At 66.0% G+C, this 56895-nt stretch carries 52 protein-coding genes; 24 read left to right on the top strand and 28 right to left on the bottom strand.

The features are described 5' to 3' along the window. Positions 1-4691: DUF4347 domain-containing protein (locus BR71_RS22290; RefSeq protein ID WP_244269684.1), on the bottom strand; the 4691-nt coding region annotated here is incomplete at its 3' end. A 465-nt stretch (positions 4692-5156) separates the two neighbouring features. Between BR71_RS22290 and BR71_RS22295 the strand changes: the two genes are divergently transcribed. Then, positions 5157-5939 carry a class I SAM-dependent methyltransferase gene (locus BR71_RS22295; protein ID WP_043642338.1) on the top strand — a complete coding sequence of 261 codons (783 nt, stop codon included), beginning with the start codon at positions 5157-5159 and terminating at the stop codon, positions 5937-5939. On the opposite strand, the gene BR71_RS22300 is transcribed toward BR71_RS22295, so the two are convergent. From BR71_RS22300 to BR71_RS23220, 3 genes are read right to left on the bottom strand one after another with little or no spacing between them, the layout of a single operon-like run. Continuing rightward, the gene (locus BR71_RS22300; protein ID WP_043642340.1) at positions 5911-6264 is read right to left on the bottom strand and encodes an antibiotic biosynthesis monooxygenase family protein; all 354 of its coding nucleotides are present in this window, start codon (positions 6262-6264) and stop codon (positions 5911-5913) included. The genes BR71_RS22295 and BR71_RS22300 overlap by 29 nt on opposite strands. Further along, positions 6261-7367: a cytochrome P450 family protein gene (locus tag BR71_RS22305; RefSeq protein WP_043642342.1), complete on the bottom strand. Its 1107-nt coding sequence runs from the start codon at positions 7365-7367 to the stop codon at positions 6261-6263. Before BR71_RS22305 ends, BR71_RS22300 begins: the two co-directional genes overlap by 4 nt. Beyond that, positions 7364-7990, bottom strand: a complete 627-nt coding sequence (locus BR71_RS23220) for a DUF6058 family natural product biosynthesis protein (protein ID WP_052371019.1) — start codon at positions 7988-7990, stop codon at positions 7364-7366. Before BR71_RS23220 ends, BR71_RS22305 begins: the two co-directional genes overlap by 4 nt. A gap of 80 nt (positions 7991-8070) precedes the next feature. Here BR71_RS23220 and BR71_RS22315 point away from each other — a divergent pair, with 80 nt between their 5' ends. Beyond that, positions 8071-8787 carry an ArsR/SmtB family transcription factor gene (locus BR71_RS22315; protein WP_043642344.1) on the top strand — a complete coding sequence of 239 codons (717 nt, stop codon included), beginning with the start codon at positions 8071-8073 and terminating at the stop codon, positions 8785-8787. Between the two features lie 50 nt (positions 8788-8837). Here BR71_RS22315 and BR71_RS22320 read toward each other — a convergent pair whose 3' ends face one another. Beyond that, positions 8838-9287: a hypothetical protein gene (locus BR71_RS22320; protein WP_043642346.1), complete on the bottom strand. Its 450-nt coding sequence runs from the start codon at positions 9285-9287 to the stop codon at positions 8838-8840. A 988-nt stretch (positions 9288-10275) separates the two neighbouring features. Here BR71_RS22320 and BR71_RS22325 point away from each other — a divergent pair. Then, a complete protein-coding gene (locus tag BR71_RS22325) occupies positions 10276-10830 on the top strand; it encodes a cysteine hydrolase family protein (RefSeq protein WP_043642348.1) in 555 nt (184 codons plus the stop codon). Between the two features lie 21 nt (positions 10831-10851). After that, a complete protein-coding gene (locus BR71_RS22330) occupies positions 10852-11241 on the top strand; it encodes a VOC family protein (protein ID WP_043642350.1) in 390 nt (129 codons plus the stop codon). Between the two features lie 61 nt (positions 11242-11302). On the opposite strand, the gene BR71_RS22335 is transcribed toward BR71_RS22330, so the two are convergent. Genes BR71_RS22335 through BR71_RS22390 form a run of 12 tightly spaced genes read right to left on the bottom strand, consistent with a single transcriptional unit; the run spans position 11303 to position 26570 of the window. After that, positions 11303-12775 carry a lipid II flippase MurJ gene (locus tag BR71_RS22335; protein WP_081862789.1) on the bottom strand — a complete coding sequence of 491 codons (1473 nt, stop codon included), beginning with the start codon at positions 12773-12775 and terminating at the stop codon, positions 11303-11305. A 13-nt stretch (positions 12776-12788) separates the two neighbouring features. Then, complete coding sequence (locus BR71_RS22340) at positions 12789-13652, bottom strand: acyltransferase (RefSeq protein ID WP_052371021.1); 864 nt, start codon at positions 13650-13652, stop codon at positions 12789-12791. Continuing rightward, positions 13649-15073, bottom strand: a complete 1425-nt coding sequence (locus BR71_RS22345) for an O-antigen ligase family protein (protein WP_043642352.1) — start codon at positions 15071-15073, stop codon at positions 13649-13651. Before BR71_RS22345 ends, BR71_RS22340 begins: the two co-directional genes overlap by 4 nt. Further along, entirely contained in the window at positions 15070-16173 is a 1104-nt protein-coding gene (locus tag BR71_RS22350) for a glycosyltransferase family 4 protein (protein WP_043642354.1), read from the bottom strand. The genes BR71_RS22345 and BR71_RS22350 overlap by 4 nt, the downstream gene beginning before the upstream one ends. Continuing rightward, on the bottom strand, positions 16157-17419 hold the full coding sequence (locus BR71_RS22355; protein WP_208854927.1) for a glycosyltransferase: 1263 nt from the start codon (positions 17417-17419) through the stop codon (positions 16157-16159). The genes BR71_RS22350 and BR71_RS22355 overlap by 17 nt, the downstream gene beginning before the upstream one ends. Beyond that, on the bottom strand, positions 17416-18747 hold the full coding sequence (locus BR71_RS22360; RefSeq protein ID WP_043642357.1) for a cellulase family glycosylhydrolase: 1332 nt from the start codon (positions 18745-18747) through the stop codon (positions 17416-17418). The genes BR71_RS22355 and BR71_RS22360 overlap by 4 nt, the downstream gene beginning before the upstream one ends. Then, positions 18740-19924, bottom strand: a complete 1185-nt coding sequence (locus BR71_RS22365; RefSeq protein WP_043642360.1) for a glycosyltransferase — start codon at positions 19922-19924, stop codon at positions 18740-18742. Before BR71_RS22365 ends, BR71_RS22360 begins: the two co-directional genes overlap by 8 nt. Further along, positions 19921-21915, bottom strand: a complete 1995-nt coding sequence (locus BR71_RS22370; RefSeq protein ID WP_019104154.1) for a GumC family protein — start codon at positions 21913-21915, stop codon at positions 19921-19923. Before BR71_RS22370 ends, BR71_RS22365 begins: the two co-directional genes overlap by 4 nt. Before the next feature lie 27 nt (positions 21916-21942). Further along, a complete protein-coding gene (locus BR71_RS22375; RefSeq protein ID WP_019104153.1) occupies positions 21943-22749 on the bottom strand; it encodes a polysaccharide biosynthesis/export family protein in 807 nt (268 codons plus the stop codon). A 5-nt stretch (positions 22750-22754) separates the two neighbouring features. Beyond that, the gene (locus BR71_RS22380; RefSeq protein WP_043642362.1) at positions 22755-23669 is read right to left on the bottom strand and encodes a glycosyltransferase family 2 protein; all 915 of its coding nucleotides are present in this window, start codon (positions 23667-23669) and stop codon (positions 22755-22757) included. Continuing rightward, the gene (locus tag BR71_RS22385) at positions 23666-25129 is read right to left on the bottom strand and encodes a mannose-1-phosphate guanylyltransferase/mannose-6-phosphate isomerase (RefSeq protein ID WP_043642364.1); all 1464 of its coding nucleotides are present in this window, start codon (positions 25127-25129) and stop codon (positions 23666-23668) included. The genes BR71_RS22380 and BR71_RS22385 overlap by 4 nt, the downstream gene beginning before the upstream one ends. A gap of 7 nt (positions 25130-25136) precedes the next feature. Further along, entirely contained in the window at positions 25137-26570 is a 1434-nt protein-coding gene (locus BR71_RS22390) for an undecaprenyl-phosphate glucose phosphotransferase (RefSeq protein WP_043642457.1), read from the bottom strand. A gap of 238 nt (positions 26571-26808) precedes the next feature. Between BR71_RS22390 and BR71_RS22395 the strand changes: the two genes are divergently transcribed. The 20 genes from BR71_RS22395 to BR71_RS22490 all read left to right on the top strand — a co-directional run bounded on the left by BR71_RS22395 (position 26809) and on the right by BR71_RS22490 (position 45320). Then, the gene (locus BR71_RS22395; RefSeq protein WP_019101069.1) at positions 26809-26988 is read left to right on the top strand and encodes a DUF3460 family protein; all 180 of its coding nucleotides are present in this window, start codon (positions 26809-26811) and stop codon (positions 26986-26988) included. A gap of 61 nt (positions 26989-27049) precedes the next feature. Continuing rightward, on the top strand, positions 27050-27718 hold the full coding sequence (locus tag BR71_RS22400) for a class I SAM-dependent methyltransferase (RefSeq protein WP_043642366.1): 669 nt from the start codon (positions 27050-27052) through the stop codon (positions 27716-27718). 266 nt (positions 27719-27984) lie between these two features. Beyond that, the gene (locus BR71_RS22405) at positions 27985-28395 is read left to right on the top strand and encodes a biopolymer transporter ExbD (RefSeq protein ID WP_019100362.1); all 411 of its coding nucleotides are present in this window, start codon (positions 27985-27987) and stop codon (positions 28393-28395) included. Next, complete coding sequence (locus BR71_RS22410; RefSeq protein ID WP_043642368.1) at positions 28392-29261, top strand: energy transducer TonB; 870 nt, start codon at positions 28392-28394, stop codon at positions 29259-29261. The genes BR71_RS22405 and BR71_RS22410 overlap by 4 nt, the downstream gene beginning before the upstream one ends. A 74-nt stretch (positions 29262-29335) precedes the next feature. Next, the gene (gene tolB, locus BR71_RS22415) at positions 29336-30625 is read left to right on the top strand and encodes a Tol-Pal system beta propeller repeat protein TolB (RefSeq protein WP_019102117.1); all 1290 of its coding nucleotides are present in this window, start codon (positions 29336-29338) and stop codon (positions 30623-30625) included. 14 nt (positions 30626-30639) lie between these two features. Further along, positions 30640-31167: a peptidoglycan-associated lipoprotein Pal gene (pal, locus tag BR71_RS22420; protein WP_043642370.1), complete on the top strand. Its 528-nt coding sequence runs from the start codon at positions 30640-30642 to the stop codon at positions 31165-31167. Positions 31168-31475: 308 nt separating this feature from the next. After that, positions 31476-32219 carry a tol-pal system protein YbgF gene (ybgF, locus tag BR71_RS22425; protein WP_043642372.1) on the top strand — a complete coding sequence of 248 codons (744 nt, stop codon included), beginning with the start codon at positions 31476-31478 and terminating at the stop codon, positions 32217-32219. Between the two features lie 333 nt (positions 32220-32552). Beyond that, a complete protein-coding gene (locus BR71_RS22430; protein WP_156039087.1) occupies positions 32553-34214 on the top strand; it encodes an RCC1 domain-containing protein in 1662 nt (553 codons plus the stop codon). Positions 34215-34241: 27 nt separating this feature from the next. Further along, positions 34242-35720: a S8 family peptidase gene (locus BR71_RS22435; protein ID WP_052371023.1), complete on the top strand. Its 1479-nt coding sequence runs from the start codon at positions 34242-34244 to the stop codon at positions 35718-35720. A gap of 316 nt (positions 35721-36036) precedes the next feature. After that, positions 36037-36873, top strand: a complete 837-nt coding sequence (locus tag BR71_RS22440; protein WP_156039088.1) for a CPBP family intramembrane glutamic endopeptidase — start codon at positions 36037-36039, stop codon at positions 36871-36873. Between the two features lie 102 nt (positions 36874-36975). Continuing rightward, positions 36976-37464 (top strand): 5-(carboxyamino)imidazole ribonucleotide mutase, encoded by a 489-nt coding sequence (gene purE, locus BR71_RS22445; protein WP_043642380.1) that lies wholly within the window; start codon positions 36976-36978, stop codon positions 37462-37464. Then, the gene (locus BR71_RS22450) at positions 37464-38594 is read left to right on the top strand and encodes a 5-(carboxyamino)imidazole ribonucleotide synthase (protein WP_043642382.1); all 1131 of its coding nucleotides are present in this window, start codon (positions 37464-37466) and stop codon (positions 38592-38594) included. The genes purE and BR71_RS22450 overlap by 1 nt, the downstream gene beginning before the upstream one ends. Before the next feature lie 184 nt (positions 38595-38778). Continuing rightward, positions 38779-39198 (top strand): fosfomycin resistance glutathione transferase, encoded by a 420-nt coding sequence (locus tag BR71_RS22455; RefSeq protein ID WP_043642384.1) that lies wholly within the window; start codon positions 38779-38781, stop codon positions 39196-39198. Continuing rightward, positions 39195-39881, top strand: a complete 687-nt coding sequence (locus BR71_RS22460) for a DNA alkylation repair protein (protein WP_052371026.1) — start codon at positions 39195-39197, stop codon at positions 39879-39881. Before BR71_RS22455 ends, BR71_RS22460 begins: the two co-directional genes overlap by 4 nt. Continuing rightward, positions 39878-40756, top strand: coding sequence for a phosphoribosylaminoimidazolesuccinocarboxamide synthase (locus tag BR71_RS22465; protein ID WP_043642387.1), 879 nt, complete (start codon positions 39878-39880; stop codon positions 40754-40756). The genes BR71_RS22460 and BR71_RS22465 overlap by 4 nt, the downstream gene beginning before the upstream one ends. Positions 40757-40988: 232 nt before the next feature. Next, positions 40989-41534: a cysteine hydrolase family protein gene (locus tag BR71_RS22470; protein ID WP_043642389.1), complete on the top strand. Its 546-nt coding sequence runs from the start codon at positions 40989-40991 to the stop codon at positions 41532-41534. A 5-nt stretch (positions 41535-41539) separates the two neighbouring features. Next, entirely contained in the window at positions 41540-42121 is a 582-nt protein-coding gene (locus BR71_RS22475; RefSeq protein ID WP_043642391.1) for a GNAT family N-acetyltransferase, read from the top strand. Between the two features lie 298 nt (positions 42122-42419). After that, the gene (locus BR71_RS22480) at positions 42420-43358 is read left to right on the top strand and encodes an alpha/beta hydrolase (RefSeq protein ID WP_043642393.1); all 939 of its coding nucleotides are present in this window, start codon (positions 42420-42422) and stop codon (positions 43356-43358) included. A gap of 491 nt (positions 43359-43849) precedes the next feature. Then, entirely contained in the window at positions 43850-44671 is an 822-nt protein-coding gene (locus tag BR71_RS22485; protein ID WP_043642396.1) for a class I SAM-dependent methyltransferase, read from the top strand. A gap of 214 nt (positions 44672-44885) precedes the next feature. Then, positions 44886-45320, top strand: coding sequence for a lysozyme (locus BR71_RS22490; protein WP_043642398.1), 435 nt, complete (start codon positions 44886-44888; stop codon positions 45318-45320). A gap of 90 nt (positions 45321-45410) precedes the next feature. On the opposite strand, the gene BR71_RS22495 is transcribed toward BR71_RS22490, so the two are convergent. The 11 genes from BR71_RS22495 to BR71_RS22545 form a co-directional block, all read right to left on the bottom strand. Next, positions 45411-45848: a DUF2846 domain-containing protein gene (locus BR71_RS22495; protein WP_043642400.1), complete on the bottom strand. Its 438-nt coding sequence runs from the start codon at positions 45846-45848 to the stop codon at positions 45411-45413. A gap of 119 nt (positions 45849-45967) precedes the next feature. Continuing rightward, entirely contained in the window at positions 45968-47065 is a 1098-nt protein-coding gene (locus BR71_RS22500; RefSeq protein ID WP_043642402.1) for an AAA family ATPase, read from the bottom strand. 49 nt (positions 47066-47114) lie between these two features. Next, a complete protein-coding gene (locus tag BR71_RS22505) occupies positions 47115-47942 on the bottom strand; it encodes a S1/P1 nuclease (RefSeq protein ID WP_052371028.1) in 828 nt (275 codons plus the stop codon). 185 nt (positions 47943-48127) lie between these two features. After that, positions 48128-48787, bottom strand: a complete 660-nt coding sequence (locus tag BR71_RS22510; protein WP_043642468.1) for a DUF799 domain-containing protein — start codon at positions 48785-48787, stop codon at positions 48128-48130. Positions 48788-48798: 11 nt separating this feature from the next. Then, on the bottom strand, positions 48799-49155 hold the full coding sequence (locus BR71_RS22515) for a DUF4810 domain-containing protein (RefSeq protein WP_043642405.1): 357 nt from the start codon (positions 49153-49155) through the stop codon (positions 48799-48801). 191 nt (positions 49156-49346) lie between these two features. After that, on the bottom strand, positions 49347-50021 hold the full coding sequence (locus tag BR71_RS22520) for a CsgG/HfaB family protein (RefSeq protein ID WP_043642407.1): 675 nt from the start codon (positions 50019-50021) through the stop codon (positions 49347-49349). A 223-nt stretch (positions 50022-50244) separates the two neighbouring features. Continuing rightward, positions 50245-51075, bottom strand: coding sequence for a taurine dioxygenase (tauD, locus tag BR71_RS22525; protein WP_043642409.1), 831 nt, complete (start codon positions 51073-51075; stop codon positions 50245-50247). A 57-nt stretch (positions 51076-51132) separates the two neighbouring features. After that, positions 51133-51996, bottom strand: coding sequence for a taurine ABC transporter permease TauC (gene tauC, locus BR71_RS22530; protein WP_043642411.1), 864 nt, complete (start codon positions 51994-51996; stop codon positions 51133-51135). After that, positions 51983-52777, bottom strand: coding sequence for a taurine ABC transporter ATP-binding protein (locus tag BR71_RS22535; RefSeq protein ID WP_043642471.1), 795 nt, complete (start codon positions 52775-52777; stop codon positions 51983-51985). Before BR71_RS22535 ends, tauC begins: the two co-directional genes overlap by 14 nt. A 16-nt stretch (positions 52778-52793) precedes the next feature. Further along, a complete protein-coding gene (tauA, locus tag BR71_RS22540; RefSeq protein ID WP_043642413.1) occupies positions 52794-53798 on the bottom strand; it encodes a taurine ABC transporter substrate-binding protein in 1005 nt (334 codons plus the stop codon). Between the two features lie 264 nt (positions 53799-54062). Beyond that, positions 54063-56672 carry a glycoside hydrolase family 15 protein gene (locus BR71_RS22545; RefSeq protein ID WP_043642472.1) on the bottom strand — a complete coding sequence of 870 codons (2610 nt, stop codon included), beginning with the start codon at positions 56670-56672 and terminating at the stop codon, positions 54063-54065. Between the last annotated feature and the right edge of the window lie 223 nt (positions 56673-56895).

A 56895-nucleotide genomic window follows, 5' to 3' on the forward strand; every position in this document is an offset into this window, starting at 1 on the left:
GTCACCGTGCTATTGGCCTCCGCCGTGCCGGTGACCGTGGGCTGGTTGTTGCCGGTGATGCCGTCGCTGTGGCTGGACCCGGTATCGGTGGCGCTATTCAGCGCCACACCGGACGGCGTGGGCGGCGCGCTGGTGTCGATCACCACGTTATAGGCGCTGGATTGACCACTGCTGACCCCGCCGCTGCTAACCACGGCGGTAATAGCGTGCGAGCCGGACGTCAGGCTGGAGACGAAGCTGTAGCTCCATGCTCCGCTCCCATCCGCAGTGACCCCGTCGATCGGCACCCCATCGACATAGATGGTGACGAGGCTGTTGGCGATCGCGGTACCGGTGACCGTGGGCGTGGTGTTACTGGTGATGCCATCGCTATGGCTGCTGCCGGTATCGGTGCCGGCGGTCAAGCCGCTGACGCTAGGCGGCACTAGCTGCACCGCTATCGCCCGGCTCGCCGTCGCGCTGGTTTTGATGCCGTCGCTAACGCTGAAACCGATAGTGCGAGTGGCGGTGTTGGGAGAACCCGCGGTGTCGTTGTAAGTGACCGCGCGCAAGGCCGCCTGCCATTGCGCCAAGGTGGCCGTCGCGCCGCTGGACGTCAGCGTCAGTACCCCGGTGCCAGCGTTATAACTGGCCGTGATATTGCCGAAGGCGCTGCTACTGGTGTTGCTGAAGGCCAGCACGTCCTCGCCGCTATGGAAGTTGCCGGTAATCGCCACCGTGGCGCTGGCCAGCGTGGCGTTGTCCCGATCAGAAACGGTGAGGCCGCCGTCCACCTGCGTGGCTCCGCCGCCAACGACATAAGCCCCAGCGCTGCCAGTGGTGGTGGCGATCGGCGTTTGGTCCGTCGCCGCCACCGTCACCGTGCGTGTTACCGCGGCACTATCCTTGCTACCGTCGTTGACACTGAAGCTGACGGTACGGGTGGCGGTATTGGGCGTCACCGCAGTGTCGGTGTAAGTGACCGCGCGCAGTGCGGCCTGCCATTGCGCCAGCGTCGCCGTGGCGCCGCTGGACGTCAGCGTCAGCACTCCGGTGCCGGCGTTATAACTGGCCGTGATGTTGCCGTAGGTGCTGCTATTGCTGTTGTTGAAGGCCAGCACATCCTCGCCGCTATGGAAGTTGCCGGTGATGGACACTCGGGCGCTGGCCAGCGTGGTGTTGTCCAGGTCGCTGACCGTAATGCCCGTGTCCACCGCCACCGGCGTGGACGTCGTATTGTCCCCGGCGGTGAAGGCCGCGCTGCCGCCGCTCGCGGTGGCGATCGGGGTTTGATCGGTGGCGGCCACCGTCACGCTGCGAGTCACCGCCACGCTGTTCTTGCTGCCGTCGTTGACCTGGAAGCTGACGGTGCGGGTGGCGGTGTTGGGCGTCACAGCGCTGTCGGTGTAGGTCACCGCGCGCAGTGCGGCCTGCCATTGCGCCAGCGTCGCCGTGGCGCCGCTGGAGGTCAACGTCAACACCCCGGTACCGCTGTTGTAGCTGGCGGTGATGTTGCCGAAGGTGATGGCGCTGGAGTTGCTGAAAGCCAACACGTCCTGACCGCTCTGGAAGTTGCCGCTGATGGACACCGTGGCGCTGGCCAGCGTGGTGTTGTCCAGATCGCTGACTGTAATACCTGGGTCCACCGCCACCGGGGTGGACGTCGTATTGTCCCCGGCGGTGAAGGCTGCGCTGCCGCCGCTGGCGGTGGCGATCGGGGTTTGATCGGTGGCGGTCACCGTCACCGTGCGCGTCACGGCACTGCTGCTGGCGTTGCCGTCGTTGACCTGGAAGCTGATGGTGCGAGTGGCGGTGTTGGGACTGACCGCGCTGTCGGTGTAGGTCACCGCGCGCAAAGCCGCCTGCCACTGCGCCAGCGTGGCGGTGCCCCCGCTGGACGTCAGCGTCAGCACCCCGGTGCCGCTGTTGTAGCTGGCGGTGATGTTGCCCATGGTGCTGCCGTCGTTACTGAAAGCCAGCACGTCCTCGCCGCTATGGAAGTTGCCGGAGATGGAAACGGTGGCGCTGACCAGGGTGGGGCTGGCGCTGTCGGCGACGGTGAGACCACTGTCTACCGCCACCGGGGTGGAGGCAGTGTTGTCGCCGGAGGTGAAGGCGGCGCTGCCGCCGCTGGTGGTCACTACCGGCACCACGGCGACGTTCACGGTAGAAGCCAGCGCCAGCGTGGTGGTGTCGACGCCGCCATTGCTGGTGCCGCCGTTGTCCTTGACGCTGGTCAGCGTCACCACCCGGTTGCCGGCGGTGGGGCTGCCGTTGCTGTCTCGATAGGTGATGCCGTTGACCACGCTGGCCGCGGTGCTGCCGGATATGCCGCTGCTGCTGATGGATACGGTAGCGGTGCCGCCGGAGAGCGAGACGGTGACGCTCAGGCCGTTGCCGCTGGTGGTGACCGAGTTACCGTTGGTCAGCGCCACATTGCTGCCGTCTATGGATAGGATTTCGCTGCTGCCGTCATGCAGGCCGGACACGGTCAGCGTCAGCAGGATGATGCTCTGGCTGGATTCAATCGCGCTAACGCTGGCGCCGCTGAACACCGCCACCGCGGAGCCGCCCATGGCGAAGGTGGGGTTGCTCGCCGTGGCGCTGGTGGTAGGCGCGTCGTTGACCGCCGCCACCGCCACCGTCACATTGCTGGAGCCCGTACCGCCACGGCCGTCGTTGACGCTGACGTTGACTGTGCGGGTGGCGGTGTTGGGGTCGTTGCTGGTGTTGTTGTAAGTCAGCGCCGCCACCAGCGTGGCCACTCGCGACGGGGTGGCATTGCTGTTGAAGGTGACGATCAGGTCGTGACCGCCGACACCATCGCCATTGCTGGCGATCACCCCTATGCTCACCCCGCCCACCGTCACCACGCTGCCCACGCTGGTGCCGCTGGACAAGGTCACCGTGCCGCTGGTGTCGATGCCCAGCACATCCTGGCCGCTTTGTCCGTTGGCGGAAATGTGCACGGTCAGATTGCCGCTGTTGAAGTTGGGCGTGTCGCTATCCGTCACCGTGACCGCGGTGCCGGTATCCAGTTTCACCGCGCCGCCTTTCTCGGTGAAAGTGGGATTGTCGCCGTTGAGGTTGCCTATCACCGGCGCGGCGTCCGCCGCCACCGTCACCGTCTTGGTCACCGAGCTGCTGTTGATCGCGCCGTCGTTGATGGCGAAGCTGATGGTGCGGGAACTGGTGTTGGGCGACAGAGAACTGTCGGAATAGGTCACCGCGCGCAAAGCGGCCTGCCATTGGGCCAGGGTGGCCGTCGCGCCGCTGGAGGTCAGCGTCAGCACCCCGGTGCCGGCGTTATAACTGGCCGTGATGTTGCCCATGGTGCTGCCATTGTTGGTGAAGGCCAGCACATCCTCGCCGCTGTGGAAGTTGCCGGTAATGGACACCGTGGCGCTGGCCTGGGTGGTGCTGTCGGAATCGGACAGCGTGATGCCGCTGTCCACCGTCACAGCGGTGCCGGTGCCGCTGCTGTAAGCACTGGAGCCGCCGCTGGCGGTCAGCGCCGGCGCAAAACCGAAATTGATGGCGTTGATGGCTCCAATGCCTATCATGCCGGTCACATTGTGACCGTTGGCCGCCAGTACCCGGAAGGAATCAATGCCCTGGAAGGCGCTGTTGCCGGATACGTTGAAAGTCACCAACCCGCCGCTGCCTTGCAACACGTCGCCCACGTTCTGCGTCAGCGTCGCGCCGCTGACCGCGGAACCGTTGATATAACCGACCAGTTGCAGATTGCCGCCGGCAGTGCCGGAGTCGAAGCCGTTCAGCACCACGCCGATGGAATTCAAGGTAAAGCGGCTGTTGTCGTTGGACTTGACGCTGAAATAGGAGATGGGGATGTTGCCGTCGCTATAGCCGTCCACCGTTTCCGTGGTCACCGAGCCTATTTTTTCGACAATGATCGTCTGGCCGCCGTTATTGACGGAGCCCAATTGCAATGTGAAATCCCAGCCTTGCAAGGGACTGGCGTTCACCACGCTGCCGGATGGGTTATAGGTGTTGCCGTCCGATGTGGTGAAATCGGTGGTGCCGGTTACCGGCCGCGCCAGCAGAGCGTCGTAACTGAAATGCAATGCATCCACGTCGATATGGCCGCTGTTGCGCTCCAGCGTCCAGTCGCCGCCCAGCCTTGCCGCGCCGGTGGCGTCGGTGGACGCGGCCACATCGGCATGGGTATAGCGGGACAAGGCGTTAACGAAGGCCGCGCCGCTGCTGCCGGCGGCGATATCGCAGCCGTAGAGCAGAATATCGCCGTCCGGCCGCAAGGATTGACCTATGGTTTTCAGGTCCGCCTGGCGGCTGTCCAGCTTGGCGGTGGTCAGCTCCACACTGCCCAGCATCAGGTCCGCGCTCTGACCGTGGGAAATGATGTGAATGGCGGCATAGCCGTGATGGGTTTTGGCCCACTCGGCAATCTGGCTCAGGCCGTCCTTGCCGGCGTCCAACACCACCACCTCCATGCCGGCCGGCATTTGCGACAGCAGGCTCTGGTAATTGACGACATTGGATTCGACAAACACCACCTGTTTGACCGGCGCAACCGGTGCCAAGGCCGCGGCGAACTTCTCCGCCAGCCGCTCCACCGCGGCGGACCGCGGCGCGGCGGGCGTCTCCGCCGGAGCCGGTCGCTCCACGGGGTGCGGCGCGTCCGCATGCGCCGAGGCGGCGGCGGCCGTGGCCGCCGCCGCGCCGTCAAACATCAACCTGGGCTCCAAGGCCTGCAATAGCAAGCGGGAGCGTTTGAGAACCGGTGTCTTCTTATGACTGCCTTGCGATTGCCCCGCTGATTTCCACCAACCCATCACGCTCTCCCCGATCATTTCGGCTTAAAGCACCGGTCGAACCACGCCTATGACTGCATCCAAAAAGCTGCTCAGCGGATTAGAACCTGTATCAAAGCAAAAATAAATGACAATTAAATAAATTCAAATCAGAACAACTGCGATAACGTAACAAACCAGGCCGCTTGCAAGCTGACAAAAGCTGTCAACCTCAACGAAGAAGGCCCCTCTTTAAAAAATAGTTGTTCCTCACGCGAAGTAAGCTAAGTGCAAATACGTAGCGCACACGATATTTGTCCAACATATGCGATATGCCACGGCTTGCCCTCGCCCGCGCCATCCCGTATCGTTCGTCCGCCGTCCGCTCCATCCAAGGATTTCTCCATGCCCGCCACCCCGCTCTACTGCGCCTGTCCCCGCCGCCTGGACGCCGCCCGCCTGCTAAGCCAGCGTTTTGCTTTGCCGCTGCTGGAGCAAAGACCGCAACAAGGCTATTGGCTGGAACTGGGGGAGGAACGACTGGAACTGCTGACCACAGGCAAACACGGCGCGGTGTATGCGGAATTCGTCGAAGGCGCGGCCAAACATCGCCGCGAGCAGGGAGGCGGCCGCGGCCAGCCGGTGGCCAAGGCCATCGGTCTGAAAGGCGCCAAGGAGCTGCCCTATGTGGTGGACGCCACCGCCGGCCTGGGCCGCGATAGCTTTGTGCTGGCCGGTCTGGGCTGCCGCGTCACCCTGGTGGAGCGCTCGCCGGTGGCCGCCGCGCTGCTGGCCGACGCGCTGGAACGCGCCGCCGGCCACCCGGACACCGCCGACATCGCCGCTCGCATGCAACTGGTTCACGCCAGCTCCATCGCCTGGCTCGCTGCGCTGAGCGAGGCCGAACGGCCGGATGTGGTCTTCGTCGACCCGATGTTCCCGGATACCGACAAGAAAAGCGCGGCCGCCAAAAAGGACATGCAAGCCTTTCAGCAGGTGATAGGCGACGACCAGGACAGCGCCGCGCTGTTGCAAGCCGCCATCGCCGCGGCCAAGAACCGCGTGGTGGTGAAACGGCCGCGGCTGGGCGCGGCCATCGAAGGCGTGAAACCGTCCGCGGTGCTGGACGGCAAGTCCACCCGTTTTGATCTTTACGTGATCAAGGCCTTGAACCCGGCTCTGGGCTAACGCCATCAGGGACCTGTTCCCGCTCGTCCATCCCATAGTCCCGCAACACCGCCGCCACCCGCAGCCGGTAATCGGCGAACAAAGCCTCCCGGCCCTGCCGCTGCGCCGCGCGATGCGGCTCCAGCCGCCGCCAGGCCGCCACCGCTTCTTCATCGCGCCAGAACGACAACGACAGCATCTTGTTCGGCCGGTTCAGGCTGGCGAAACGCTCGATGGACAGGAAACCGTCCGCCGCCGCCAACTCCCGCCCCAGGCGTTCCGCCCAGCCCAGATACCCATCCCGGCCGCCCTCGGCCAGTTCCACCTCGAAAATCACCGCAATCATTCCGCACTCCCTTCCTCGTCGTAGATGCGCACGCGCGCATTGGGCAGCCGGCGAAAACGCGCCGCCGCCGTCAAGGTTTTCCAATCCGGCCGCACCGCCACCAGGGCGGCCAAGCCGCCGCGGGCAATCTCCAGCGCCAGCGCCTGGCCCGGACACGCATGCCTACCCGCGCCAAACATCAAGCCTTCGCCCGGCCCTGCCGGGTCAAGCGCCGCCGCGGCCAACACCACCAGCACGGAAGCGCCGGCCGGTACCGTCTGCCCGCCGTGGGACCACTCCCCCGCGCTAAAGCGACGGGTGTTGTGCAAGACCGGATCATGCAAGGCCAGCCAGGCCCAATCCGCCGCCACGCCCGCCGCCAGCGGACGGCCATGGGCCTGATGCCAGACCGCGGCGGCGAACAGGCCGGCGCCGGCGTCCAGGCTCTGGAACAGCAGGCCGATCACATTCGCCGTCAGCGCCGCCTCCTCCGCCGTCCACTCGCGTCGCAGCGCAGCCAATACGCCGCCGGACCGCGGCAAAGCCTTGGCCACCCGAGCCTGCAACGCCGCCAAAGCCCGTTCCCCGCTCGCCTGCGCCTCGGCGTCGGCATCCGCCGCCAACGCCCGCGCCAAGGCCGCCACCTCCGCGACCACACCCGGCGCGTCCTCCATCGGCAGCCCCAGCAAACTCGCCAGTGTCAGCACCGGCAAACCCTGCGCCATCCGGTCCAGCAAGCCTCCATTCAATGGTTCGCGCGCCAGCCAGTCTCGCGCCAGACTTTCCGCCAGACCTCCGGCCTCCGCGCCCGCCACCGTCGCCAAGGCCCGGTTCAAGGCCGCCTTCAAGACCGGATGGCGCGGCGCCTCGCTCATCCGCGCCCACAGACAGAAAGTCCGCGCCACGCCGCCGTCGCCCAGTTGCGACGGCGCGGGCTGTTCCACCGGCCGCACCCGGCATGTCGCTGAAGCCAGCGCCGCCTGTACCGCCGCGTGGCCGGCGGCCACCCACAACCCCAGGCCAGCATCAAAATACAATGGCTGTCGCTGCGCCAGATCCCGGTAATAGGGATAGGGATGGGCGTGGACCACCGCCGCCAGCGGGTCCGAGGGCCAGGCGCTCACGCCGCCGCTCCCAGATACCGCCGCCGCGTCAGCTCCACGCAGCGCGCGCGCGAGCTACCCGCTCGCTCATGCGGCGCAAACGGCGCCGCTACCTCGTCCAGCAAATCCACCGCCCACGCCAGGCGCTCACGTTCGGCCGGCGCCAACCCGGGCCGGCGTTGACGATCCGTCAACGCGTCGATCAGCGACACCAGCGCCTCCTTCTGCGCGACCTCCCCCGGCAAGCCGGCGCGGGTGCACACCCCGTAGCTTCCGGCCAGGAAATCCCGCCACACGGCCGCCAAGTCCGGCTCCGCCTCGGCAGGAGGCAGCTCCAACGCCGCCAGCCCCTCGCGCCACGCGCTCTCAAAGCCGGTGCGCAAACGCTCCGGCTCGCCGTCCAAGGCCAGCGCCTGACCCAACCAACACAGCATGCCTCGCGGATACCAGGCCGACTCCGCGCTCAAGGCCGCCGAGCCCATGCAGGACGCCGCCTCCCCGGCCAGCGTCAGCCGATACGACGGCCACGGCGCCGCGCCGGCCCGCTGCCAGCCGCGCAAAGTGTCCAGGCTCATGCCGCTGCGCGCCAACAGCTCCGGTTCCGCCAGAAAATGACGGCGCAAATAGTCCAGCAAATCCTCCACTCCCGCTCTCCTTGTTCCAACTTGACGATGGGTTTATCGTAGCCGGCGGCGTCCGCCAAAGTTTCAGCCAAGGATGAACCATGCTTGCAACCCCGCACGACCGTATACCCGACATCAGCCGCCTGGCCAGCCTGCTGGCCGATCCCGGCCGCGCGCTGATGCTGCTACTGTTGCAAGACGGCCGCCTCTACCCGGCCAGCGACCTGGCCCAGGCCGCCGGCCTGTCGCCGCAAGCGGCCAGCAACCATCTGGCCAAGCTGCTGCACGGCCAGGCGGTGCGGGTGGAACAGCGCGGCCGCCACCGCTATTACGGGCTGGCCAGCCCCGCCATCGCCCATGCGCTGGAAGCCTTGTCCGCCGCCGCCGGCCACCACGCCGCGGTGCGCCCCAAGGGCAACGCCGACATCCGCCTGGCGCGCAGCTGCTACGACCACCTTGCTGGCCGGCTGGGCATCGTCGTCGCCGACTTCCTGCAACAGCAGCAACTGCTGCAACGGCGGGATGAACGCGAGTTCGCGGTGACGCCGGCCGGCTCGGACTGGCTGGCGGCGCGGCTGGACATTCAACTGGACGGCATCGCCCGCCCGCGCCGGCCGCTGGCGCGGGCCTGCCTGGACTGGAGCGAACGCCGCGACCACATCGCCGGCAGCCTGGGCGCGGCCCTGTGCCAGGCCTTTTTGCTGCGCGGCCTGACCGAGCGCCGCAACGACAGCCGCGCCTTGCGGATCACGCCGGCCGGTTACGCCTTCTTGAAGCAGGAATGCGGAGTGCGCAGCGAGCAGCTGCGGGGGGAGTGAGGGGGATATAAGGTGGGTATCGCCGGACGGCGATACCCACGCGGCGGAGGTCAGCGATTGCGCAGGCGGATGCGACGGAAACGCGCCTCCAGCTTGAGCCGTTGTCCCAGCGCCAGATAGAACTGATGTTGGCTATCGACATGGCGGTAGACCCTGACCCGGTCGGCACCCAACAGCATCATGATTTCCAGATAGTAGAAGAAACCCATCCACTGGCCGCGACCATCGCGGTCGTCAAAATCGATGTCGCGCGCCACACGGCTGAGCAGGCCCTTACCAACGTATTCGCGGTTGTCCTTCATCCATTGCAGCAAATGCGCCGCACATTCGCGGCCGTAGGCGCTGTCGGCGGGGGAATCCTTACGGGGCGTGGGCATTTGCCAGTAATGCGCATAGGTGCGGCCGGGGCAGAAACGAACAAAGGGAAGCAAGGCTTCCTGCTGCTCCAGCGAGTGCAGTTTGTAGCGGCGGCGACGGGGGAAGTTTTGAGCGTGATGCATGGTGTTTCTCCTGCTGTGACACAAGATAAACCACCTGCCGAGAGAAGCTGAGGTATTAGGCAGGCGCGTGGCAGGATTGGCGTACCGGATGAATCCCAGACCGGTGAGTGCATGGCACTCTCCCACCATGCGCCTGCCAAATGGCGCGGCCATGGTAAAGCAGCCTACGCAGTGGTGCGTAGGCCTGTTAGTTGGGATTCATAACGGGACGCCAATCCCGTGTGCCGCTTGTTTTGGCGACAACGGGGGGATTGTTGCCGAGGGGGCGGTTGGGGTCAAGGTGGGGTGGTTGCTTTGATTGAGCGTGGTTTATTTGGTTAGGTGATCTGGTTTTGAATCCGCTACGCGGATATTGATTTAGGTGCCGCTTTCCGCGCGGCGAACGGGGAGGGGGCGGGCCGCCGCCCCCTTCCATCCCCGCTCGTCCCCCAGGACGCGAAACCCGGAGCGCGCCCCGAGGGGACACTTGGGCGCTACACAAAGTGGTCTTTTTTGAATAAGAGGGGTCGTTTAGCAAAGTGGGGCATTTCTGTGGGTAACTTGGCCCCATTGCTCTTGTCTGTGGATAAGCCTAGCTCCCTATAAAGAAAGCATGTATCCGACGCGCCCCAGGTCCCTTCAAGCCTGCCGACGGGTGGCAGGCCCGAGGTCTTAAGCGGCTGCTTGTTCGAGCAGCGCGACGTTAGCGCGCTGCGAGTTCAGCCGCGCCTCGGGCCTGACGGGAACCGGCGGGAAGCCGTAGGCCAGGCTTGCAGGGCGGCCTTTGGGGTGAAGGGGAATTTGGCCGCGCAAATTCCCCTTCCTGCCCGCCGGGCAGCCCCGGCAATCAAAAATATCATCCGCGCAGCGGATTCAACAAAACAACTCTCTCCAAGCACAAAGCTATCTAAAGACCGTAAGCCCCTCCACAAAACCAATCCCAAGCCATCGGCACACCCCCGCCTCCCCTGCTACACTAAACCCCCGCCATGACCCCGGCATTCCCGCCATGCACACCGCCCCCGCCCTCATCATCATCGACATGCAACAAGGCATGAGCCGCCCCGAAGCCGGCCCGCGCAACAACCCCCAGGCCGAAGCCAATATCGCCCAACTGCTGAACGCCTGGCGCCAGGCCGGCGCGCCGCTGGTTCACGTGCGCCACATTTCCCGCACCCCCGGCTCACCGTTCTGGCCCGGCCAGCCCGGCGTCGAATTCCAGCCGGCGCTGACCCCGCTGGCGAGCGAACACGTCATGGAAAAGAACGTGCCGGACGCCTTCGCACACAGCGGCCTGGAACGCTGGCTGCGCGTGCGCGGCATCGAACAACTGCTCATTGTCGGCGTCAGCACCAACAACTCGGTGGAAGCCACCGCCCGCAGCGCCGGCAACCTCGGCTTCCGCACCCTGGTGGCCGCGGACGCCTGCTTCGCCTTCGACAAAGTGGACTACGCCGGCACACCCCGCAGCGCAGATGAAGTGCACGCCATGGCGCTGGCCAATCTGGACGGCGAGTACGCTCGCGTCGTTGAATGCGCCGACATTCTGCGGCAACTGCAATAAACCCTGATCAGGAGCTCAACCATGCAATTCGGTTACACCATTCTCTACGTCTCCGACGTCGCCGCCTCGCTGGCCTTCTTTGAAAACGCCTTCGGCCTGAAGCGCCGCTTCCTGCACGAATCCGGCGATTACGGCGAACTGGACACCGGCGCCACCACTCTGGCGTTCGCCGCCCACCCGCTGGGCCGGATGAATCTGCCGGAAGGCTATGTGGCGGCGGACGCCTCGCCGCTGCCGCTGGGCATGGAAATCGCGCTGGTCACCGACGACGTGGCCGCCGCGCACGCCCAGGCCTTGCGCCACGGCGGCGTTGAACTGCAAGCGCCGTCGCTCAAGCCCTGGGGCCAGACCGTGTCCCATCTGCGTTGTCCGGATGGCTTGCTGTTGGAGTTGTGCTCGCCCATTTCCTAAAGAACCTGTTCAAGGTCTGCCGCGCTTCGGCGATACGGCGTTGAAAACGTCTTCGGAATGCTCATGTACTTCTTGTAGATTCCGCTTCCTCAGCCGTTTTCGCCTTGCCTCGCTCTTGCTCGCGAGACTTTGAGCCGGCTCTAAAGCGCCAGCCCAGAACCAGCAACAACACAGCGCCGGCCACGGCGGCCAACGTCAGTTGCGGCCACGGGCCGAAGCCGCGCAGCGGAAACAACAGCAGGCCGGCGGCGGCCAGCGGTACGGACGCCGTCAGGCCCTGGCGGACCAGCCTTGGCAACAGGCCCTGACCCAAGCGGGCGGCGAGCAGGCCGCCGGTCAGCCATACTCCCGCCAAGGCGGCCAGCGCCAGGCCGGGCAAGCCCAGCCAGCGCGGCAGCGTCAGCAGCAGCGCCGCGCTCAACGCGCTGCCCGCCAGTTCCAGCAGCATCGGCCCGCGGGTATCGCCGCCGGCGTAGCAATAGCGCGCCAACAGCGCGTTCCAGGCGCCGAACACAATGCCCGGCGCGTACAGCGCCAGCAGCAGCGGCAGGCTGCTCGCCGCCAGCCCGGCCGGCAGCAACAAGGCCACCAGCGCCGGCGCGGCGCCGATCAAACCGGCCGCCGCCGGCAGGGTCAACAGAGTGCAGGCGGCCAGGCCGCTATCCAGCAACCGCAGCCGGTCCGCGCCCAGCGCTCCGCTCATCTTGCTCAACAGCACCTGGTTCAAACTCATCAGCGCGATCAGCGGCAGATTGATCAGCTTGCGCGCCAGGTTGAGCAGGGTAATCGTCCCCTCCCCCAACAACGAAGCAGCCACCCGCTCCAGCAAGCCCAGGCCCTGGCTGGCGGCGCCGCTGGCCAGCAAGGGCCACAGCTGCCGCCAGGCCTGGCCGGCTTCGCCGCGGCCGGCTCGCAGCCAGGGCCGCCAACCCAGCCGCCAGTTGCCGGGCAGCAGCGCCGCCGCCATCAGCAGGCTGCCGACAAGAAAGCATTGCGCCAGCGTGGCCGCCTCCGCGGCCGGTCCGGCCCAATACAGGTATGACACCGCCGGCAGATTGAACAGCAGCGACCCCAACCCGGCCAGCAGGAAACGGCCCTGGGCTTGCAGCGGCGCCGCCAGCGCCGCCTGGACCAACAGGCCAGGCGCCAGCCAGGCCAGCCAACGCAGCGCGGCGGCGGCCTGCGCCGCGTGAGCGACGTCGACGCCGGGCGCCAGCGCCCGCGTCAGCCATGGCGCGGCCAGGCTCAACAACGCGGCCAGGCCCAGGCCAACGCCCAGCCAGTGGCGCAGTTGACCAGCCAGCCAGGCGCCGCGCCGCGCCGGCGTCTGCGCTTGCCACAAGGGCAGCAGCGCGGCGGACAGCAAACCGCCGGCCAGCAGAGTGCGCAAGGCTTCCGGCAGGAACATCGCCACCAGAAAGGCGTCGCTGCGCCCGCCGGCCCCCCAGGCGGCCACCAGCAGCCACTCGCGGGCGAAACCGGCCAACAGGCCGGCCAGCGTGGCCAGGGTCAATAAGGCGGCGGGACCGAACATGGGCTCAGTGTCATTAGTGGAACAGGGTGAACAGCCCTTTGCCGCCCACCTTGTAGTTGAGATCGCGCGGCCGCTCGCCCATGGGCTTGGCGCCGCTGCCGCCGACGATCTTGTACGGGGCCACTTCCTTGCCCACCACGGTATTGGCGGTGACCACGGCGCCGCGGCCGATGCGCGCGCCGTGGCCGATCAGCGCTCCGGTGGCGATCCAGGCGTAATCGTCGATGTACATCGGCGCAGACACAGACCAGAATTCCGGCGCGCTCAGGTCGTGGCTGCCGGCGATGATTTTGGCGTAGGAGGCAATGGCGACATGATCGCCGATGATCAGCCCGGCGCGGGCGTCCAGCAGGCAATGCCAGGCCACGCAGCTGTCCGCGCCTATCACCAGATTGTTGACCCCCAGCACCTCGGTGTTGCGCCACACGCTGGAGCCCTTGCCGATGCGCGCGCCGCCCAGGCGCAGCCAGGCCAAGCGCAGATGATGAGACGGCAGTTTGTTGATCAGGATGTTGTAGCACTGCTCCCAGGCGCGCAGCCAACGATCCTTGAAAGTGGGCCAGTTGAGGCCGTAACGCGGCACCAGTTGGGTGGGCACTTCGTCGCGCAGCAGCGCGTAGAAGCGGCTCGCCAACGGATGCGGGATGCGGCTTTCCATATTCACGGAAACGATGGAGACGCGCGGCTCCGCGGCGTCGCCCTCTTCGAAGACCACATTATTGGCCAGCATCCAGTCGTAGGCGACGGCCAATTCCGCGGCCGGAACGCCAAGGCGCGCGGCGTAGCCGTCCAGGCGCTCGCGCAGCGCGCTGCTGTGGTAAATACGGTGGCGTAGCGTCAGCGCCGGCGGCGCGGGGGGAAGGTCGGTCGGGTTCATCGCGGTTTCGCTTTCAGATCGATTGGCGCGGAACCTGCCGGCGCAGAGAGGGTCAACAGCGTGTCGCCGCGGCCGGCCAGCCGGCGCGCCGCTTGCAGATTGACGCCCATCAGCAGCCAGAACAGGCCGATCAGCACCATGGTGAAGCTGTAATAGTGGTCAAACAGACCGGTGAGCAGCGCAGCCAGCAAGCCGGACAGGGTGCCGAGCCAGATGGCGCGCTCCGGGTCCAGCGCGGACAAGGGGCCGCGCGGCCGCGCCTCGCGCCACCAAGCCACGGTGACGGCGACGAACAGCAACATGCCGGGCGCGCCCAGCTTGTAGACGAAGTTGAGCCAAAGATTGGAGATGCCCAGCAGGCCGCTGTCAGGCGGCGGCGGATCCACCTTGAAGCCCAGACCCAACGGGTAAGTGCGCACCGCGTCGGGGAAGCGGCGGTATTCGTCCATGCGCACCTCGGTGCTGGCGTTGCTGGCGGAAAAGGTCGTGGCCAGACGCTGTTGCAAGGGCGGGTAAAACAGGACCAAGGCCAGGCCCAGCGCCGCGGCCAAGCCGATGATGCGACCGGCGTGCGGCGCGCGCCGCCAGCTCAGCCAAAGCAAGACCAGCGCCAGGCTGACGATGGCCCCGCGCGAAATACTGAACAACAGGCCGGCCGCGCCCAACAGCGCCACCGTCAGGCCCAGCAAGCGCCGCCAGCCGCGCTGCGTCAAACCGTAAAAGAAAGCCAGCGGCAGGAAAAGCGCCAACGCGCCGCCGGTGAGGTTGGGGTGCACCCAGGGCGAGGCCATGCGGGTGTAGTTGGCGGAGAAGATGTCGCGCACCGCTTCCGGGTGGGCGTAGCGCAGTTTCTCCAGCACCGGGATGAAGCTGTTGGCGTCGCGGTCCTTGAGAAAGTAGCCGATGGACAGCAGCAGCATGGCCAGCGTGCCCAACAGCAACATCACGATCAGACGGTCGCGGCTGCGCTCGTCCGGCAGCAACAGCGGGGCCAGGAACAAGGCGGACAGATTAAGCAGCCAGCGCGCCCAGTTGACCGGGCCGTTGCCGTCGGCCTGCACCATCAGCTGTCCCGCCAAAAACGGCAGCAGGCTGAAGGCCATCAGCCACAACAAGCGCCGCTCGACGCGGCCGCTCGGCCATTGCAGGACGCCGACGGCCAAGCGCGGCAGCGCGCCCAGCCAGGCCAGGCCCAGCAGCGCCTCGGATACGGTGACGCGCACGCCCAGTTGCACCGTGGAATAGGGCGTCAGGGTGGCGGCGAAGCCGAACAAAACCAGACCCAGCAGCGGCGCGCGCAGCACGGCGACTCCGGCGCAGGCGGCGGCCAGCGCCAGCGCGGCGGCGGCCGGGCTGAAGGCCAGCAAGCCGCCGAACAATAGCCCGCAGACCAGGGCGAGCGCGCGGTTCAGCGGCGTCATACCAGCAGCCGGTCCAATAGCTGATCCACGCGGCGGCGATAGGCATCCATATCGTAGCGTCGCGCCCAGGCGCGGTTGGCGTCGGCGTCGCCGTCCGGCCCGGCCGCGGCCAGCCGGTGCATCAGGGCTTGCAGCCCGCTGGCGTCGTTGGGGGCGAAGCGCGCCGCTTGCGGCGGCGCGACTTCGTCCAGCGCCGAGCCTGTGGCCACCGCCACCGGCGTGCCTTGCGCCAGCGCCTCTATCACCGGCAGGCCGAAGCCTTCCGCGTAGGACGGTTGCCACAGCCGTTCCGCCGCCGCGTACACCGCGCTCAACATGCCGTCGTCCAGATCGCTGAGCCAGATCAGCCCCTCCAGCCGCCGCAGTTCCGCCGGCAGGTCTTCCGGCCGCGCCACCAACGCCAATGCCGGCAGGTCCGGCTGGCGCTGACGCGCCTTCCTCCATTGCTCAACAAACCAGGGCATGTTCTTGCGCGGTTCGCGCGCGCCCACCGCCAGCCAGTAGCGCGCCGGCAGCGAGGCAGGCAGCGCCGCGGCCGGCGCGGCCGGCTGCGGCACCGCGTTGGGCAGCAGCGCCAGTTTGGCGCGCTGACGCGGGAACAGCCGCGCGGCGGCGTCGGCGGTGAATTGCGACGGTGTCCATATCGCGTCGGCGCGCTGCAAGGAGCGCGCGGTGCCGATCCAGTCGATCACGCGGTAAGCCAGCGCGCGCAGCAAGCTGACGTGGTAGTTGTCCAGGGTCAGCTGGAACACATCGTGCAGCAGCATGGCGTAGCGCACGCCGCCGGGCGCGCGCCAGAGCGGCAGGCCGGTGTTGGCGGTGGCGATGTACAGGTCCAGCCGACGGGCGCGGATGGCCCGCGGCAAAAAACGGCATTCGAAATGCCAACGCTCGCGCGGGCGGTGCAGTCCGTCCGCAGGACTGGGCCGCGCCGGGCATTCGGCCAGCCGCCGGTGGGGATGGTCTGCCGGACAGGCGGTGAAGCGCAGCACTTCCACGTTCGGCCGCGCCGCCAACGCGGCTTCCAGCGCCAGCACTTGCCGCGCGATGCCGGAGCGCGGCGCGGCAGTGACCGGACGGTAATCAATTCCGATGCGCATGTCTCAGCTCCCGATACAAGGTTTCCAGCTGGTCGGCGGCGATGGCCCAATCGTGCCGCCTCCTCACGTATTCCCGCCCGGCCGCGCCCAGGCTGGCGGCGCGCTCCGGCCGGCTCAGCAGCGCGGCGGCGGCCTCGGCCAACTGCTCGGCGTCGTCGCCCCTCAGGTAATCGCTGTCAGGCCGCAGGTCCAGCCCGGACGCGCCCTGCGGCGTGCTCAGCAGCGCCAGGCCCGCGGCCAGCGCCTCCAGCACTTTGAGCTTGGAGCCTCCGCCCTGACGCAGCCCGGCGATGAAGGCGGCGGCGCGGCGCTGCTGCGTCGAGAGTTCCGGCACAAAGCCCAGCCACTCCAGGCGCTCGTCCGGCCACCGCCGCGCCCAGTCTTCCGGCATCGCGTAACCGCATATCGCCAGCCGCGCCCGCGGCAGCCGCCGCCACAGCCGCGGCATCACTTCCTCCGCCAGCCAGACGACGGCGTCGCGGTTGGGCGGGTATTCGAAATTGCCAACGAACAGCAGACGCTGGCTGGCGTAATCCGGGCGGACTTCGGCGAAGGCGTCGGCGTCCACGCCGTTGATCACCACGTCCACCAGCCGGCCGCTGTGCTGAGCCATTACCGCGGCATCCTCCCAGGTGACGGCGGCGACGCGCTCGGCGGCGTTCAACGCCAGGGCCGCCCAGCGCCGATAACGCCAGCGGTCCCACCACACAAAGGGCGCGCACCAGCGCGGCAGGTGCTGATAAGTGGCCGCGCCCAGCTCGGATTCGACATTGTGCTCGGTCAGCAGGAAAGGCTGACCGTGGCGGCCCAACACGTCCAGAAAGGGCTGCAAGCCGTAACTGTGCTCGATTTGCACCACGTCCCAAGGCTGGCGCAGCAGGCCGTCGAAGGTCCGGCTCAAGTCCGGCGACAGGCCGTTGACGCTGGCCAGCAACGGATACGGGCCCAACGCGGCGGCCAACAGCGTCAGCGGGTGTTTCAGCGGACGGCGCGGCAGCACGATCAGCCGTTCAACAATGCTTTCCAGCTGGCGGCGGCAGGCGTCGCTGGCGGGCTCCTTGCTCTGCACCAGCAAGGTGATGCGATGGCCGCGCGCCGCCAGCGCGCGCAGCAGTTGGAACTGACGCAGCTTGCCCCCGCTGGTGGTGGGCCAGGGCAGATAAGGCAGGGTCCACAAGATACGCAGCGGCGGACACGCGCCGGTGGAACCGAGGGAAAGTGGACGGTGAAGAGACCCCGGTTTCATTCTCGCCACTCCAAAATTTGCAGCTGCGGCGTCACCGTCACGCGCAGGCTGTCTCCGGCGGCGCTCAAGGCGGTGCTGCCTCCGCTCAGCGGCTGACGCAGCGTGGCGCGGGCGATGCCGGGCAAACGCGCCGCGCCGCCGCTCGCACTCCAGAACATCCACAGGCGCGCGCCGTCCGGCTTGCGCCAGGCGATGCTGTACAAACCATCCGGCGCGGCATCCAAGCGCGGCGGCGCCGCCGGCTCCAGCCGCGGGCCGGTAATGGCGAGGAAGCGCGCCAGGGCCTTGTAGGCGGGCTTGGGCTTGCCGTCGAGATCCAGCAGGCCGTAGCCGCGGTCGCGCGCGCTGGCGCGCTGGTCCAGATCGGACAACGCGAACAGGAAGACGCGGTCGTAATCCAGCGCGCTCATCAACGCCAGCCGGCGCAATAGATAATCCGCCTGGCCGTCGCGGCCGATGATGTCCTGCTCTTCCTTGGGCCCGGCGTAGCTGGACCAGCCCCATTCGGTGGCCCAGATCCCCGGCGCCTTGACCTGGCGCAGCCGGGCGTTGATCTGCTGCGCGCGCAGCACGAAGTCCCGCGTTTTAGGATCGTCGCCCTCCGGCTGCTGGCTGTACGGATGGTAGGCGACGATGGTTTTCAGGTTCAGGCTTCCCTTCTTGCCCAGCTCCTCCAGCATCAGCCCGCCGCGCACCGGCATCTGACTGTAATAAGCCATGCCGGCCATCACCACCGGCTTGCCCGGCGCAGCGGCGCGCAGCGCTTCGGCGCTGGCCTGCAACAAACGGCCGTACCCTTCCGGGCTGGGCAGCGGCCGCCAAAAGCCGGGCAGATTGGGTTCGTTCCACACCTGCCAGGCATCCACCGTCGGATAGCGCCGCGCCAACATGGCCATGCGCTTGGCGAACACCTTGTCGTCCTTGGGCGGGTACTGGTCGCTGGAACCAAGCAGCGGCGGCACGCTGCTGGCGAAGGGCGCCGACCCCACCAAGTAAAAGACCGATTTGAGCTTCTGCGCCTTTAGCGTGTCCACCAGTTGGTCCAGCGGCGCAAACACAAACTGGCTTTCCTTGGGCTCGTGGCGATCCCAATGCAGGTCCACGCGCACCCAGTTCAGGCCAAGCGACTTGAGCTGCTGCATCTGGCGCTGGTATTGCGGCGGCGTGAACCACAGGAAATGCGCATTGACGCCAAGGAAATCGCGCCACACCACCGGCCGGCCGGCTGTCAGCTCGGTGGTTTCCGCGCGCGGGCCAGCCGCGGCCAAACCCAGAACCGCCGCCAGAACCAACATCCGCCGCGCCGCGCCGCCGCGCGCGCTAGCCATGCGCTCTCTCCCGCAGCGCCGTCTGAAACAATTGCAGAAATTGCGTCGCCACCCGCGGCCAAGCGCGCTCCCGCCCCAAGCTCCGCGCCTGCTCGCTATGCTGACGCAAGCGCTCCGGCTGACGCAGCAGCCCGCTCAAGGTCCGGGCCAACGCCGCGCTGTCGCCCCGGGCGTACACCGCGCCGTTGCCGAAGGAGGCCTCCTCGGCCAGGGCTCGGGCGTCGGAACAGACCACGCCGCGGCCGCAGGCCACCGCCCAGGACAGCGCGCCGCTGGCGCCGCACATCCGGCCCAGCAAGGCCAGCTTCCACGATTCCCGATAAGGCAGCACCATGGCGTGATTGGCCTGGATCAGGCCGGGAATCTCGGCCGCCGGCAGGTCCGGCCGCCATTCCAGCATGTCCCGGTGCAGCCCCAGCAGGATGGCTTGCTGGCGCAGGGATTCCAGATAAGAGCCGGAGCGGCCGAAGGCGACGTCCGGCGCCACTCCGCCCGCCAGAGTCAGCCTCACCCGGTCGCGGGTATCCGGCTCTTCCTGCAGCAGCGCCAGCGCGTCCAGCACATCCTCGATGCCCTTGCCCTGGTAGATGTAACCGAAGTACAGCAGCCGCAACGGCCCTTGCGGCGGCAAGGCCGGCAACGGCTGAGCGGCGATCTCGCAATTGCCGTGCGCGATATGGAACACCCGCCCGTCCGGCAGCCGCATCCGCCGGGCCAGGCGCTCCGCGCCGATGGTCGTCAGCGTCACCAGCCGGGTCAAGCGCCGGGCCAGCCGCCGCTCTCGCGCCAGCGTCAGCGGAGCGGCCAGCAAGGCGGCGGCCTGGCCAAGCGGGCGCGGCAGCCGCCGCGGCAAGCCGGGCGGCCTCCAGACCAGGCGTTCCGGGTCATGAACGGTGGCGGTCAGCCTCAGTTCCGGCTGATGACGCGCCAGCCACTCCAGCGCCATGAACTCGCCGCAGCGCCCGCCTCCCAGCTCCGCGTGCACCAAGTCGAAATCGCTCCAATTCACGTTCTGCATCTGCCAGGACAGTTCCAGAGCGTTGCTCGCCAGCGGCTGCCCCCCCAGCGGAGAGACGACGCTGACGCCTTCGTTTTCCAAAGCCCGCCGCCAGGCGTCGGCATAGTCGGCAATGCCGTTCTGCTCCGACGGCAGCGGAGCCAACAGGGCGATCTTCATCGGCCTTCTCCTTTCCAGCGCGCCGCGCGTTTCAGCACGGCGGCGGGGATTTCAAAACGGCGGCGGTTGAGCACAATGCCGTCCACCTGTCCAAACGCGGTGCCGAGGATGGCCAACGCGTTTTCCACCACCGGCACCGTGGAGGCGCGCGCCTCCACCACCAGCAGGATCAGATCGGCGCGCTTCAACTGCACAAAGGCCTGTTGATTGTCGAGCAGCGCCGGCGCCTCGATCAGCGCCACTTCGCCGGGGCCGACGCGCGCGTCGCCGGCGGCCAGCCTTGCCGGCACGCCTCTCTCGGCCAACACGCGCAAGAACTGGCCGGCGATGAAGCTGACGCCCTCGCCGCGCCGCGAGGACACCAGACCGATCACCAGGCCGTCTCGCGCCAGCTTGTCTGCCGGCAGTTGGCTGTAAAGTCGATAGACACTGGCTTCGAACGCCGGAGGCGGGGTTTGGCCCGGCTCCAATTCCATCAGCGTGCTCCACAGCGGCACGCCAAAACGGCGCTCAACGCCCCCACCATCGTGAATGCGCTGGTCCAGCAGGTAGCACAGGTAGAGCACGAACAGCCCCACCGCCAAACCGGCCGGCACCGCGGCCAACAGGATGGCCAGGCTCTTGGGAAACACTCGCGCCGGGCTAAAGGTGGCTTGCTCGATCACCGCGATATTGCTGATGCGGCTGTTGTCCAGCTCACGGTCGATGCGCGCTTTTTCCAGACTGTCGCGGTAGAGCAGGTAGTTCTTTTCCGCCACCGCCAGATTGCGCTCCAGCCGCGACAGCTCCGGCTCCACGCTCAGAATGCGCGCGCGCTCGTCCTTCAGCGCGGCGATGGCCTTGTCGTAAGCCGCCACCTTGGCCTTTAGCTCGCCGGCGCGCATGCCGCGCTCCAGCTTGCCGCGCTCCAGCAGATTGACGAGGTCGCTGGGCACGCGGTTTTCCGAGCGCTGCACCGTGTCTTTTTCACGCGCGATCAGCGCCTTGAGCGCGGCGATGTTTTCGTCCAGCTCGCGGATGGGCGGCGCGTCCGGCAAATAAGTCTTGAGCTTGTCCAGCCGCTCCAGCTCCAAGCCGTTGAGCTTGAGCTTGAGATCCTGCTGCGCCGGATTCAGGCTCAGTTCGCGCTCCTTGGTGATTTCACGCGGCAGCTTGCCGCCGCTGGCCTGGGCATTGGCGATGCCGCCCTGCGCCGCCATCCAGTCCGCCTGGTCGGCGCTGCGCGCCGCCTCCAGCTTGTTGAGCTGGTCGGTGAGGCTGTCCAGCCTCTCCTTGGAACTGATGCCGTCGATCTGGCGCAATTGCTGGCCGATGCGTTCCTTGTAGCCGGCGATCTGCTCGGCCAGCTTGCCGCTCTCGGTTTCGTAAAACGCGTACAGACTTTTGCGGCCCAGCGCGCGGCTGCGCTCATCGATGTACAAGGACAGCCACTTGGCCAGCACTTGCTGCGCCACCGCCGGATCGTCCCAGCTGAAAGCGATTTCCATCACCGCGGAGCCGCTCTGATGGCTGACGCTGAACTGTTTTTCCAGCCTGGCGGCCAGGCGCTCTTGCGGGGTCTGCGTTTCCACCACCCCGATCAGGGCCAGCGCGTCGCGCACCCCGTCCAACACCGTGGCGGCGGCCTGCTTCGCCTGATACTTGAAGGTTTTCCACCAGCCTTGCGGCGGCGGAGAGCGCATTTCGTTCAGGTAGTAGTCGGCGACCTGGTGGATGATGGGACGGCCGGTCAGCAGCTTTTCCTCATCCACGATGGGGTCCCGCTGGGTGCTGGGCGCCACCAGCGTCTGACGGTCGGCGTATTCGATCGGCAGCGTGCTGGTGTCGCGGCCGGGCTTGACCAGCAGCCGCGCCTCGGATTCGTAGCGGGCCGGCAGCAAGAAAGCGCCCAGCACCGCCACCAGCACGGTGGCGGCGAACGCCCATTTGAACTCCCGCCGGAAGATGAAGAACAGGCGGGCCAGATCGCGGAAGGAGCGGATTTCTATCATGTTGCTATCGCCGGTGCGGACCAGGGGCTAACCGCCGGCCTTGATGGTGGGGTTGTTCTGGATGTTGACGTTGTTGCTGCCTTTGCCGCCCAGGTCGTAATTCAGGCCTATGCCTATCGCCTTGGAGAAGGGCAGCAGCTGGTTGACGTACATGTCCACGCCTTCCACCGCCTTGCCGATGGCGGATTTGGGCACAAACACGATGTCGCCGCGTTGCAGCATGACGCCGCGCCGTCCAGCGGCCGGGTCCAGCATCCGCGCCAGATCGGTGAAATAGATCTGATACAGGCCCGTCTCGTCCATGCGCAGCAGCGCCACGTGCTCGCTGTCGGCGGACGGCAGCACGCCGCCGGCGCCGATCACCGCTTGTTCTATGCTGGCGGCGGCGCTCAGTTCGAAAGCGGACGGATTGCGCACCGCGCCGCCTACGAAGACGCGGTTGCCCGGCGCGATGGCGATGTTGACGGTGACTTGCGGCTGGCGATACAGCGTGGACAGCCGGTCGGTGATCTCCGCCCCTATCTCCTCCGGCGTGCGGCCGCCGCCGCGGACCAGGCCGGCGTGGGGGTAGGAAAAGCTGCCGTCCGGGCGTACGAAGAACAGCGCCATCTCGTCTTTTTCGGCCGGAGATTGCGCGTCTCGGACAATGCGCAGGGTGTCGCCGTTCATTACCCTGGTAACGGGCGGCGGCAATTGGCTGATGTCGCGCAGCGCCAGCTGCCGCGCTTCCACGGTCTTGGCGTCCGGCAGCGCGATGGTGCTGGGGGTGGAACAGGCCGTCAGACCGCCCAGAACGGCGAACAACAAAACGGCGGCGAGTTTGGCGGTAGTCATCGCATTCATTTCCAATAAGCGGGGAACATGCTGAGGCGGCGCTTGAGCGCTCGCGGCAGCCAGCGCTCGCCATGGCCCAGGCGGTAGCCGGCCAGCTTGAGCGCGCAACGCAGCAACACTTCGGACTGCCGCCACGGCTGGCCTGCCCGGCGGACGGTTTCCAGCTCGGAGCGCAGAAAACGCCGCCCTTCCGCGCCTGCGCGGCCAAAGCGCTCGGCGATCCAGCGCTCGCGGCCGTAAAACACGCCGATGTCGAAATAGCGGCGCATTTCCTCCAGCAGTCCGTAATCGTGCGAGTGGTGAACGCAGGCGGCGGCCTCGTAACGCACCGCCCAGCCGGCCAGCAGCATGCGGCCGGCGACGTGGGCGTCTTCGGAGCCGATCACGTCGGAAGGGAAACCGCCCACCTCGCGCAAGGCCTCGCGGCGATAGGCGGCGAAGGAGTCCGAGCTGAAACAGGTCCTGATGCCCAGTTCGGCGGCATCGGCCAGCCGCTTGGTGCGGCTGAACGGCGGGTAATTGAAACGGCGCGCGTGCGCGCCCAACAGGCCGGCGTCCGACTGCGGCAGTTGGCGGCCGTAGGCGACGCCGATGTCGTCCTCCGCCAGCAGCGCGTCGCGCAAGCGGCGCAAGGCGTCGGGCCCGGCCGGGATGGCGTCCTGGGTCAGATAGATCAACACCTTGGCGTCGGTCAGTTCGCTGGCTAGCCGGCGCGTGCCGCCGTGATTGAAGTCCGCGGCGCGCACCGGCACCACGCTGGCGCCGGCGGCCAGCAAGCGCGCCCGGCTGCCGTCGCTGGACTCGCTGTCCAGCGCCAGCCATTCGTCCGGCCGCAAGCTTTGCGCCGCCAGCGCCGGCAACAGCCGGTCCAGGTGGCGGCCGGCGTTGCGCACAGGCAGGATCAATGCTGTGCGGCTCACGGCGCGGCCTCCGAGCGGCCGTAGTCATCGGCGAAGCGCACGATGTCGTCCTCGCCCAGGTATTCGCCGCTCTGCACCTCGATCAATACCAGATCGATCAGCCCGGGGTTGCTCAATCTATGTGTTTCGCCAGCGGGAATGAAGGTGGATTCATTGGTGTGCAGCAAGCGCTCTTCTTGGCCGTGGGTCACCATCGCGGTGCCGCTGACCACGATCCAGTGCTCGCTGCGGTGGTGGTGCATCTGCAAGGACAGCGACGCGCCCGGCTTCACCACGATGCGCTTGATCTTGTAGCGTTCGCTGTCCGCCAGCACGGTGTAATGGCCCCAGGGCCGCTGCGAGCTCAAATGCAGCCGCCAGGCAGGATGATTCTGGTCCTGCAGCCGCCGCGCCAGCTCGCGCACTTCCTGGCTGCGCCCGCGGTCTGCCACCAACAGGGCGTCCGGGGTGTCCACCACCGCCAGATTGTCCACGCCCAGCATCGCGATCAATCGGCCGCGGCTCTGGATGAAGCAATCATGACTGTCCCGCAGCAAGGCGTCGCCGCTGACGCGGTTGCCGTCCGCGTCGGCGGGAAACTGCTCGGCCAGGCTGTCCCAGTTGCCGATATCGCTCCAGCCCAGTTCGCAACGCACCACCGCCGCGGCGCGGGTGCGCTCCATCACCGCGTAGTCGATGGAAATGTCCGGGCAACGGCCAAAGCGCTCGCGCTCCAGCGCCCGCAAGCGGTGGTCCGCGCTCTGGGACGCAGGGCTGTGCGCCAGGCAATCCCGCACCGCCGCCAACACATCGGGCGCGTGTTCGGCCAGTTCCTCGCACAAAGCAGCGGCGGAAAAGCAGAACATGCCGCTGTTCCACAAATGCCGTCCGCCAGCCAGATAGCCTTCGGCGGCGGCGTGGTCCGGCTTTTCCACGAAGCGAGCCACTTCCTGTCCGTCAGCGCCTATCGCCACGCCGGCCTCGATATAGCCGAAACCGGTTTCCGCGCGGCTGGGCTTCAAGCCGAAAACGACAATGCGTCCATCGCCGGCCAGCCGCGCGGCTTTCTCCACCGCGGCGGCGAAGGCGGCTTCGTCGGCGATCAGATGATCCGCCGGCAGCGCCAATAGCAAGGGATTCGCCGCCGGTTCGCGCTCCAGCAGGTCCGCGGCGGCGGCCGCCAGCGCTGGAGCGGTATTGCGCCCTTCCGGCTCCAACAGCAGCTCCAACGCCAACCCGCCGGCGTTGACCGCCCGGCATTCGTCCAGGGTGCGCAGTTGCGCCTGCTGATTGGTGATGATCATCACCCGCTTCACCCCCGGCAGGCGCGCGGCGCGCAGAAAGGCCTTCTGCAGCAGGCTCTGATCGTCGGCCAAGCGGATGAAGGGTTTGGGAAAAGCCTGCCGGGACACCGGCCACAAGCGGGTGCCGGCGCCGCCGGACACGATGCAGGGAATCAATTCTGGAATTTGGGTTTGCATGGCGGCCTCAATAGGCTTCGTCGGCCGACAGCACGGCCGGCAGAGTGCGGATCAGAATGTAGGCGTCGAACCATAGCGACCAGTTCTCGATGTATTCGAGATCGTGCGCCACCCGGCCCTCTATCTTGGCCAGCGTGTCGGTTTCGCCGCGGTAGCCGTTGACCTGGGCCCAGCCGGTAATGCCCGGCTTGACCCGATGGCGGGCGGAATACTCCGCCACCGCGTCTTCGAACAAGACACCGGCGGCCTTGGTGGCGGTTGCGTGCGGACGCGGCCCCACCATGGACATGCTGCCGCCCAGCACATTGAGCAATTGCGGCAGTTCGTCCAGGCTGGTCTTGCGGATGAAGCGCCCGACGCGAGTCACGCGCGGGTCGCTGCGTGTGGTTTGCGCCTCGGCGTCGGCGTCGGTCCGCTCCACGTACATGGAGCGGAATTTGTAGACCTCGATCAAACGGTTGTTGTAGCCGTAGCGCCTTTGCCGGAACAGCACCGGCCCCGGCGAATCCAGCTTGATCAACAAGGCGATCAACAACATCAGCGGCGCGGTCAGCGCCAGCGCGCAAACGGCGAGCAGCACGTCCTCGCAGCGTTTGAGCAAGGGCGACCACCCCTTGAGCGGGCGCTCGGAAATATTGAACATCGGTAACCCCGCCACCGCGGTCACCCGATGATGAGCGTGCTGCAAGCCCGCCATGTCCGGCGCCAGCAGCACCGTCACCGGCAAGCGCCGCAGCATGCTGACCAAGTCTCCCATCCGCTTGACCGCCGCCCAAGGCAACGCCACCAGGATTTGCTGTACCTCGCCCTCGCGCACCATCGTCTCCAGCCGACGCATGCCGCCCAAATAAGGCAGGCCGGCCATGGCGTGCTGCAAGCGGTCCGAACGATCGTCCACAAAGCCGATCACGCAGGCGCGGATGTCCGCGTTTTCCTTCAGAAAACCGGCCAGCAAATGGCCGCTGGCAGTACAACCCAGGATCACCGTGCGTTGCAGGCCCACGCCGCGACGCACCAGCCGGCGGCACCAGACGTACACCAACAAGCGCTGCGCCAGCAATAAAGCCAGCGTCGCCGTAAACCAGACCGGCCACAGCCGGTCCGGCAAGGCGGCCAAGGCCGGGGACAGCCCGCGGGCCAGCCACAAGACCAAAAACAAGAGCACGCACGCCGCGGCCAAGGGCCGCAGGCGCAACTGGCGTAAAAACATGCCTCCGCCGTAAACGCCCAGCGCCTGGAAAGACAGCAAAGCCAGCGCGCCGGCCAACAACAAGAGCTGTCCGGCCTGCCCGCGGGCCGCCGCGGCGGCCGGATCAAACAACAGCAAAATACAGCCGGGCGCCAGCACCATCGCCAGGTGCGTCAACCGGGCCAGCAGCCGCAGATAGGTCAAGGTCTCGGGATAGAACTGCACCAAGCCGTCCACATTGCGAATTCGCATCTTGTAAACCATTAAGTTTAATTTGATTAAACAAATCCACCTTTTAAGTTTAAAATTTTAATTTAATGTCTTTAAACCTTTTGCGTAATATCGCAGCAAAGCGTCCTCCACGCAACCAGGATTTGCTCCGCGCCTTGAAATCTGTTGTCAAAAAGAATGTAAAGCGAAGCCGGCAAGCTGACTGCGCGACGATTTATCGATTAAAATCACAACATCAGCCTTAGGAAGGAACGATGCGATGTATCAGTCCGATTTCACCCAATTCATCAATGGCTTCCTGGAAGAACACCCGGAAGTGGACAGTCAACGCCGCGAGCTGCGCCTGACCCTGTGGGACCGTCAATTGAACGCCGACGACCAGAAGCGCTGGAAAGAATCCCGCGTTCCGCAGCAGCCCTACGTTTACCAGCCGGAATAAAACCGGCTCCCGCCTGACCCGACGCCCGCGCCGCGGGCGTTTCCGATTGCACTGCATACCCATGACCAGCCGCACCCTGGCGCTAGACGGCGCCTTGCACGACTACTTGCTGAACATCAGCCTCAGCGAACATCCGGTGATGCGCGAGCTGCGCGAATTCACCGCCACCCACCGCATGTCCAAGATGCAAATCGCGCCGGAACAAGGCCAGTTCATGGCCTGGCTGGCTCAACTGATCGGCGCGCGCCGCTATCTGGAAATCGGCGTGTTCACCGGCTATAGCGCGCTGGCGGTCACCTTGGCGATGCCGGCGGACAGCCGCACGCTGGCCTGCGACGTCAGCGAAACCTTCACCGCCGTCGCCCGCGATTACTGGGCCCGCGCCGGCGTCGCTGATCGCATTGAGCTAGTGCTGCAACCGGCGCTCGTCACCTTGCGCCAGCAGCTGGACGCCGGCCAAGCGGGTCAGTACGACCTGGCCTTCATCGACGCGGACAAGCCAGCCTACCGCGACTACTACGAAGCCTGTCTGCAACTGGTGCGCCCCGGCGGCGTGATCGCCATCGACAATATTTTCCTGTCCGGCCGCGTGGTGGAACCCAAGCCGGAAGACCCGCCTGGCGTGCACCTGATGCACGAATTCAACGCCGGGCTGAAGCACGACCCGCGCATCCGCATGTGCGTGCTGCCGGTGGGCGATGGGCTGACCTTGTGCACGCGGCTGGCCTGAACGCCTCAGGCCGGCGCGGCCATGAACTTTTCATGATCCGCCGCGGTCTGACCCGCTTAGAGCCTGCTCATCAGTCTCGCGAGCTAAGGCGAGACAAGGCGAAAGTCGTTGAGAAAGCGGAATGTACAAGCGGTACATGAGTATTTCGAAACGGTTTTCAACGCCGTATCGCCGACGCGCAGCAGATCGTAAACAGGTTCTTAGCCGGCCCACTTGGGCCGGAGCCCGGTGTATCATGACCGCTTGCCAACGCTAACAGACGCTCCATGCTCAATCGCCGTCCCCGCCGCCAGATGAACCAGATGAACGTCGTGCCTTACATCGACGTGATGCTGGTGCTGCTGGTCATCTTCATGGTGACCGCGCCGATGTTCACGCCTGGCGTGATAGAAGTGCCCAGCGTGTCCCAAGCCGCCAGCATCGACACCCGTCCGCTGGAAGTGACCGTGGACGCCCAGGGCAAGATTCAACTGATAGACCAAGACCGCAAGACAGACGTCGCCTCCGTCGCCGACCTGGCCACGCAGATCCAGGCGCTGGGCGCGGCCGAGCGCCCGGTGGCCATCTCCGCCGACGCCAACCTCAAATACGCCGAGGTAGTGCGCATCGCCGACAAACTCCACCAGGCCGGCGTCAAGCGCGTAGCGCTGACGGTCAAGCAGCAAAAGCAGGGATGATGGCCGCAGTGTCCACCTCCCCGCGCCCTTGGTCGTTGATTGTCTCGGTGCTGCTGCACATCGCCGTGGTCGGCCTGCTGCTGTGGGGCGGCTTCCATTCCCAAACCTTGCAGGAACAAGCGCCGGTAGCGCTGGAGCTATGGACCACCGCGCCTCCGCCCCCCGCGCCCAGCGCCGTGGCCGAACCCAAGCCCGCGCCGGTGGTGGAGCCGCCGCGTCCCGCCGTGGCGGAGCCTCCAGCCGACGTCAACCTGGGCCGCCACAAGAAACCGCCGGAGCCGCCCAAGCTCAAACCTGAACCCAAGCCCGAGCCTAAGCCGGAGCCCAAACCCGAGCCGGCGAAGAAGCCCGAACCCAAAAAAGCGGACAAACCGGCCGAGAAAAAACCGGAGGCCAAAGCGCCGCCGGCGACGGCCGCCAAGCCGCAGGCCAAACCCAAGCCGTCCAAGACCTACAATCCGGAGGCCGACGACCTGCTGGCCAGCCTGGACAGCCCCCGCACCAACGGCAAAGCCAATGCGCGCAGCGACCAGGCCGGTTCCCCCAACGGCGTGGCCGGCGGCGCGGCCAATGGCTCGTCAACGGCCAAAGCAGGCTGGATCAGCCGGGTCAAGACCAAAGTCACTCCGCTGGTGCAGGTGCCGCCGGAACTGAGCGGCAACCCCAAGGTAGTGTTGCAGGTCAGCCTGCTGCCCTCGCTGGAGGTGAACCGGGTTCAACTGCTGCAAAGCAGCGGCAGCAAGGCCTACGACGACGCGGTGCAAAGGGCGATCTGGGAAGCGAAAACCTTTCCGGCGCTGCCGCCCGGCGCCAATTTCAACGACGGCTACCGGCAGTTCAAAATGGAATTCCGTCCCAGGTCATAAGACGGATCAAGCACAAGCCATGATGGAACGGCTGCGGCGTCGCCTCATGCCGATAGACTGATTCGAGGGAACTAATGTCCAGCTTTAAAACTCTGTTGAATATGCTGCTCGTCACGCTGGGCCTGATGGCCGCAGGCGGCGCGCAAGCGGAAATGACCATTGAGATCGTCGGCGGCGGGGCGAATCGCCACGCCATCGCCATCGCTCCGTTCAAGGACGAGGCCAACGCCCAGGGCGGCCTGGGTCCGGTGATCAAGAACGATCTGACGATTTCCGGCGTCTTCCGCATGGTGGACGCGGCCGGCGTGGCCAATGTGCCGTTTGAGCCTGCTGACATCCGCTACCCGCTGTGGCAAGCCGCCGGCGCGCAATCGGTCGCCATCGGCAAGGTAGAGGCCGCGGGAGGCGGGCAGTTGAAAATCAGCTTCCGGCTGATGGACGTCGCGCAGAAGAAACAACTGACCGGCGGCGAATTCACCGTCACCCCAGACCGCACCCGCCAAGTGGCGCACGCGATCGCCGACATGATTTACGAGGCGATCACCGGCCAGAAAGGCTTCTTCAACACCCGCATCGTTTACGTGCTGAAGACCGGCGGCAGCTATCTGCTGCAAGTGGCGGACGTGGACGGCGGACGCGCCCAGACCATTCTGCGCTCCAGGGAGCCCATCATCTCCCCAAGTTGGAGCCCGGATGGCGGACGCATCGCCTACGTGTCGTTTGAAAGCAAGAAGCCGGTGGTCTGGGTGCAGAACTTGGCCACCGGCCAGCGTTTTGCCGCCGCCAACTTCAAGGGCAGCAACTCCGCCCCGGCCTGGAGCCCGGACGGCAGCAAGCTGGCGGTGGTGCTGACCACCAGCGGCAATTCGCAGATTTACGTGATCAACGCCAACGGCGGCGGCTCGCGCCGGCTGATGTACAACGGAGGCATCGACACCGAGCCCACATGGAGCCCGGACGGCGGCAGCCTGTACTTTGTCTCCGACCGCGCTGGCGGCCCGCAGATCTACCGCGTGTCCGCCGATGGCGGCAACGCCCAGCGCGTCACCTGGGAAGGACGCTACAACGTATCGCCCAAGGTGTCGCCGGACGGCAAGACCCTGAGTTACATCCGTCGCGAGGGAGGCAACTTCCGCGTGATGGCGCAAGACCTGGCCACCAACGACAGCCGAGTGCTGTCTGACGGCGGCTACAACGAACGCCCAAGCTTCGCCCCCAACGGCCGCATGGTGCTGTACGCCAGCGACGCAGGCGGCAAGAGCGTGTTGTACGCCGCCACCACGGATGGCAGCAGCAAAGTGAAATTGGCCGTGATCAACGGCGATGTACAGGACCCGGCTTGGGGCCCATTTAATCGTCCTTAATTGGAGCTATTGATATGAACTGGAAACAACTCGTCCTCGGCACCGCCACCGTAACCCTGCTGGCCGCCTGCGCCAGCACCAAACCGGCCGACACCACCGCCGGCACCCAGCAGCCCACCACGCCGCAGACCACCGCGCCGGTGGACACCGGCAGCGGCAACCAGAATCAGGTGTCCGTGGATCCGCTGAACGATCCCAACAGCCCGCTGGCCAAGCGCAGCGTCTACTTCGGCTTCGACTCCTCCTCCGTCGACGCCAACGGCAAACCGGTCGTGGAAACCCACTCCGCCTACCTGAAGCAGAACGCGGACAAAAAAGTCATCATCCAGGGCAACACCGACGCTCGCGGCAGCCGCGAATACAACCTGGCCCTGGGTCAGCGCCGCGCCGAGAGCGTGAAGAAGGCGATGGAAGTACTGGGCGCCAAGGAAAGCCAACTGGAAGCGGTCAGCTTCGGCAAGGAAAAACCGCGCGCCACCGGCAACACCGAAGCGGACTTCGCAGAGAACCGCCGCGCCGACATCGTGTACCAAGGCCACTAAGAACGGGTTTACGATCTCGCGGGCTAGGACAAGACAAGGCGAAAACGGCTGAGAAAGCGGAATGTGCAGCTGGCGCATGAGCATTTCGAGGCGCGACTCGCCTTGCCACGTCTCACGACGCGCAGCAGATCGTAAACAGGTTCTAGTCCTATGACGCCGGCCCGGTTCCCCGGGCCGGCTTTGCAGCCGGACATCGGGCGAGTGCGTTTTCACGCGCTTGCCGTTAAGATATCCGGCTGTATTCATTGCCACCCAACTCACACGCGTCGTCCCCTCCGGGGCGGACGGCGGGACATCCTGGGACAACCATGAAACGGCTCACCCTTTGCAGCGCGCTGCTGCTGGTCCTCACCGGCTGCGCCACCACCGGCGATCTGGAAGAAACCCGCCGCCAGCTGGACCAAGTCAACCGCCAGGCCTCTACGCGGCTCAATGAAGTGGAAAGCAAGCTTTCCAATGAAAAGCTGCTGGAGATGGTCAGCCAACTGGAAACGATGAAGGCAGAAGTGGCCAAGCTGCGCGGCGACGTGGAAGTGCTGAACTACAATCTGCAAACCACCCAAAAGCGTCAGAACGATCTGTACAACGACCTGGACGGCCGGCTGGGCCATCTGGAGAACAGCGGTGCCAAACCGGTGCCCGCTACGCACGGCGACGCCTCGGGCGCCGCGGACGGCGGCGCGGCCACCAGCCCGGATTACGACAAGGCGCTGAACTTGCTGCGCGCTCGCGACTTCGCCAAGGCCGCCGACGCGCTGCGCGGCTTCATCGAACAAAACCCGCAGGCGCCGCAAGTGGCGGAAGCCACCTACTGGCTGGGCGTGTCGCACACCGCCTTGCGCCAATACGACGCCGCCATCGACATCCACCGCCGCTTCGTCGAGCAGTTTCCGGACAATCACTTCGCGCCGGAGGCCCTGCGCAATATCGGCAACTGCCAGCGCGACCTGGGGCAGATGGATCAAGCCAAAACCACTTATAAACGCCTGATCAAACTGTATCCCAAAACAGATTCCGCCCAGAAAGCGCGCCAGCAACTGGCAAAAATGTAACACCCCGGCCGGCTCGCTTCCGGCCCTCATGCCCCATTTTGACGCCAGCCCGCCGCGGCTGGCTTTGTCTTATGCGCCCTTTTCTCCCACGGCAAACACCTGATTTTTCAACAAAAAATTAAAACACAAATAATTATAACCGCTGGTTATCTACACGCCGCACCAAAATAGCGCATTGCTCCGTCTTTTCCATCCGCTTGTCCCCCCGCTTCCTCTTGCCTTGTCCATGCGTTTTCTCTACCAAACATGCTTACCGCATGACAATATATTCATTCTGGGTTTAAACCCGGATTAAAAACACAAACGACAAGCTATACAAAGGAGTTATCCGTGATGAGAACCAGACAAGCAAGTGGAACCCAATGGTTCCGGCTTGGCGCTATCGCCGTGGGCGTGGCGCTGATCGGCGGCCTCGCCGGCTGCGAAGACGACGGCAGCACCCCCGGCGACGGTTCCAGCCATCATGGCGGCAGCGGCCGCCTGGCGGTGGACATCTTCGGCAACCGCGGCGGCGTGCTGACCGCCGTGCCCAGCGGCCGCTGCCTGGGCGAACCGCGCGTGCAATGGAGCAACGGCGCGCGCGGCTTCAGCGCTGAGGACAGCGCGCCGGACCAGCCGCTGACCGCCACCGTCAGCTGCGCCTTGACCAGCGCCAGCCAAACCCTGGTGCCGCAGAACGTCTTCAGCGCGCCGTCGGTGTTCGCCGTGCTGAAGACGGACCGCACGCTGGCGGTCTGGGGCAGCCGACGCCTGGGCGGCGACACTTCCACCCTGCCCGCCCAGCCTAAAAACGTAGTGGCGGTGGCCGGCAACGAACGCGCGATGGCCGCGCTGCAAGCCGACGGCACCATCGTGGGCTGGGGCCGCGCCGGCTCCGGCGCCAGCTACGCCGGCCCGGTGGGCATAGGCAACGCCGACGCCACCTCCCCGGTGGCGCCGCTGGGCAAGGTGGCCAAACTGTGGCCCACCAAACGCGGCTTCGTCGCTCTCAACGACGACGGCAGCGCCACAAGCTGGGGCAATATCGAAACCACCTTCGACGGCAACGGCGGCTCCAAATCCATTTCCTCCTACTTCGACGCCGCCCGGCTCGCCGCGCTGAAGGACGTCGCCAGCGTCAGCCACAACCTAGGCGCGGTGGCGGTGCTGAAGAAAGACGGCAGCGTGCTCGCTTTCGGCGACCCCAACTCCGGCGGCGACGCCTCTCCGTTGGCCGCCAAGCTCAACAATGTGGCTAGCATCGCCGCCACGGACTACAACTTCGCCGCGCTGAAAAAAGACGGCAGCGTGGTGGTATGGGGCCTGAACTGGGACGGCCAGACCAGCGACTACTACGATGGCAGCGAAGCGATGCCGGCCGGCGTCAGCGCGGTGCAAACCAACCTCAACGTCTTCGCCGCGCTGAAACAGGACGGCTCGGTCGCCACCATAGGCAGCGCCTACTTCGACCGCGGCGCCGACACCGGCCCGGTGGCCGGCAGCCTGGCTGGCGTGGCTAAAATCTACGCCAGCAAGACCGCCTTCGCCGCCTTGCGCAAGGACGGCAGCGTGGTCACCTGGGGCGACAGCGCCCGCAACGACGCCAGCGGCGTGCAGCACAAGCTCAACCGCGTGCGTTCCATCGCCGCCACCGAGCTGGCCTTCGCCGCCTTGCGTCAGGACGGCAGCGTTGTGACCTGGGGCGACGAGCTGCGCGGCGGCGACAGCAGCGCGGTGCAACATCGTCTGCGCAACGTGGTGGCCTTGTTCTCCAACGACTACGCCTTCGCCGCCCTAAAGGCCGACGGCAGCGTGGTCACTTGGGGCGCGCCCACTCACGGCGGCGACAGCTCCGCAGTCAACGCGCGCCTGGTCAACATCCGCGCCATCTACAGCACCCCGCTCGGCGGCTTTCTCGCCGTGGCCAAGGACGGCAAGTTCGTCGCCTGGGGCAGCCCGTCCGCCGGCGGCAACGCCCCGGCCGGCCTCGCCGCCATCCCCTACGTCAAGAACTAAGTCCCCGACGCATTGGAGCAATAGAACATGAACCGCAAAACCTCGCTGTCCCTGCTGATCGCCGCGCTGCTGGCCGGCGCCGGCGCTGAAATCGCGGCGGCCGCGCCCTCCGCCGCCGGCATCACCGGCATCATCGTCAAATACCACAGCGTCTCCCAGCAGCAACTGGTCCAGGCGCGCATCGCCAACGGCGGCCGCGCCCCGTCCAGCCGTCCAGCCGACTTCGCCGCCCGCACCCAGCGCGTGCAGCAACTGAGCGGCAGCCCCTTGCAATTCCATCACCAGATGGGCACTGGCGCCTATGTCTACCAAAGCGGCAAGACGATGAGCGTGGCCGAGGCCCAGACCCTGGCTCGCAAAATCCAGCAAGACCCGGCGGTGGAATACGCCGAGCCGGACTTCGTCATGAGCCCCAACTATCTGCCCAGCAGCCCGCTATACGCCGGCAAGCAATGGGATATGCAGGCCAGCGCCGGCGAACCGGGCGCGATGAACCTGCCCGCCGCCTGGGACCTGTCGCTGGGCGCCGGCGTCACCGTCGCGGTGCTGGACACCGGCTACCGTCCGCACGCGGACCTCAAGCCCAACCTGCTGGAGCCGGGCTACAACTTCATCTCCGACCCCAAACGCGCCCGCCTGCCCGCCGTGGCGCAAACCAACGCCGACGGCAGCCCGCTCTTGGACAGCAACGGCCAGCCGGTGCAAAGCGCGCGCACCAACAACGGCCTGGACCAAGGCGACTATAGCGACGGCAGCCTGTGCCGCGCCGGCAATAGCAGCTGGCACGGCACCCACGTGGCCGGCACCATCGCCGCGGCCGCCGGCGACGCCAACGGTCTGACCGGCGTGGCGCCCAAGTCCAAACTGCTGCCGTTGCGCGTGTTGGGCCAGTGCGGCGGCGCCAGCTCGGATATCGCCGACGCCATGCTGTGGGCAGTGGGCGCCACCGTGCCCGGCGCGCCGATCAACGCCAATGTGGCTCGAGTGCTGAGCATGTCTCTGGGCGGCGCCCAGCCTTGCAGCCGCACCTATCGCGATGCCATCCAGCAGGTCAACGCCCGCAACGGCGTGGTGGTGGTGGCCGCCGGCAACGCGATGAAAAACGTGCGCAACACCAACCCGGCCAGCTGCCCCGGCGTGATCACCGTGGCCTCCAACGGCAAATCCGGCGGCATCGCCTCCTACTCCAACTACGGCGCGATCACCACCGTCACCGCGCCGGGAGGCGATCTCAACAGCGGCGACCCCGGCATCTACTCCACGCTCAATAGCGGCACCACCGTGCCGGGCGCGGACAGCTACGCCGCCTTCCAGGGCACCTCGATGGCCACGCCCCACGTGGCCGGCCTGGTGGCGCTGATGCTGTCCTCCAACCCCAGCCTCAACTGGAAAGCGGTGCGCAACATCCTGATCAAGACCGCGCGCCCACCGGCGGCGGATTGCGAAGGTTGCTCCGCCGGCATCACCGACGCCGCCGCCGCGGTGCGCGCGGCCAAAGCCAACTAAGCCCGCCGGCGGCGCGCACTTGCGTGCAGACCGCCGGTTCGCTTACGGCTTCCTTTCCCTGCACACGGGAACCTGCCGCCGTGGTTCTGGCCCAAGCCGGACGGCGGCGGCTTTTTTCTCAACGCTTCGCGGGCGCGTTTACGATCCAGCAAATCAAGACGCGGCAAGGCGTTGCGGCTGAGAAAACGGAGTGTACGCACAGTACATGAGCATTTCGAAGCCGTACTCACCGTGCAACGCTCCACGACGCGTAGCAGATCGTAAACAGGTTCTTAGGTATCATTCAGTATCCAAACCCATCCCGCCGCGAGCCCCCATGTCCCTGCCCACCCCGCCCTTGCCGGATTCCCTGTCCCTTGCAGCCTTCCTCCTATTGGCGCTCGCCCTGCTGGCGGAAAGCCTGCGCCTGCGCTGGCCCTCCCGGCTGGCCGCGCTCAGCAGCGCCGGCATCGCCGTCGCTTGCGGCCTGGTGCAGCCCTTGGGCGCGGCGGCCCTCCTCGCCGCCCTCGCCGTCAGCCTGGCCGCGATCCGCTACCGCCGGCCGGAGTTGTGGCTGGTCTGGATCGCTCTGCTGCTGGCGCTGGCGCTGCACGCGCTGCCCGGCTTCGACAACCCCTTGCTCTGGCAAGGCCTGAGCACGCCGAACAGCGCGCCCTATCGGCTGTACTGGAGTTACGACAAAGGCTCCGCCGGCTGGCTGCTGCTGATGGTGCTGGCGGCCAGTCCGCAGGTGGAGCGGCGCTGGGGACCGGCCGCCGCCGGCGTTGGAGCGCTGCTGTTGCTGATCGTGCTGGGCCTGGCCAGCGTGGCCGGCGTCATCGCCTGGGCGCCGAAATGGCCGTACTGGCTGCTGCCCTGGCTGTTCGCCAATTTCTTCCTGGTCTCGCTGGCGGAGGAAGCCTTCTTCCGCGCCGGCCTGCAACGCTGGCTGGAACTGCGCACCGAACCCTTCGCCGCCTTGATGGCCGCCTCCGTGGCCTTTGGCCTGGTCCATGTTGCCGGCGGTTGGGTCTGGGTCGGCCTGGCTACCCTCGCCGGCCTGGGTTACGGCCTGGTTTACGCCGCCACCCGCCAGGTCTTGTGGGCGGTGCTGGCTCACGTCGCTTTCAACGCTGTGCACCTGATTCTGTTCACTTATCCGCGGCTGATGTGATATGCCCTAAGTACCTTGATGTCAAAATAAAAAACCATAACGGCAGCAGGCCCCAATCGGGTAAAATCACGCCTTTAGCCTCAACCAGCGAGCTTCTCCGCCATGATTGAAGTCGGCATCGTGATGGGTAGCAACAGCGATTGGGAAGTCATGCAGAACGCCGCCCGCGTGCTCAAGGACTTCGGCATCGCTTGTGAAACCCGCGTCGTCTCCGCCCACCGTACTCCCGACCTGCTGTTCCAATACGCAGAAACCGCTGCCGAGCGCGGCCTGAAGGCCATCATCGCCGGAGCCGGCGGCGCCGCCCACCTGCCGGGCATGCTGGCCGCCAAGACCCATCTGCCGGTGCTGGGCGTGCCGGTGCCGTCCAAATACCTGCGCGGCGAGGATTCGCTGCTCTCCATCGTGCAAATGCCCAAGGGCATCCCGGTGGCCACCTTCGCCATCGGCGAGGCCGGCGCCGCCAACGCCGCGCTGTTCGCCGTGGCCATGCTGGCCGCCACCCGCCCGGAACTGGCGGAACAGCTGATCGCCTTCCGTCGCCAGCAGGAACAGACCGTGCTGGCGATGACCTTGCCGGAGATCGAATAATGTCCGCCATCCTGCCCCCGGCAATGCTGGGCATCCTGGGCGGCGGCCAATTGGGCCGCATGTTCGCCGTGGCCGCCAAAACCATGGGCTACCGCGTTACCGTGCTGGACCCGGACGAAGCCGCGCCGGCGGCGGATTTCGCCGACCGGCACCTGTGCGCGCCGTTCAACGACCCGGCCGCGCTGGAAGATCTGGCCAGGAGCTGCGCCGCCGTCACCACCGAATTCGAAAACGTCAACGCCGACGCCATGCGCGTCCTGGCCAAGACCACCCGCGTGTCGCCATCCGGCGACTGCGTCGCCATCGCTCAGGACCGCATTGCGGAGAAAGGCTGGATCCGCAAGGCCGGCTTGCCCACCGCCCCCTATCTGGCCATCCAGAGTGTGGAAGACATTCAGGTTGAGCTCGCGCCCTACCTGCCCGGCATCCTGAAAACCGCCCGCCTGGGCTATGACGGCAAGGGCCAGGTGCGGGTCGGCACCGCGGAAGAAGCGCGCGCCGCCTACGCCAATCTGGGCGGTCAAGCCTGCGTGCTGGAAAAGATGCTGGACCTGCAGCTGGAAGTGTCCGCCATCGTCACCCGAGTCAGCGCCACCCAGTGCGCGGTGTTCCCGGTGGCGGAGAATATCCACGTCGGCGGCATCCTGGACGAATCCATCGTGCCGGCGCGCATCAAGCCGGCGCTGGCGGCCGAAGCCCAAAGCATGGCGCTCAAGCTGGCCGAGGCGCTGGACTACGTCGGCGTGCTGGCGGTGGAGTTCTTCGTGCTGGCCGACGACAGCCTGGTGGTCAACGAGATCGCGCCGCGGCCGCACAACTCCGGACACTACACGCTCACCGCCTGCCTCACCGACCAGTTCCAGCAACAGGTGCGCGCAATGTGCGGCCTGCTGCCGGGCCGCACCGACCTGCTCAGCCCGGTGGTGATGGTCAACCTGCTGGGCGACGTGTGGAAGGACAACGGCGGCCAGCCCAATTGGGACGTGCTGGCGGAAGCGCCCAACGCCCAACTGCATCTGTATGGCAAGAAAAGCGCGCGCCCCGGCCGCAAGATGGGCCACTTCAATGTGATGGCGGCCACCGCCGACGAAGCCTTGGACCAGGCCCGGGCCTTGAAGGACACCTTGTAAGCGCATGGCGAAGCCTAAGAGCCCGTTCAATGTCTGCTGCGCGTCGGCGATACTGCGTTGAAAACGACTTCAGAATGCTCATGTACCACATGTACATTCCGCTTCTTCAGCCGTTTTCGCCTTGTCTCGCTCTAGCTCGCTAAACTTTGAACAGGTTCTTACAGAACTTCGCCATTTTTCCGCCATGACACTGAACGGACTGAATCACCTGACCCTGGCGGTGCGCGATCTGGAGCGCGCCTGGGATTTCTACGCCGGCATCCTGGGCTGCCAGCCCCACGCGCGCTGGGACAGCGGTGGCTATCTGAGCCTGGGCGGCCTGTGGCTGTGCCTGTCCTTGGAACCCGACGCCGTACCGCCCGCCGGCTACACCCATTACGCCTTCGGCGTCGACGCCGCCGACTTCCCGGCCTGGCGCGAACGCCTGGCCGCCGCCGGCGTCCGCCAATGGCGGGACAACCGTAGCGAGGGCGACTCGCTCTACTTCCTGGACCCGGACGGCCATCAACTGGAACTGCATGTCGGCACGCTGGCCTCGCGGCTGGCCGCCTGCCGCGCCCGGCCTTACGCCGGCATGCGCTTTTTCGACGAGGCCCCGGCGTGAACGCCGACATCGCCGCGCTGCGCACCGGACTCAGCGCCGCCGCCGTCCCGGAGCAGGCCGCGCCGATGCGCGCCTATATGCGCGAGCGGTTCGACTTTCTCGGCGTGCCCACGCCGGCGCGCCGAAAAGTATCCACGCCCTGGATCCGCGCGCTCAAGACCCACTCCGCGGAATACTGCCTGGACCTGGCCGAGCAACTGTGGCGGCAACCGGAACGCGAATTCCAATACGCGGCGGTGGACCTGCTGACCGCGCGCGCCGAGGAACTGCCGGCCGCCAGCCTGCCGCGGCTGCTGGCCCTCGCCGCCGCCAAGCCCTGGTGGGACTGCGTGGACGGCTTGGCCGCCTGGGTGGTCGGCGCACTGGTACGCCGGCACCCGGACTTGCAACACGATATGGACGCCCTCAGTGGCGATGCCGACTTCTGGCTGCGCCGCGTCGCCATCCTGCACCAGTTGCGCTGGAAAGCCGACACCGACGCCGAACGCCTGTTCCGCTACTGCGCCGCGAATGCCGGCGACGCCGAATTCTTCATCCGCAAGGCCATAGGTTGGGCCTTACGCGAATACGCTTACACCGACGCCAACGCCGTGCGCGCCTTTGTAGCGGCCACGCCGCTATCCGGGCTCAGCCGGCGCGAAGCCTTGAAACACATTGCCCGTTCCACCGAGGATTTCCGATGACCGGACTCAACACCACCCAACTGACCAGCTTGAAGAAAATCTACTCCGGCAAGGTCCGCGACCTGTACGAGATCGACGACCAGCGCATGCTGATGATCGCCACCGACCGGCTGTCCGCCTTCGACGTGATCCTGGACGACCCCATTCCCGGCAAGGGCCAGATTCTCACCGCCATCTCCAACTTCTGGTTCGACAAGCTCAAAGACCTGGTGCCCTGCCACCTGACCGGCGACGCGCCGGAAGACGTAGTCTCCGCCGCCGATCTGCCGCAAGTGGCCGGCCGCGCGGTGGTGGCCAAGCGCCTGAAGCCGGTGCCGATCGAAGCCGTGGTGCGCGGCTACCTGGCCGGCTCCGGCTGGAAGGAGTACCGCCAAAGCGGCACCGTCTGCGGCCTGGCGCTGCCGGCCGGCCTGCGCGAGGCGGACAAGCTGCCCGAACCCATCTTCACCCCGTCCACCAAGGCGGCAGTGGGCGATCACGACGAAAACATCAGCTACCAGCGCTGCGAGGAAATCGTCGGCGCCGAGCTGGCCGCCCAGGTGCGCGACACCGCCATCAAGCTCTACCGCGCCGCCGCCGAATTCGCCGCCAGCCGCGGCATCATCATCTGCGACACCAAGTTCGAGTTCGGCCTGGACGAAAACGGCGTGCTGACGCTGATGGATGAAGCGCTGACCCCGGACTCCAGCCGCTTCTGGCCGGCGGACAGCTACGCGCCGGGTGGCAACCCGCCGTCCTTCGACAAGCAGTTCGTCCGCGACTGGCTGGAAGCCTCCGGCTGGGACAAGCAGGCGCCGGCGCCGGCGGTGCCGCTGGAAGTGCGCGAGAAGACCGCGGCCAAGTATAAAGAAGCGCTGGACAGGCTGACCGCCTGAGAACCTGCTTACGATCTGCTGCGCTTCAGCGATACCGCGTTAAAAATGAGCTCAAAATGCTCATGTACCACTCGTACATTCCGCTTTTTCGCTCGTTTTCGCCTTGTCTCGCCTTAGCTCGCGAGATCGTAAACAGATTCCAAGTTCCCACCCAAGCCCCGCCCTAGCGGGGCTTGCTTTTTGCCGCGTTTCATATGACATTGGCGACTCAACCCCGCGACAGGAAACCCCGATGAAAACCGCCCTGCTGATCATAGACGTGCAAAGCGGCATGTTCGACCACGAACCGCGCGCCGACCAGGCCGACGCCGTCATCGCCCGCCTCAATCAACTGGCCGCCGCCGCGCGCGCGGCGGGAACACCGGTGGTCTGGGTTCAGCATGAACGCGCCAGCGCGCCGCTGACCCACGGCTCGGCGGAATGGCGGCTGGCCCGCGGCCTGGACGCGCAGCCGGACGACCACTATCTGCGCAAGACCACGCCGGATTCCTTCCTGCGCACCGGCCTGCATGAGCAGCTGCAACAATGGGGCGTCGGCCAATTGGTCATCGCAGGCTACGCCAGCGAATTCTGCATCGACACCACCACCCGCAGCGCGGCGGCCCACGGCTACGCCATCATCCTGGTCAGCGACGCACACACCACCCACGACAAGGACCATGCCAGCGCCGCCCAGATCCGCGCCCATGAAAACGCCACTCTGCCCAAGCTGGGCAGTTTCGGCGTGCCCATCCTGCTGCGCGCGGCGGCCGAGATCGCCTTCCCCGCCAACGCCTGACCCGCATGCCCATCGTCCAACCCACCCTCAGCACGCCGCGCCTGCTACTCTTGCCGGCGCAGCCCGCGCTGGCGCGCGCGATGCTCGATTTCCACGTCCGCAACCGCCAGCACTTCGAACCCTGGGACCCGAAGCCCGGCGACATGTTCTTCACCGAGCTGTACTGGACCATGCAGCTGCGCCAGCGCGTACGCGACTGGGAAGAAGGCCGCGGCGGCCGCTTCCTGCTGGCGCTGCACGCCGAGCCGGAACGGGTGATCGGCAGCGTCGGCCTCAGCAACATCAGCCGCGGCGCTTTCCAATCCTGCCACCTGGGCTACGGCCTGGACCAACACTGCCAAGGCCAGGGCCTTATGCGCGAAGCGCTGGAAGCGGTGATACGCTGCGCCTTCGACACCCTTAGGCTGCATCGGATCCAAGCCAACTACCAGCCGCATAATCTGCGCAGCGCCGGCCTGCTCAAACGCCTGGGCTTCGAGATAGAAGGCCACGCCAAGAACTATCTCTATCTGAACGGCGGCTGGCGCGACCACGTGCTGACCTCGCGGCTCAACCCGGACTTCGACCCGGAACACATGCTGGCCTGAAAGATTGTCCACCACCTCCCCGCCAGGCCGGCGGGCTCATGACGTGACGGTTTCCAGCCTTTCAACGCCTCCTGCAAGCACCGCGGCAAAGTCTCCAGCAAGGCCCACACCCCCTTGCCGCGCACTTGCGCCTTTTCGGCGTGATCCAACATCAACCTCTCGATGGCGACGCAAACGCAAGGACATTTGGATAGCGCTTGCCAGCATCGTCGCCCCATGTTCTGCTGTGAAGCCGCCGCTCTACCGCAACCCTGATGCCGCGGCGTAGTCAAAACAGGCCATAAAAGGGCTCACCGCCATGCAAACCTTCCACCTGAACGCCGACGACGGGGAAACCCTGCACGCCGCCTGCTGGCTGCCGGACGGCGCGCCCCGCGCCGTGGTGCTGATCTCCCACGGCATGAGCGAATACGCGGTGCGCTACCACCGCTTCGCCCAAACGCTGACCGCCGCCGGCTACGCGGTCTACGCCCACGACCACCGCGGCCACGGCGCCGCGCCGCGGCTGCGCGGCTATTTCGCCGCCGAGAACGGCTGGGACAAGGTGGTGGCCGACGTGGAGACCCTGCGCCGCCACGCGGCGGAACGCCACCCCAGCCTGCCAGTGGCCCTGTTCGGCCACAGCATGGGCTCTTTCATCGCCCGCGCTTATTTCCTGCGCCACGGTGCGGCGCTGTCCGGACTGGCGCTATCCGCCACCGGCTACCGCCAGCGGCCGCTGGCCTGGCTGCTGCGCGGCCTGGCGCGGCTGGTGGCCCGCTGCGGCAGCCCGGAACGGCCTAGCCGGCTGCTGGCGCGGCTGATTTTCGGCAGCTTCAACCTGGGCTTCCTGCCCGCCCGCACCAGCATGGACTGGCTGAGCCGCGACCCGGCGGAAGTGGATAAATACCTGGTGGACCCGCTGTGCGGATTCGACCCCTGCCCCGGCCTGTGGATAGATTTGTTCGGCGGCATCATCGCCATGGAGCGTGGCGAGGCGAGCGGCGACAGCCTGCCGCGCCGCTGTCCGGTCTGGCTGTTGGCGGGCAGCCGCGATCCGGTCAGCCTGGGCAAACTGGGCCTGGGCCAGTTGGAAATCCGCTACCGCGAAGCCGGCCTGCTCGACGTGCGGACCACGGTCTACCCCGGCGGCCGCCACGAAATGCTGAACGAAACCAACCGGGTGGAAGTGGAGCAGGACATGCTGCGCTGGCTGGAGCGGATAAGCGCGCAGCCGGCCGGCGCGGGTTCAGCCTGAGAGCCTGTTCACAATTCTTTTTCAGCACTTTGAAACCTTGCTAGCTAGGCAGGAAACCGCGTATTCGACGCGCCCCAACCCCCTTCAAGCCTGCCGACGGGTGGCAGGCCCGAGGTCTTAAGCGGCGGCCCTGTTTGAGCGATTTGACGCTAGCAAATCGCGAGTTCAGCCTCGCCTCGGTGCCTGACGGAACCGAACGGGAAGCCGCAGGCCAGGCTTGCTGGGCGGCCTTTGGGGGACTACGTGCGAATCTTTGATTCGCTCAGTGATAGGGAGATTTGACCGCGCAAATTCCCCTTTCCGTTTTATTCCCTCGCGACGCTGCGCTTGCCTCGCTCGGTCACGGCGGAACCGGCCCTAAATCATCATCCTCGCAGCGGATTCACGGCATTGGGCAATGGTTCCGAACCGGAAGGATTAGAAACAGCTCCCAAGCGCGCTGGCGCGAATTGGACTAAAATCCGGCGATTCGTTTTTCGCAGGAGGCCGCCATGAGCCTGATTCCCGAGATCAAACCGCAGCAATCGCTGGAACTGCTCAAAGAGCTGCACATCCTGACCCGCGATGGCAAGATCAACCAGGACACCCGCCGCAAGCTGAAGCAGGTGTACCACCTGTACCAGTTCATCGAACCGCTGATGGCCGATGTGCTGGCGGAAAAAGGCGAGATGAGCCTGGCCGACCACGGCGCCGGCAAATCCTATCTGGGCTTCATCCTTTACGACCTGTTCCTGAAGGACAAAGCCGCCGGCAGCGTCTACGGCATCGAAACCCGGCCGGAACTGGTCAGCCGCTCGCAGGAACTGGCCGCCCGCCTGGGCTTCGAGCGCATGGGCTTTTTGAACCTGAGCGTGGAGCAGTCGATCACCTCGGACCAACTGCCGGAGCAGGTGGACATCATCACCGCGCTGCACGCCTGCAACACCGCCACCGACGACGCCATCCGCTTCGCGCTGGCCAAGAACGCACGCTACATCGTGCTGGTGCCTTGCTGCCAGGCGGAAGTGGCCGGCGTGCTGCGTCAGAAGAAAAACCAGAGCTTCGGCCTGACTCCGCTGTCCGAAATATGGCGCCACCCCATCCATACCCGCGAGTTCGGCAGCCATCTGACCAATGTGCTGCGCTGCCTGCAGTTGGAAGCGCGCGGCTATCAACTCACCGTCACCGAACTGGTGGGCTGGGAGCACTCGATGAAGAACGAGCTGATCATCGCCAAATACACCGGCCAGCGCAAAAACAGCGCGCGCGAACGCCAGGAGGCGATTCTGAAAGAGTTGAACCTGGAAGACCTGCGCGAGCGCTTCGTTTACTAGTCGCCAGTTCAAAGGCTTTAATGATTCGCGGGTTGCGGCATCATTGCCACTGACACCCGTCGCCTCGGCCCGTTTCCGGGCCCTGAGCATAATGGGGACGACGCACCCGGACCGCCTCGCGCGGCCGGCCTCGCCCCCGCCCGCTTCTCCTCCCGCCTCAGATTCTTTCGAGCGTCTCTCCGCGTCCGCCGGGGGCCCTTCCCAGGAGCCCGACATGAATATCAGCGCCAACGGCATCAAACTGATCCAGCAATTCGAAGGCCTGCGCCTCAAGGCTTACCAGGACGCGGTGGGCGTCTGGACCATAGGCTACGGCCATACCGGTCCGGACGTGACGCCGGGCCTGGTCATCACCCAGGCCCAGGCCGACGCGCTGCTGGCGCGCGACCTGAGCCGCTTTGAAACCGGCGTCACCCGGCTGGTTCAGGTGCCGCTGAATCAGAACCAGTTCGACGCGCTGGTCAGCTTCAGCTACAACCTGGGCCTGGGCTCGCTGCAGAACTCCACGCTGCTGCGCCTGCTCAATCAGCGCGACTACGCCGGCGCGGCCGCCCAGTTCCCTCGCTGGAACAAGGCCGGCGGCAAGGTCTTGCCTGGCCTCACCCGCCGCCGCGCGGCGGAGCAAGCGCTGTTTCTGCAACCGGTCTGAGCGAGTGGTCTGAGCCATGAAAAAAGCCCAAGCGAATGCTTGGGCTTTTTTTACGGAACGCGGCAAACTCAGCCACCCCGCCGCCATGTCTTATTGCGGCGATTGCACCAGTTGGGACTCTTTCACCCCTTTTTGACCTTCGGCCTCGTCCACGCTCTGCAGCTTGTTGCGAGCGTACAGCACGCCCATCTTCACTTCCTGCCAAACGTAGTAAATCTTGCCAGCCACCATGTCCAGGGTCAGGCTGGAATCATTCTCGGCCTTGCCCACCAGTGTGTGCGAGCCCGGCTCCAGATCAGCCATGATATAGGTTTTGGCCACGGTATCGCCCAGGGTCTTGTTGTCGGCTAGCACATTCATTTTCACTGCGGCGCCTATCGCTTCATTGCGGTAGATGTAAACGCGGGCCTTGGCAGGCTGAGCGTTGAACTGTTTGGCCTGGGCGTCGGCCTCGGGCGTCGCCAGCGTGGTGGAGGCGCAGCCGGACAGCAGCGCCAGCAGAGAAGCAGCGGCAAATAGTTTTTTCACGGAAAGTTCTTTCTTATATTTAAATGGTATGGCGGCGGGGATTCTACATGCAAATATTCCGCCCTGCATCCATCCATTTTCACTTTCCCGAAATACCGAACCGGCCCCGGGGCCCCGGCTCAATCCTCGTCCGCCAGCACCGTCTCGCCGTCGCGCTGCGTCAGCGTGAAACGGCGCAGCGGCCGGTGACGCGCAATCAGCTCCGCCAGCCGCGGCGAATGGCTGGTCACCCACAGCTGGCTGTGGCGGCCCGCCTCCGCGATCAGCCGCGCCAGCGCCGGCAGCAAGTCCGGGTGCAGGCTGTTTTCCGGTTCGTTCAAGGCCATGAACGCCGGCGGGCGCGGGCTGAGCAAGGCCACCGCCAGGCATAGGAAACGCAGGGTGCCGTCGGACAATTCGGCCGCCTCCAGCGGCCGCAGAATGCCGTCGCGCTGCATCAGCATCTGGAAACGGCCATGCAGCGCCTCCACCTGGAAGCGGCTGTCCGGAAAGGCGTCGGCCAGCACGCTGCGCAACAGCTCGACGTCGCCGATCTCCACGATGGTCTGGAAGGCCGACGCCAGGTTGCCGCCGTCGTGCGCCAGCACCGGCGAGCGGATGCCCACCTGCGGCGCGCGCGGCGGCGAGCCGGGCCACACCGCGAACTCATGATAGAAGCGCCAGCGCCGCAACGTCTCGCGCACTTGCGATACTTCGGGATAGAGATGCGGCTCCGACAACTGGCCAAATACCGATTCCTCGGCTTGCAGGCCCAATGGATAGGTCGTCCTGACCCCGTCCACGCTGGTAAGAAAGGCGCTTTGATTGCGCCGCTCCAGCACTTGGGCCGAAGGGCGGCGGCCCTGGCCGGCCAGCCACAGCGTCTCCTCCTTCACCAGCGGGTCCAGCGAGAACAGGCTGAGGCTGGGCTCGGGGTAGCCCAGCTGCAATTCGTAGTCGTAATCGGCCAGCCGCGCCGCCAGCGTCATGCGCTTGGGCTCGCCCTTGCGGTCCCCGCGGCGCAGGCCGCCGGCCCACATCGCCTTCTGAATGCCGCCTTCTTCCGCCAGCGCCGCGGACAGGCGACCGCAAGCAGCCTCGTGCAGCAGGCGCACCGCTTTGTAGAGATTGGATTTGCCGCAACCGTTGGGACCGACGACGACATTGAGGGGCTCCAGTACCAACCGCAGCTGGCGGATGGATCGAAAACCCTTGAGGCTGAGCTCGTGAATGGACATGGCGGCTCCGGTGACGACGGAGCCGCCATTCTAGCGCGGACGCGCCGTTTTACTGCAGCGCCTGGTTGATCACCATGGCGATGCGCGCGCCGGCCTTGGCCAGTTGCTGTTTGACCAGTTGAGCGCCGGCGGTCTGGTAGGTGCGGTCCAGGTAGGCCACGTCGCTGGGCGCGCTGCCGCAGCTGAAGTTGGACAGCGGGCCGTACACCTCGCTGCGCGCGTACTGGTTGGATTCCTTGATCCAGTCATTGACCTGCCCGCTCTGCCAGCCGGCGATGTTGCGCGCGTAGTACTTGAGGTCCTGCGCCGCCCAGCTCTGCTCGTTGGCGCCGTTCAGCGCTTGCTGCACCAGCGCGGTGTCCCACACCGAATGCAAATTGCTGACCTTGCTGCTGCCGGCCAGGCGCACGCGGACGTCGTTGCCGCCGCGGTCGTGGTTGTCGGCCGCGTGCAAAGGCTGGTGAATGTCGCCGATCATATGAAGCAGGAAGGTCAGCGCCTGAGCGCGGGCGGACTTGCTCGCACTCTTGTCGGCCAGCACCTTGCTGTAGCGCGCAATCTGGTTGGACGCGCAGTTGCCGCTGGGGCAGTCGTCCTCTTCCACCCCGTCGCACACCGGCTCGTCGTTGTAATGCCATTGATCAGAACCCGGCAGCTGCTGCTTTAATTCCTGCTTGTGCTGGTCCATGTACAGGGCCAGCTGGGCGAAGTCCGCGTTGGGGATCAATTGATTGACCGCGGCCTTGGCTTGAGGGCTCAGCAATTGCTGGGCGATATAACCGGTGATGCGGTGGCCTTCCTGACCCCAGGCCAGCGCTTGGGCGCTGGGCAGCGCGAAAGCGGCGGACAGCAGCATGGCAAGCGTGAGTTTCTTCATGATGGTTTCTCTTCTGATTGTGATGGGCCGCGGGCGGCGAAATGCCGGCCACTTTTATGGCGAACGCATATTACCTGAAAATCATTAAACTAAAATGCCATTCAGATTTCACGTGAAGATAAACCGCAGGCGCAAAAAAACCCGGCATTGCCGGGCTGGGTGTCTGCTACCTATCCATTGTGGACTCAGTCGGTACCGTACTTGGGAGAATACGGGCCATACAGCAAACCACCGTTATAGCCGGTGCTGAATAGACGCTGGCTGGTGATGCCGGCTACATCGTGGCTGGCGTCGGTGGCGGTGTTGATGATCTGTTTCAAGGCCGCGGTCACCAGAATGCCCACCAGGCCGCCGGAGTTATTGTTGTTGCCTTCGTTGTTGGAAGCGGAGGCGGAACCGGTCCACAGCACCGCACCGGTCTTCAGGTCCACCATCTTGGCGCTGGCGGACACGATGGTGTCGCTGCTGATTACGCTGTAGCTGGTGCCGTACTTGCTCACTGTCACGTACAGGGCCGCATCCGCGCCAAAGATTTCCTTCAGCTTGGCCGGAGCCACGCCGTGGATGTCCGAAGCCGTGCTCATGCCGTTCTGCTTGAAGGTTTCTTCCACCAGCGTCACCGGCAGCACATAGTAGCCGGCTTCGGCCAGCGGCATGGTGACTTGCGACAGCATGCTGAGGCTGGCGGCCACTTCCGGCGATTCGTTCAACGGCGGCAGCACCAGAATGGAACGAGGACGGCTTTGCTTGTAAGCGGTGTAGTCGTAGGACTTGGGAGTGGCGCAGCCGGTGGCCAGCGCCGCGATGGCCAGGCAAGCCAGCCATTGGGCAATGCGTTTGATCATGGTGCGGTCTTTCACTTCTTGGCTTTTTTCAGCAGGAAGTCCATATAGGCGGCGGACTCCGGAAACAGCTGCTTCTCGGTCTGAAACTGCTGGACCATCTGATCGTCCTTGCCCAGGTTGGCGTACAGCATGCCCAGATGGGCATGGTAGCCCGGCGGCGGTGTCTTGCCGCTGGAACGGATCTTCTGCAGGTCGCGCTCCAGCGCGGTGACCTGCTCTTCAGCCGCCGCGCCCTTGAAGTGCTGATAGACCTGAGGCTGGTAGCTTTCCCACTGGTACAGCGAGCTTTGGCTGGCGCAGCCGGTCAACAATGCGCCGCCCAACAGGGCCAGCGCCCATAGCGGCGTTTTCGCCATCTTGTGTTTCATGATGTTCAATCTTGTAATAGCTATCACGGGCGGGCCGCAAGACCCGTCCTGTAATCATTCGAGGCTTGCTTAACGCTTAAAGCCGTTAACAAAACCTCGCAGAGAACCTGAGCCAAGGCGCGCCGACGCAGACAGTACAAGTCGTACGACAAGGAGGCGCAACGCAGGGTCAGGAGTTTTGTTAGCGGGTCTTATTTGCCCGGCTGCCAGGCGCCGGAATCTATGGCTGCGGTCAGCCTGTTCACCGCCTCGCGCATCGCCAGGTCCAGCACCTTGCCATTCAGTGTGGAGTCATAGCTGGCGGTGCCCCCGAAGCCGATAATTTCCCGGTTGGACAGACTGTACTCGCCGGCGCCCTGAGTGGAGTACACCACTTCCGAGGTGGCCACCTTGACAATGTTGAGGTTGACCTTGGCGTAAGCAATCTGCTGTTTGCCGCGGCCGAGAATGCCGAATAGCTGATGGTCGCCCACTTCCTTGCGGCCGAATTCGGTCACATCGCCGGTCACCACATAGGCGGCGCCCTTGACCGCCTGCGCCTGCTTGCTAAACGCGGCTTCCTGCTTCATTTCTTCCAGGTTGTCGCGGTCCAGAACATTGAAGCGGTTGGTCTGCTGCAAATGGGTGATCAGAATGGTCTTGGCCTGGCCGCCCAAACGGTCCACGCCGTCGGAGAAAATGCCGCGCATATAGCTGGAGCGGTTATCGAACTTGCCCACCGCGATAGGAGAACGTGGGCCGGCGTAAGGCTTGCCGGCGGTTTCCACCTGGGCCACCGTCAGCGCGCGCGAGCTTTCCGTCGCGCAGCCGCTCAACCCTGCGGCCGCGGCCATGGCGAGTACCAGGCATTTCTTTGCGATCTTCATTGTTATTCTCTCAAAACATCCAACACAGAAAGTCGAACATCATACTAACCGCCACGTGCAGGGTCGACGCAATTTATGCCAAAACAGCAACGACTTATCTGCGCTGAACCCAGTCTAGCCAGTGCTTGCAAGCGGCCCCTGGCGCCGCTGCGCCACACCGCCAAACCAAAGGCATGAAAAAACCCGGCCGTGGCCGGGTGGTTTGCACTGGAGTGGACCGCGCTCAACGTGGCCGGTCGCCCAGTATGGTGGCGCGGTGCATCACTCGCCGCTGCGGCAGGTAATCCGCCACCGCGTAATGCTGGGTGACGCGGTTGTCCCAGAACGCCAGGTCGTTTTCCTTCCAGCGCCAGCGCACGGTGAATTCCGGCCGCGCGGCATGGGCGAACAGCAGGGCCAGCAAGGCCTCGCTCTCACGCGGCGCCAGCTCCAGAATCCGAGTGGTGAAGCCCTCGTTGACGAACAAGCCCTTGCGGCCGGTGACGGGATGGGTCCGCACCACCGGATGCACTACTGGCGGATGATCACGGCTGGCCTGTTGCCAGCGCGCGTATTGCGGCGTGTCCTTAAAACGGCTTTCCGGGAAAGAGTGGATAAAGCTGTGTTCGGCGCTGAGGCCGTCAAGCAATGTGCGCAAGGCCGGCGACAAGGCCTCGTAAGCGGCGCTGTTGCTGCTCCACAGCGTGTCGCCGCCCACGTCCGGCAGCTGCCGCGCCGACAGCACCGCGCCCAACGGCGGGGTGGTGATGAAGGTAACGTCGGTGTGCCAATTGTCGTTGTCCGGCAAGTTGTCGACGTGGGTGTCCAGCACAATGATTTCCGGCTGCTCCGCCACCGTTGGGTAGACCGGATGCAGATGCAGATCGCCGAAGCGGGCGGCGAAGTCACGCTGCTGGCGCGGCGTCAGCGGCTGGTTCTCGAAGAACAGCACCTGGTGACGCAGCAGCGCGGCTTCAATCGCGTCGCGCTCGGCGTCTGACAGCGGCGCGCTCAAGTCCACGCCGGAGACAATGGCCCCCAGGGCCGGACTAAGGGCTTGCAGTTGCAGGCTCATGAATGTGTGCTCCCTATCCGCGCGGCGGATTCAATACCAAGAAAAACGAAAATCAGATCAGAAACGCTCAGGCGCGGCCCAGCCGGCGAAACGCCGTTCCACCCAACGCAGCCCCAGCTCCAGCGCCAACGCAATCCAGGCGATGATCAGGATGCCGGCGATCACCGCGTCGGTGACCAGGAACTGGGCGGCGGACTGCACCATGAAACCCAGGCCGCGGGTGGCGGCCACCAGCTCCGCCGCCACCAGCGTGGACCAGCCCACGCCCAACCCGATGCGCAGCCCGGTCAGGATGTCCGGCAACGCGCTGGGCAGCACCACCAGCCGCAGCAGCTGACCACGGCTGGCGCCCAGCGAGCGCGCGGCCTGCAGCCGCGCCGGGTCCGCTCGGCGCACGCCGGCGGCGGTGGCGATAGCCAGCGGCGCGAAGATGGCGAGATAAATCAGCAGCACTTTGCTGACCTCGCCGATGCCGAACCAGATCACGATCAAGGGCAGATAAGCCAAGGGCGGCACCGGCCGATAAAACTCGATCAATGGATCCAGCGCCGCATGCGCGCGCCGGCTCAGGCCCATCAACATGCCCAGCGGCACCGCGGTGGCCGCGGCCAGCAATAGCGCCAGGCCCACCCGGCCCAGGCTGGCGGCGGCGTGACGCCACAGGCTGGCGTCCATGAAGCCGTTGACCGCCAGATCCGCTAGCCTCGTCGCCACCTGAGCAGGGCCGGGCAGAAATAGCGGCGACACCAGCCCGCCGGCGCTGGCCGCCCACCACAACAACAGCAGGCCGCCCACCGACAGCGCGCTGGGCCAGCGCCGGCGCCAGGCGGCGCGGCCAGGGACGGGAGGATGTGCTGGCGGCGGCGCGCTTAGCTCGGCTTGCGCGGCCGGGCCCAATTCAGTCAGTTCAAGCGGCGGCATGGTCGGCCTCCTCCGCGCGGAAAATCCAGTCCAGCAAATGCTCGCGCATGGCGATGAAGGCGGGATCGGCCTTGATCGAGCGCGCCGATTCGCCGGCGGCGTAGCGATGGGCGAAACCCAGCTTCTGCCGCAGCGCGATACGGCCGGGGCGCGGTGTCAGCACCAAAAGCTCGGTGCCGAGGAACAACGCTTCCTCAATGCTGTGGGTAATCAGGAAAATGCCCTTGCCGCTGCGCTGCCACAGGCTGAGGATCAACGACTGCATCTTTTCCCGGGTCAACGCGTCCAGCGCGCCCAGCGGCTCGTCCAGCAGCAGGAAATCGGGATCGGCCGCCAACGCGCGCGCCAGACCCAGACGCTGGCGCATGCCGCCGGACATCTGGCTGAGCGCGTGGCCGGCGAAAGCCTCCAGCCCCACCCAGCCCAACATGCGGCGCGCCTCGAGCCGCCGCTGCTCGCGCGGCACCCCGCGCAGGCGCAGGCCGAAAGCCACATTGTCTTCGGCGTTGAGCCAGGGCATCAGCGCGTCGTCCTGGAACACCACGCCGCGATCCGCGCCCGGCCCGCGCACGGGGCGGCCGTTGGCCAGCACCCGGCCCTGGCTGGGCGCCTGGAAACCAGCCATCAGCCCCAGCAAAGTGGACTTGCCGCAGCCGGACGGCCCCAAGGCCACCACGATTTCGCCGGAGTGCAGCTCCAGCGACACCCGGTCCAAGGCTTGCACAGGACCGGACGGGCCGGCGTAGCTGACGCCGGCGTTTTCCACGATCAAGCTCGCCATCGCGGCCTCCTCGCGCTCAGCGCGTCTGCGCCAGCCGCACGAAGCGCGGCTCGACATAGGCTTGATAATCCGGCAGCACCGTTTCCACCTTCTTCTGTTCCTTCAAGAACAAGGCGGTGTCGCGCAGCGCCTTGGCGGTGCCGCCGCCCAGCAAGCGCGGCGACAACTGCTCCTGCGCCAGCGGGAAGCGGCTGCCGGCCAGCAAGCCGGGAATCTGCGCCGGATCGGCCCCGGTCAGCCGCGCGATCTTGGCCACCTGCGGCGAGCCGACGCTCCAGGCCGCCGGCTTGGCGCGGTAATCGGCGAAGGCCTGCAAAGTCACCTTGGCGAAGGCGGCCAGCGCCTGCGGCTGAGCGGCGGCGAAGTCCTTGCGCGCCACCCAGGCTTCGAAGGTGGGCGCGCCCCATTGCCCCACTTGTTCGGAATTAACCAGCACCGAGCCGGTTTTCAGCGTCTGGCTCAGCGCCGGGTCCCAGACATAGGCGGCGTCGATGTCGCCGCGCTGCCAGGCGGCGCTGATCTCGGACGGGCGCAGATTGATGATGGACAGCTTGGCCGGGTCCAGCTTCCAGTGCTTGAGCGCGGCCAGCAGGCTGTAATGGGTGGTGGAGACATAGGGCACCGCCACCTTTTTGCCGATCAGGTCCTGCGGGGTCTTGATGCCGCTGCCCTTGCGCGCCACCAACGCCTCGGAGTTGCCGATCTCGGCGACGATCAGAAAGGTCTGGATCGGCAGTTGGCGGGTGGCGGCGGCGCTGAGCGGGCTGGAGCCCAGATCGGCGATATGCACGTCGCCGGAAGCCAGCGCGGCGAGCACTTCCGCGCCGCTCTCGAACTTGCGCCACTGCAGCGGCCGGCCGATGGCTTTTTCGTACAGGCCGTCGGCCTGGGCCACCTTGGATGGATCGACTCCGGTCTGATAACCGATGACGATGGGCGCCTCGGCGGCGTTTGCCGCCAAGGCAGCGAGAGAGAGGCTGGCGAGGCTGAGCGCCAGCAGGGAACGGCGGGATATGGACATGGCGTGCTCCTGAGAACCGGCTCACGCTCTGCTGCGCGTCGGCGGGGCGGGGTTGAGAACCGCTTTGGAATGCTGAGGTACCGGGGTACACTCCGCTCCCTCAGCGGCTCTCGCCTCGTCTCGCCCTAGCTCGCAAGATCGTAAACAGGCTCAAAGTGGTGATGGACTCAGCACACTATAAAAGCCATGTTTAATATCAAAAAGTAATTAAATTTGCTTTCAATATTCCAAATAAATCAATAGCGTATTGAATCCCGACCCGCCTCACCACTTCACCTGATCGTTCAGCGTCAACCCGCCAGCCGGCGCCTGCAACACGCGGTTGCCTGCTCGCTGCTCCCAGCTCACGCTGCCGTCGGCGTTCTTGCGGTAGTACTTGTACTCGATCCGCTGACCCGCCGGCAGATTGACCCTGGTTCTCCACAAGGGGTAAGCCGCCGCATCCGCCGGCAGGCCCAGGTCCGTGTTCCAATTGCCCAATGCGCGGGCCGCGCCGGTTACATACAGCTGTTGTCCCCAACTGGTATCGGCGGCGGCCTGGATCTCCACCGTCGCCTCACCGGCCTTGGGTTCAACGCGGCAGGCGTAGTAACGCGCGCAGGCGGCTTCCGGCAAATCCACGACGCGGCCGGCGCGGATGGAGGCCAGCAGGCTGATGTACTCGCCCATCGCCCAGCTCAGGGGCGCGATCGAACGCGTGGGCGTACCGGCGCGGTTGCCGGCTGGCGTCTCCACCGCCCAGCCGTCCGGCAGCACCGCGCTGTGCGGCCACACCTGTTCCGGCAGCATGCCCTCCGGCGTGGCCAGCTGTTTCAGCGCGGCCAGATACGGCTGGCCGGCCGCGCCGCCGCCCTGGCGCGCAATCTCGTAGATGCCGCGCTCCGCGGTGAAGATGGGCCACAGCCGGCCCACCCCGCTGCCGGCGAAATCGCCGCCGTCGTTGCGCTCGCCATAGCCGTCGAAGTTGTAGCGGAACCAGGCGTTGACCGGCAAAGCCGGCGCGCCGGGCAGCTCCAGCCGCTGGCCCAGCACCGCGTCGTAAATGCCCAGCGTGGCGAGCACAGCCGGATCATCGGCGCGCTTCACCCCCATGCGCACCAGTTCCAGGAAGCCGCCATCCACCACTCGGCGCGCGTCGCGGCTGCCGCCACCGTTTTTCACTTCCAGCGTTTGCGGCGTATCCGGCCCCAGCGCCGGCGCCTGGCCTGCGCGGCTCATCCCGCCGGCGCGCGCGGACGGGTTGAGGCGCAGATAATAGCGGCCGTCGCCAAAGCCGCCGCTGCGGGTGAAGGTCCAGGCGTCCACGTTCTGCTGCCAGTAGTCGGCCGCGGACAGATAGCGCGCGGCGCTGGCATCATCACCGTTGGCGCGGGCGATATCGGCGGCGGCGGCCAGCCCGGCGATCTGCGCCGCCAGCGTGGACGGCGAGTAGCCGCTGTTCTCCTCCCAGCGCTCCTGATAGGTCCACGGCCCGGCGCTCAGGATGTAGTCGGCGGCCAGCTTGATGCGCGGCCACAGCGGCGAGTACACCGCCGGCCCCTGCCGCCAGGCCAGCAGGATGGGCATGGCCTGCTCGTCCATCTGGGTGCCTTGCCAATACTGCGCGCCGCTGACCCAGGCGTTTTGCGGGAAACGGCCATTGCGGCTGAAGCCGTCCGGGCAGCCGGCGGCGTCGTATTCCGCCGCGCCGCAGTCGCGACGCTGCTGCAAGGTATTGAACAGATAATCCGTCACGCGCGCTGCGGTCGCGCGGTCTCCGGCGGTGAGCAGGGCGTTGGCGAACTTGAACAGGTCGCGCGGCCACACCAGGTGGTAGCCGCCGGCGTTGGCATCGCCCTGGCTGGCGCCCCATGGCGTGCCCAGGCCGGCCACCATCGCGCCGCTGGCCTTGTCCTGCATGGTTTTCAGCGTCATCGCCGCCAGGTAATAGCCGTCGTCGGCGCTGCCGCCCTGATCGGACAGGCCGGCGGCGTAGGCCTGCCAGCCGGCGTCATAGCGCCGCTGCGCCGCGTCCAGATCGCCGCCCAGCGCGGCGGCGGCCGTGTCCAGCGCCTGCCTCTGGCTGGCGCCGAATCCCAGCACCACATCGAAGGACACGCTGGTGGCGCGCGGGTCGCCCGCATCCAGCCAGCCCATCTGCGCCACATTGCCGTTGCCGGCGGAATCGAAAGTCCAGTCCATGCGCTTGTCAGCCGCGCCGCCCAACAGATCGGTCCAGCCGTCGCTCAAACCGACAAAGCCGCTGGACAACATGCGGCGGCCGTTCTGCGTTTTCCAAGGCAGGCTGCTCAGCAGCGCCGAAGCGCGCTGATTGCGGCTGGCCGCCAAGGCCGCATCGCCGCCAACACGCGTCAGGGTGGCGGCGCTGTTGCCCGCGCCGGCATTGTCCAGATAAGGCTTGAACAGTAGGTAGAGGCGAAAATCGCCGACGCGGCGGCCATCCAGCGCGCTGAAGGTGACGCGCTGGATCAGCGCGTCACGCGCCGGATCCGTGAAAATGCGCTTGCTGATGCGCCAGTGATGGGCCGCGTTGCCTGTCTGCGCCTGCCAGCTCATGCTGCGCGGATGCAGCCGCTGCACGCGGTAATCCTGCTGCTTTTCCTCATCAACGAAGCCGCCGCCGGCATCGCCCACCAAGAATTGCAAGTCCACCGCCGCCTGAGTATCCACCGCCGGGTAGAACACCTCGGAGACCACGCCGCGGTAGCCAGTGAAATACACCCGCGACGGCCCCTCCGCCGCCACGCCCACAAAAGACTTCGCCGCCGGGCCGCGCACCGCCGTCAGCCCCGGCGCGCCAAAGGCCTCGCCGGCCTGCGCCGCGCCGCTCAAACCGCCCAACAGCAGGGCCAGGCCCATCCATTGCTTGATCATGTCCGCTCGCTCCTGAATTTGGCAGGGAGCGTAGCAAAGCAACATACAAATGTCATTTCATGCCAGAACAAAACCCAGCGGTTTCAAGCATTGAGCACCCGCAATGAAGCGATAAAACACTCAAATCCCCCCCCGCTCAGCATTTGCCAGCTTTCTCCGCTTTCGGCTCGCCTATAAAACAATGTCATGCAAATAAAATGGCCGCCCCCACCGCGGCCGCACA

Origin of the sequence: Chromobacterium haemolyticum DSM 19808 (assembly GCF_000711885.1) — a bacterium.
Taxonomy (GTDB): Bacteria; Pseudomonadota; Gammaproteobacteria; order Burkholderiales; family Chromobacteriaceae; genus Chromobacterium; species Chromobacterium haemolyticum.

What these genes read in the sequence shown, in the direction of transcription:
- BR71_RS22430 (WP_156039087.1), top strand. Translation starts at nt 32,553, where the DNA reads ATGAGAACCAGACAAGCAAGTGGAACCCAATGGTTCCGGCTTGGCGCT.
- BR71_RS22390 (WP_043642457.1), bottom strand. Translation starts at nt 26,570, where the DNA reads ATGCGAATTCGCAATGTGGACGGCTTGGTGCAGTTCTATCCCGAGACC.
- BR71_RS22500 (WP_043642402.1), bottom strand. Translation starts at nt 47,065, where the DNA reads ATGTCCATTCACGAGCTCAGCCTCAAGGGTTTTCGATCCATCCGCCAG.
- BR71_RS22365 (WP_043642360.1), bottom strand. Translation starts at nt 19,924, where the DNA reads ATGAAGATCGCCCTGTTGGCTCCGCTGCCGTCGGAGCAGAACGGCATT.
- ybgF (WP_043642372.1), top strand. Translation starts at nt 31,476, where the DNA reads ATGAAACGGCTCACCCTTTGCAGCGCGCTGCTGCTGGTCCTCACCGGC.
- BR71_RS22535 (WP_043642471.1), bottom strand. Translation starts at nt 52,777, where the DNA reads ATGGCGAGCTTGATCGTGGAAAACGCCGGCGTCAGCTACGCCGGCCCG.
- BR71_RS22405 (WP_019100362.1), top strand. Translation starts at nt 27,985, where the DNA reads ATGCTCAATCGCCGTCCCCGCCGCCAGATGAACCAGATGAACGTCGTG.
- BR71_RS22470 (WP_043642389.1), top strand. Translation starts at nt 40,989, where the DNA reads ATGAAAACCGCCCTGCTGATCATAGACGTGCAAAGCGGCATGTTCGAC.
- BR71_RS22360 (WP_043642357.1), bottom strand. Translation starts at nt 18,747, where the DNA reads ATGGCTAGCGCGCGCGGCGGCGCGGCGCGGCGGATGTTGGTTCTGGCG.
- BR71_RS22370 (WP_019104154.1), bottom strand. Translation starts at nt 21,915, where the DNA reads ATGATAGAAATCCGCTCCTTCCGCGATCTGGCCCGCCTGTTCTTCATC.
- BR71_RS22410 (WP_043642368.1), top strand. Translation starts at nt 28,392, where the DNA reads ATGATGGCCGCAGTGTCCACCTCCCCGCGCCCTTGGTCGTTGATTGTC.
- purE (WP_043642380.1), top strand. Translation starts at nt 36,976, where the DNA reads ATGATTGAAGTCGGCATCGTGATGGGTAGCAACAGCGATTGGGAAGTC.
- BR71_RS22480 (WP_043642393.1), top strand. Translation starts at nt 42,420, where the DNA reads ATGCAAACCTTCCACCTGAACGCCGACGACGGGGAAACCCTGCACGCC.
- BR71_RS22345 (WP_043642352.1), bottom strand. Translation starts at nt 15,073, where the DNA reads ATGACGCCGCTGAACCGCGCGCTCGCCCTGGTCTGCGGGCTATTGTTC.
- BR71_RS22520 (WP_043642407.1), bottom strand. Translation starts at nt 50,021, where the DNA reads ATGAAGATCGCAAAGAAATGCCTGGTACTCGCCATGGCCGCGGCCGCA.
- BR71_RS22325 (WP_043642348.1), top strand. Translation starts at nt 10,276, where the DNA reads ATGCACACCGCCCCCGCCCTCATCATCATCGACATGCAACAAGGCATG.
- BR71_RS22295 (WP_043642338.1), top strand. Translation starts at nt 5,157, where the DNA reads ATGCCCGCCACCCCGCTCTACTGCGCCTGTCCCCGCCGCCTGGACGCC.
- BR71_RS22300 (WP_043642340.1), bottom strand. Translation starts at nt 6,264, where the DNA reads ATGATTGCGGTGATTTTCGAGGTGGAACTGGCCGAGGGCGGCCGGGAT.
- BR71_RS22340 (WP_052371021.1), bottom strand. Translation starts at nt 13,652, where the DNA reads ATGAACCCGACCGACCTTCCCCCCGCGCCGCCGGCGCTGACGCTACGC.
- BR71_RS22375 (WP_019104153.1), bottom strand. Translation starts at nt 22,749, where the DNA reads ATGACTACCGCCAAACTCGCCGCCGTTTTGTTGTTCGCCGTTCTGGGC.
- BR71_RS22485 (WP_043642396.1), top strand. Translation starts at nt 43,850, where the DNA reads ATGAGCCTGATTCCCGAGATCAAACCGCAGCAATCGCTGGAACTGCTC.
- BR71_RS22355 (WP_208854927.1), bottom strand. Translation starts at nt 17,419, where the DNA reads ATGAAACCGGGGTCTCTTCACCGTCCACTTTCCCTCGGTTCCACCGGC.
- tauD (WP_043642409.1), bottom strand. Translation starts at nt 51,075, where the DNA reads ATGAGCCTGCAACTGCAAGCCCTTAGTCCGGCCCTGGGGGCCATTGTC.
- BR71_RS22385 (WP_043642364.1), bottom strand. Translation starts at nt 25,129, where the DNA reads ATGCAAACCCAAATTCCAGAATTGATTCCCTGCATCGTGTCCGGCGGC.
- BR71_RS22335 (WP_081862789.1), bottom strand. Translation starts at nt 12,775, where the DNA reads ATGTTCGGTCCCGCCGCCTTATTGACCCTGGCCACGCTGGCCGGCCTG.
- BR71_RS22440 (WP_156039088.1), top strand. Translation starts at nt 36,037, where the DNA reads ATGTCCCTGCCCACCCCGCCCTTGCCGGATTCCCTGTCCCTTGCAGCC.
- pal (WP_043642370.1), top strand. Translation starts at nt 30,640, where the DNA reads ATGAACTGGAAACAACTCGTCCTCGGCACCGCCACCGTAACCCTGCTG.
- tolB (WP_019102117.1), top strand. Translation starts at nt 29,336, where the DNA reads ATGTCCAGCTTTAAAACTCTGTTGAATATGCTGCTCGTCACGCTGGGC.
- BR71_RS22330 (WP_043642350.1), top strand. Translation starts at nt 10,852, where the DNA reads ATGCAATTCGGTTACACCATTCTCTACGTCTCCGACGTCGCCGCCTCG.
- BR71_RS22395 (WP_019101069.1), top strand. Translation starts at nt 26,809, where the DNA reads ATGTATCAGTCCGATTTCACCCAATTCATCAATGGCTTCCTGGAAGAA.
- BR71_RS22315 (WP_043642344.1), top strand. Translation starts at nt 8,071, where the DNA reads ATGCTTGCAACCCCGCACGACCGTATACCCGACATCAGCCGCCTGGCC.
- BR71_RS22545 (WP_043642472.1), bottom strand. Translation starts at nt 56,672, where the DNA reads ATGATCAAGCAATGGATGGGCCTGGCCCTGCTGTTGGGCGGTTTGAGC.
- BR71_RS22450 (WP_043642382.1), top strand. Translation starts at nt 37,464, where the DNA reads ATGTCCGCCATCCTGCCCCCGGCAATGCTGGGCATCCTGGGCGGCGGC.
- BR71_RS22435 (WP_052371023.1), top strand. Translation starts at nt 34,242, where the DNA reads ATGAACCGCAAAACCTCGCTGTCCCTGCTGATCGCCGCGCTGCTGGCC.
- BR71_RS22510 (WP_043642468.1), bottom strand. Translation starts at nt 48,787, where the DNA reads ATGATCAAACGCATTGCCCAATGGCTGGCTTGCCTGGCCATCGCGGCG.
- BR71_RS22350 (WP_043642354.1), bottom strand. Translation starts at nt 16,173, where the DNA reads ATGCGCATCGGAATTGATTACCGTCCGGTCACTGCCGCGCCGCGCTCC.
- BR71_RS22515 (WP_043642405.1), bottom strand. Translation starts at nt 49,155, where the DNA reads ATGAAACACAAGATGGCGAAAACGCCGCTATGGGCGCTGGCCCTGTTG.
- BR71_RS22465 (WP_043642387.1), top strand. Translation starts at nt 39,878, where the DNA reads ATGACCGGACTCAACACCACCCAACTGACCAGCTTGAAGAAAATCTAC.
- BR71_RS22455 (WP_043642384.1), top strand. Translation starts at nt 38,779, where the DNA reads ATGACACTGAACGGACTGAATCACCTGACCCTGGCGGTGCGCGATCTG.
- BR71_RS22490 (WP_043642398.1), top strand. Translation starts at nt 44,886, where the DNA reads ATGAATATCAGCGCCAACGGCATCAAACTGATCCAGCAATTCGAAGGC.
- BR71_RS22475 (WP_043642391.1), top strand. Translation starts at nt 41,540, where the DNA reads ATGCCCATCGTCCAACCCACCCTCAGCACGCCGCGCCTGCTACTCTTG.
- tauA (WP_043642413.1), bottom strand. Translation starts at nt 53,798, where the DNA reads ATGTCCATATCCCGCCGTTCCCTGCTGGCGCTCAGCCTCGCCAGCCTC.
- BR71_RS22320 (WP_043642346.1), bottom strand. Translation starts at nt 9,287, where the DNA reads ATGCATCACGCTCAAAACTTCCCCCGTCGCCGCCGCTACAAACTGCAC.
- BR71_RS22505 (WP_052371028.1), bottom strand. Translation starts at nt 47,942, where the DNA reads ATGAAGAAACTCACGCTTGCCATGCTGCTGTCCGCCGCTTTCGCGCTG.
- tauC (WP_043642411.1), bottom strand. Translation starts at nt 51,996, where the DNA reads ATGCCGCCGCTTGAACTGACTGAATTGGGCCCGGCCGCGCAAGCCGAG.
- BR71_RS22400 (WP_043642366.1), top strand. Translation starts at nt 27,050, where the DNA reads ATGACCAGCCGCACCCTGGCGCTAGACGGCGCCTTGCACGACTACTTG.